Source organism: Mycobacterium aquaticum (assembly GCF_002086485.1).
Taxonomy (GTDB): Bacteria; Actinomycetota; Actinomycetes; order Mycobacteriales; family Mycobacteriaceae; genus Mycobacterium; species Mycobacterium aquaticum.
This window is the reverse complement of sequence record NZ_MVHF01000024.1, coordinates 57,672-107,124: the sequence shown is the minus strand read 5'-3', so window position 1 is coordinate 107,124 and position 49,453 is coordinate 57,672. Positions and strand designations below refer to the sequence as shown.

40 protein-coding genes and 2 pseudogenes (1 of these 42 running past the window's edge) are annotated in these 49,453 nt (G+C 66.6%); 25 read left to right on the top strand and 17 right to left on the bottom strand.

Translation table 11 applies throughout. From position 1 onward, the window contains the following. Positions 1-114: 114 nt before the first annotated feature. On the top strand, positions 115-978 hold the full coding sequence (locus BST13_RS22100; RefSeq protein ID WP_083166150.1) for a LysR family transcriptional regulator ArgP: 864 nt from the start codon (positions 115-117) through the stop codon (positions 976-978). Here BST13_RS22100 and BST13_RS22095 read toward each other — a convergent pair. Next, positions 961-1,959: a bile acid:sodium symporter family protein gene (locus BST13_RS22095; RefSeq protein WP_281254763.1), complete on the bottom strand. Its 999-nt coding sequence runs from the start codon at positions 1,957-1,959 to the stop codon at positions 961-963. The genes BST13_RS22100 and BST13_RS22095 overlap by 18 nt on opposite strands. A 71-nt stretch (positions 1,960-2,030) precedes the next feature. Between BST13_RS22095 and BST13_RS22090 the strand changes: the two genes are divergently transcribed. Continuing rightward, positions 2,031-2,885: a LysR family transcriptional regulator gene (locus BST13_RS22090; RefSeq protein WP_083166148.1), complete on the top strand. Its 855-nt coding sequence runs from the start codon at positions 2,031-2,033 to the stop codon at positions 2,883-2,885. Positions 2,886-2,889: 4 nt separating this feature from the next. Here the strand turns inward: BST13_RS22090 and BST13_RS22085 are convergent, their stop codons facing one another. Both BST13_RS22085 and BST13_RS22080 read right to left on the bottom strand, forming a co-directional pair. Next, entirely contained in the window at positions 2,890-3,330 is a 441-nt protein-coding gene (locus tag BST13_RS22085; protein ID WP_083166147.1) for a TIGR03618 family F420-dependent PPOX class oxidoreductase, read from the bottom strand. A 17-nt stretch (positions 3,331-3,347) separates the two neighbouring features. Continuing rightward, on the bottom strand, positions 3,348-4,406 hold the full coding sequence (locus tag BST13_RS22080; RefSeq protein WP_095533661.1) for an NAD(P)H-dependent amine dehydrogenase family protein: 1,059 nt from the start codon (positions 4,404-4,406) through the stop codon (positions 3,348-3,350). A 101-nt stretch (positions 4,407-4,507) separates the two neighbouring features. Between BST13_RS22080 and BST13_RS22075 the strand changes: the two genes are divergently transcribed. Further along, positions 4,508-5,200, top strand: a complete 693-nt coding sequence (locus BST13_RS22075) for a TetR/AcrR family transcriptional regulator (protein WP_083166145.1) — start codon at positions 4,508-4,510, stop codon at positions 5,198-5,200. A 7-nt stretch (positions 5,201-5,207) separates the two neighbouring features. Here BST13_RS22075 and crp read toward each other — a convergent pair whose 3' ends face one another. From crp to BST13_RS22045, 6 genes are all read right to left on the bottom strand, one after another. After that, positions 5,208-5,882, bottom strand: a complete 675-nt coding sequence (gene crp / locus BST13_RS22070; RefSeq protein ID WP_083166144.1) for a cAMP-activated global transcriptional regulator CRP — start codon at positions 5,880-5,882, stop codon at positions 5,208-5,210. 118 nt (positions 5,883-6,000) lie between these two features. Next, positions 6,001-6,663 (bottom strand): response regulator transcription factor, encoded by a 663-nt coding sequence (locus BST13_RS22065; protein ID WP_083166143.1) that lies wholly within the window; start codon positions 6,661-6,663, stop codon positions 6,001-6,003. Next, positions 6,660-7,859: a sensor histidine kinase gene (locus BST13_RS22060; protein WP_083166167.1), complete on the bottom strand. Its 1,200-nt coding sequence runs from the start codon at positions 7,857-7,859 to the stop codon at positions 6,660-6,662. Before BST13_RS22060 ends, BST13_RS22065 begins: the two co-directional genes overlap by 4 nt. A gap of 78 nt (positions 7,860-7,937) precedes the next feature. After that, complete coding sequence (locus BST13_RS22055; RefSeq protein WP_142282822.1) at positions 7,938-8,192, bottom strand: hypothetical protein; 255 nt, start codon at positions 8,190-8,192, stop codon at positions 7,938-7,940. A 100-nt stretch (positions 8,193-8,292) separates the two neighbouring features. Beyond that, positions 8,293-9,252 (bottom strand): DUF808 domain-containing protein, encoded by a 960-nt coding sequence (locus tag BST13_RS22050; RefSeq protein ID WP_083166141.1) that lies wholly within the window; start codon positions 9,250-9,252, stop codon positions 8,293-8,295. 61 nt (positions 9,253-9,313) lie between these two features. Continuing rightward, positions 9,314-10,729, bottom strand: coding sequence for an NCS2 family permease (locus BST13_RS22045; protein WP_083166140.1), 1,416 nt, complete (start codon positions 10,727-10,729; stop codon positions 9,314-9,316). Positions 10,730-10,820: 91 nt separating this feature from the next. On the opposite strand from BST13_RS22045, the gene BST13_RS22040 reads away from it, so the two are divergent. From BST13_RS22040 to BST13_RS21995, 10 genes and pseudogenes are all read left to right on the top strand, one after another. Beyond that, positions 10,821-12,320, top strand: coding sequence for an RNA-guided endonuclease InsQ/TnpB family protein (locus BST13_RS22040; protein ID WP_083166139.1), 1,500 nt, complete (start codon positions 10,821-10,823; stop codon positions 12,318-12,320). A 253-nt stretch (positions 12,321-12,573) separates the two neighbouring features. Continuing rightward, positions 12,574-13,173 (top strand): sigma-70 family RNA polymerase sigma factor, encoded by a 600-nt coding sequence (locus tag BST13_RS22035; RefSeq protein ID WP_083166138.1) that lies wholly within the window; start codon positions 12,574-12,576, stop codon positions 13,171-13,173. Between the two features lie 203 nt (positions 13,174-13,376). Then, positions 13,377-13,814: an MmpS family transport accessory protein gene (locus tag BST13_RS22030; RefSeq protein WP_083166166.1), complete on the top strand. Its 438-nt coding sequence runs from the start codon at positions 13,377-13,379 to the stop codon at positions 13,812-13,814. After that, on the top strand, positions 13,811-16,741 hold the full coding sequence (locus tag BST13_RS22025; RefSeq protein WP_095533660.1) for an MMPL/RND family transporter: 2,931 nt from the start codon (positions 13,811-13,813) through the stop codon (positions 16,739-16,741). Before BST13_RS22030 ends, BST13_RS22025 begins: the two co-directional genes overlap by 4 nt. A gap of 66 nt (positions 16,742-16,807) precedes the next feature. Continuing rightward, complete coding sequence (locus tag BST13_RS22020; protein WP_245839767.1) at positions 16,808-18,565, top strand: L-aspartate oxidase; 1,758 nt, start codon at positions 16,808-16,810, stop codon at positions 18,563-18,565. A gap of 143 nt (positions 18,566-18,708) precedes the next feature. Continuing rightward, a complete protein-coding gene (locus tag BST13_RS22015) occupies positions 18,709-21,498 on the top strand; it encodes a helix-turn-helix transcriptional regulator (RefSeq protein WP_083166164.1) in 2,790 nt (929 codons plus the stop codon). A gap of 43 nt (positions 21,499-21,541) precedes the next feature. Next, a pseudogene (locus BST13_RS22010) lies at positions 21,542-22,607 on the top strand (acyl-CoA dehydrogenase family protein). A gap of 70 nt (positions 22,608-22,677) precedes the next feature. Then, positions 22,678-25,401: pseudogene (locus BST13_RS22005) on the top strand (aminotransferase class I/II-fold pyridoxal phosphate-dependent enzyme); the annotation flags it as partial. Positions 25,402-25,562: 161 nt separating this feature from the next. Beyond that, positions 25,563-25,835 carry a hypothetical protein gene (locus BST13_RS22000; RefSeq protein WP_083166135.1) on the top strand — a complete coding sequence of 91 codons (273 nt, stop codon included), beginning with the start codon at positions 25,563-25,565 and terminating at the stop codon, positions 25,833-25,835. Between the two features lie 30 nt (positions 25,836-25,865). Beyond that, complete coding sequence (locus tag BST13_RS21995; protein WP_095533659.1) at positions 25,866-26,666, top strand: acyl-CoA thioesterase; 801 nt, start codon at positions 25,866-25,868, stop codon at positions 26,664-26,666. Here the strand turns inward: BST13_RS21995 and BST13_RS21990 are convergent. Next, entirely contained in the window at positions 26,651-28,120 is a 1,470-nt protein-coding gene (locus tag BST13_RS21990) for a PucR family transcriptional regulator (protein WP_083166134.1), read from the bottom strand. The genes BST13_RS21995 and BST13_RS21990 overlap by 16 nt on opposite strands. A gap of 116 nt (positions 28,121-28,236) precedes the next feature. Here BST13_RS21990 and gabT point away from each other — a divergent pair, with 116 nt between their 5' ends. From gabT to BST13_RS21970, 4 genes are all read left to right on the top strand, one after another. Beyond that, positions 28,237-29,577 carry a 4-aminobutyrate--2-oxoglutarate transaminase gene (gene gabT, locus BST13_RS21985; protein ID WP_083166133.1) on the top strand — a complete coding sequence of 447 codons (1,341 nt, stop codon included), beginning with the start codon at positions 28,237-28,239 and terminating at the stop codon, positions 29,575-29,577. Further along, positions 29,574-30,866: a Glu/Leu/Phe/Val family dehydrogenase gene (locus tag BST13_RS21980; protein WP_083166132.1), complete on the top strand. Its 1,293-nt coding sequence runs from the start codon at positions 29,574-29,576 to the stop codon at positions 30,864-30,866. The genes gabT and BST13_RS21980 overlap by 4 nt, the downstream gene beginning before the upstream one ends. Positions 30,867-30,876: 10 nt before the next feature. Then, positions 30,877-32,331 (top strand): NAD-dependent succinate-semialdehyde dehydrogenase, encoded by a 1,455-nt coding sequence (locus BST13_RS21975; RefSeq protein ID WP_083166131.1) that lies wholly within the window; start codon positions 30,877-30,879, stop codon positions 32,329-32,331. A gap of 78 nt (positions 32,332-32,409) precedes the next feature. Next, entirely contained in the window at positions 32,410-32,979 is a 570-nt protein-coding gene (locus BST13_RS21970) for a TetR/AcrR family transcriptional regulator (RefSeq protein WP_083166130.1), read from the top strand. On the opposite strand, the gene BST13_RS21965 is transcribed toward BST13_RS21970, so the two are convergent. After that, positions 32,976-33,590: a TetR/AcrR family transcriptional regulator gene (locus tag BST13_RS21965; RefSeq protein ID WP_083166129.1), complete on the bottom strand. Its 615-nt coding sequence runs from the start codon at positions 33,588-33,590 to the stop codon at positions 32,976-32,978. The two genes, BST13_RS21970 and BST13_RS21965, sit on opposite strands and share 4 nt — an antisense overlap. Positions 33,591-33,637: 47 nt before the next feature. Here BST13_RS21965 and BST13_RS21960 point away from each other — a divergent pair, with 47 nt between their 5' ends. Together BST13_RS21960 and BST13_RS21955 are read left to right on the top strand one after the other, a co-directional pair. Then, positions 33,638-34,666 carry a Rieske 2Fe-2S domain-containing protein gene (locus tag BST13_RS21960; protein ID WP_083166128.1) on the top strand — a complete coding sequence of 343 codons (1,029 nt, stop codon included), beginning with the start codon at positions 33,638-33,640 and terminating at the stop codon, positions 34,664-34,666. Next, positions 34,663-35,739: an NAD(P)H-dependent amine dehydrogenase family protein gene (locus BST13_RS21955; RefSeq protein WP_083166127.1), complete on the top strand. Its 1,077-nt coding sequence runs from the start codon at positions 34,663-34,665 to the stop codon at positions 35,737-35,739. Before BST13_RS21960 ends, BST13_RS21955 begins: the two co-directional genes overlap by 4 nt. Here BST13_RS21955 and BST13_RS21950 read toward each other — a convergent pair. Together BST13_RS21950 and BST13_RS21945 are read right to left on the bottom strand one after the other, a co-directional pair. Then, positions 35,704-36,150 carry a hypothetical protein gene (locus tag BST13_RS21950; RefSeq protein ID WP_245839766.1) on the bottom strand — a complete coding sequence of 149 codons (447 nt, stop codon included), beginning with the start codon at positions 36,148-36,150 and terminating at the stop codon, positions 35,704-35,706. The genes BST13_RS21955 and BST13_RS21950 overlap by 36 nt on opposite strands. 44 nt (positions 36,151-36,194) lie before the next feature. After that, positions 36,195-38,087, bottom strand: a complete 1,893-nt coding sequence (locus BST13_RS21945) for an acyl-CoA dehydrogenase family protein (RefSeq protein ID WP_083166126.1) — start codon at positions 38,085-38,087, stop codon at positions 36,195-36,197. Positions 38,088-38,233: 146 nt separating this feature from the next. Between BST13_RS21945 and BST13_RS21940 the strand changes: the two genes are divergently transcribed. Continuing rightward, a complete protein-coding gene (locus BST13_RS21940) occupies positions 38,234-39,445 on the top strand; it encodes a CaiB/BaiF CoA transferase family protein (RefSeq protein ID WP_083166161.1) in 1,212 nt (403 codons plus the stop codon). Between the two features lie 202 nt (positions 39,446-39,647). On the opposite strand, the gene BST13_RS21935 is transcribed toward BST13_RS21940, so the two are convergent. Continuing rightward, on the bottom strand, positions 39,648-40,091 hold the full coding sequence (locus BST13_RS21935) for an STAS domain-containing protein (protein ID WP_083166125.1): 444 nt from the start codon (positions 40,089-40,091) through the stop codon (positions 39,648-39,650). A gap of 262 nt (positions 40,092-40,353) precedes the next feature. Here BST13_RS21935 and BST13_RS21930 point away from each other — a divergent pair, with 262 nt between their 5' ends. From BST13_RS21930 to BST13_RS21910, 5 genes are read left to right on the top strand one after another with little or no spacing between them, the layout of a single operon-like run. After that, the gene (locus BST13_RS21930; protein WP_083166124.1) at positions 40,354-41,664 is read left to right on the top strand and encodes an MFS transporter; all 1,311 of its coding nucleotides are present in this window, start codon (positions 40,354-40,356) and stop codon (positions 41,662-41,664) included. Beyond that, a complete protein-coding gene (rhaI, locus tag BST13_RS21925; RefSeq protein WP_083166123.1) occupies positions 41,661-42,854 on the top strand; it encodes an L-rhamnose isomerase in 1,194 nt (397 codons plus the stop codon). Before BST13_RS21930 ends, rhaI begins: the two co-directional genes overlap by 4 nt. A 3-nt stretch (positions 42,855-42,857) precedes the next feature. Continuing rightward, on the top strand, positions 42,858-44,894 hold the full coding sequence (locus BST13_RS21920) for a bifunctional aldolase/short-chain dehydrogenase (protein ID WP_083166122.1): 2,037 nt from the start codon (positions 42,858-42,860) through the stop codon (positions 44,892-44,894). Positions 44,895-44,922: 28 nt separating this feature from the next. Continuing rightward, a complete protein-coding gene (locus BST13_RS21915; protein WP_083166121.1) occupies positions 44,923-46,365 on the top strand; it encodes a rhamnulokinase in 1,443 nt (480 codons plus the stop codon). Between the two features lie 16 nt (positions 46,366-46,381). Next, positions 46,382-47,374: a LacI family DNA-binding transcriptional regulator gene (locus tag BST13_RS21910; protein WP_083166120.1), complete on the top strand. Its 993-nt coding sequence runs from the start codon at positions 46,382-46,384 to the stop codon at positions 47,372-47,374. Here BST13_RS21910 and BST13_RS21905 read toward each other — a convergent pair. The 3 genes in view from BST13_RS21905 to BST13_RS21895 are tightly spaced (each overlapping or abutting the next) and all read right to left on the bottom strand, a layout consistent with a single transcriptional unit that may run on beyond the window. Then, the gene (locus BST13_RS21905; protein ID WP_083166160.1) at positions 47,371-47,979 is read right to left on the bottom strand and encodes a LutC/YkgG family protein; all 609 of its coding nucleotides are present in this window, start codon (positions 47,977-47,979) and stop codon (positions 47,371-47,373) included. The two genes, BST13_RS21910 and BST13_RS21905, sit on opposite strands and share 4 nt — an antisense overlap. Next, on the bottom strand, positions 47,976-49,439 hold the full coding sequence (locus BST13_RS21900) for a LutB/LldF family L-lactate oxidation iron-sulfur protein (RefSeq protein ID WP_083166119.1): 1,464 nt from the start codon (positions 49,437-49,439) through the stop codon (positions 47,976-47,978). Before BST13_RS21900 ends, BST13_RS21905 begins: the two co-directional genes overlap by 4 nt. Further along, positions 49,436-49,453, bottom strand: the end of a protein-coding gene (locus tag BST13_RS21895) for a (Fe-S)-binding protein (protein ID WP_083166118.1). 747 nt of this gene lie beyond the right edge of the window; the window shows 18 of its 765 coding nt (coding positions 748-765); its start codon lies off the right edge, out of view — the gene reads right to left on this strand; the stop codon is at positions 49,436-49,438. The genes BST13_RS21900 and BST13_RS21895 overlap by 4 nt, the downstream gene beginning before the upstream one ends.

The window sequence follows — 49,453 nt, the reverse complement described above, 5'->3', positions numbered from 1 at the left end:
ACGTCGCCAAATACCGCTGAGTTTCCCCGGCGAGCAGTCACAGCGGTACCGCAAACGCGGCGTGTCGCGTACCGCAGCGTCTGCTCGCGGGAGGACTGGTGGTTAGCTTCGAACATGCGCATCGACGGCCAGCAGCTCGCTGCACTGGCCGCCGTGGTCGAGTCGGGTAGTTTCGACGCGGCCGCGTCGCGCCTGCACGTCACGCCGTCGGCGGTGAGCCAACGGATCAAAGCCCTCGAGCAACGTGTGGGCCAGGTCCTGGTGGTCCGCGAAAAGCCCTGTGTCGCAACCCCGGCCGGGGTTCCACTGCTGAGACTGGCGGCGCAGACCGCGCTGCTGGAGGCTGAGGCGCTGGCCGAGATGGGTGGCGACGCAGGCCCGTGGACTCGGATTGCGCTGGCCGTCAACGCCGATTCGATGTCGACCTGGTTCACCGCGGTGCTGGCACGGCTACCCGGCGTGTTGTTCGACATCCGCATCGAGGACCAGGACCACTCGGCGCAGCTGTTGCGCGAAGGCGTGGTGATGGGCGCGGTGACCACCGAGCGCAGGCCCGTGCCGGGCTGCCGTGTCTACTCCCTCGGTGCCATGCGGTATGTACCCGTGGCCACCGTCGACTATGTCGAGCGGTACCTGCCGGACGGGTTCACCGCGGCGGCTGCCGCGCACGCGCCATCCCTGGCGTGGAACCGCGCCGACGCCTTGCAAGACAGCCTGGTGCGCAAGGTGTTCCGCAAGGACATCGGCCGCCCCACGCATTTCATCCCGACCGCCGAGGGTTTCGGAGCGGCGGTGCGCGCCGGGTTGGGATGGGGCATGTACCCCGAAGAACTCGTCGAGCCGTCCTGGGTCCCGATCGCCCCGCAGCATCTCGACGTCCCGTTGTACTGGCAGTGCTGGAAATTGGACAGCGAGATGGTCTCGACCGTCACCGAGACGATCCGTTCGGCCGCGGCGGGCCTACGTGCGCGCCGGTAGCGGCGGCGCCGCTGCTGGGTGATCGGCTGCCGCCCGGCCCCACCGTCCCGCCAAGGCCGCGCACGTGATGAGCTGAATCTGGTGAAAGATCATCAGCGGCAAGACGATCAGCCCGACCGGATGGCCGGCGAACAGTACGGTGGCCATCGGCAAGCCCGTCGCCAGGCTCTTCTTCGAACCGCAGAAGATCACCACGATGCGGTCGGCGCGATCGAAGCGCAGCAGACGGGCCACTCCCGCGGTGGCAGCCAGCACGACTGCCAGCAACACCACGCTGACCGCGATGACGGCCATAATGCTGGAGACCTTCATGCCGGTCCAAATATGTTCGGCCATACCGGCACTGAACGCCGCGTACACCACCAGATACACCGAGCCCCGGTCGACCACCTTGGTCAGCGTGGTGTGGGACAACAACCGATGTAGTTTCGACCGGAGCAGTTGCCCGGCGATGAACGGCGCCAGCAGCTGCAGGACGATCTCCAGGATGGAGGTCGCCGATACGGTCGCCCCGCCGGTGGTCTGCATGAGCAGCGTCACCAACAGCGGGGTGATGAAGATGCCCAGCATGTTCGACGTCGATGCGCTCACTACGGCCGCGGCGACATTGCCACGCGCGATGGAGGTGAAGGCAATCGAGGACTGCACGGTGGACGGCAGCAGGCACAGGTAGAGCATGCCGATGTAGAGCTCGTCGGTCAGCACTGACGGGATCAGCACCCGCATCGCCAGGCCGAGCAGCGGGAACAGCACATAGGTCGCGGCCAGCACGGTGGTGTGCAGCCGCCAGTGCTTCAGGCCTTCGAGTGCCTCCCGCGGCTCCAGACGGGTGCCGTACAGAAAGAACAGCACTGCGATGGCCACCTTGGTCGCCCACTCCAGGACGTTCGCCGCATCGCCGCGCGCGGGTAGCAGCAGGCCGACGGCCATCGAAACGACCAAGCCGAGCAGGAACCCATCGATGCGGAGTTTGGCGAGCACCGGTTCACGGTACGGCGCTCGACACTCATGGCAGAAGTCGATGGGCTCGATATCTCTAAACGGGTATCGTGATGAATGTGTTCGACCCGGAGTTGCTGCGCACCTTCCTCGCAGTCGAGCGGGCAGGCGGTTTCACGGCAGCCGGACGCGTCCTCGGGCTGCGGCAATCCACGGTCAGCGGGCACATCGCACGGTTGGAACAGGCTGCCGGACGCGAGCTGATCCGGCGGGACACGCGCAATCTGGCCCTGACCGCCGACGGCGCGGCGATGGTCGGATTCGCGCGGCGCATCCTCGACGCTCAGGCGCAGGCCGACCGGTATTTCTCTCAGTCGCGGCTCACCGGCTTCATCCGGCTCGGTGCCTCTGATGACCTGGTGACGCGCGAATTGCCCGATGTGCTGGTCGAATTCCAGCGGTCCTATCCGGGCGTGGACCTCGAGCTGGTTGTAGGCCTGAGTGAGAATCTCAAAACACGCATGGCCGCAGGTGAATTGGACATGATGGTGGCCAAGCGGCTGCCCGGTGAGCAGCACGGGCAGCTGTTGTGGCGGGACCGGTTGGTGTGGGCCGGACGGGCAGGGCTGACCGACGTAGTCGATCCGGTTCCCGTCGTCACCTATCCGACGCCGAGCCTGACCCGCCGCGTCGCATTGCGCGCGCTGGAACGCGAGCGCCGCACCTGGCGCATCGCGTGCGTCAGCGACAGCCAACTGGGCCTGCAGGCTGCGGCGCTGGCCGGGCTCGGCATCGTTCCGCATGCCGAAACATTGTTACCGACAGGGCTTTTCCCGGTCGACGACGCTCGACTTCCGGATCTCGGTGAACTCGAATTCGTATTGCTGCGCAGGCGTACCGCGCCATCGGAGCCCGAGCAGGCGCTTTATGACGCGATCGTCGACGGCGCGAACCGCATACACCGCTGAGGCACTATCCGTTGCTGTATACCCGTGTCGGCGGGATGAGGACGGCTGTGCGGCCCTGTTCGACCATCACCCGGTCGTAGGTGTCCCAATCGTCGTGCGTGCCGCCTGCTGCGGTGAAGATCTCGCGCAGCAAGAGGCGTAGCCGTTCGGGATCCAGCCAGGGTTGTGGATCGTGCGGACCTGCCAGCTCGGCTCGGCCCTCGACCGTGGCCCACTGCCAACCGTTGCGGAATGTGGCCGAAATCTGCGGCCTGGCACGCAGATTCGCGAGCTTGACCCGACCATAGGTGACGAACCCCAGGACCGGTGCCGACGTTGCCGGGTGCGCCAGCACGCCGGCGTTGACGAGCGTGGACTGGATGGTCGCGTCGGCGCGCAGGGTCGACACCACCGCCAGACCGTGGTCGTCGCGGGCCAGCTCGGCGGCCTCGTGCAGTGTCGGCATGCGGGTGCCTCCTCGTGTCAGCCCACCGGCACCACACCACGCGGCAGGATCAGCGGCAGGTCGTTGTACGTGACGATACCCGGAGTGGCCGACACCACGGCTGGGATCGCGTTGAGCGGTGGGGTGGCCGTCATGATGTGGCCGAGCACCATGAACTCCTCGAGCGTGGTGGCTTCGAAGTCGGGCGGCGGCAGGAAGCCGACCGTCATGGTGACCGTCGGGCGCCCGGCCACCTCGATCACCCAGCCGTCCTGATCGATCCGCCAATCCGGTTGCAGTGCCTGGCCTTTGCGCCACCGGACGTTGATCTCGACGCGCGTAACGCCCCCGACGATGCCCTTCCAGCTGGCATACACGCCGGCCACACACCCCGCCGGAATGGTCCACGAGCCGAGGTCGAGATCCTCGGTGGTCTGCGCGTACTCGGCATCGCACCGGACCTCGTCGAGTTCGATGCCGAGGGCGTCGGCGACCATGCGCACGGCCTCACCGAATACGCCGGTGCCGTGCGCGGTCATGGCCTGCAGATCGGGATGGTCGATCGGCTGGCCGAAGCCGACCGGTTTCTCGGTGGCAGGGGAGTCGTAGAACGTCGTATCGGCCGCCTCGTTGACGGTGATCTTGTCCACCCGGTCGCAGATGCCCGCGGCCACCACCGACAGCTGGTTGACATAGCCCGGGCTGATGCCTGATCCGAACATCGTCGCACCTCCGCGCCGGCACGCGTCGGCGATGCGGTCCCGCCCGTCGCCCTGGTTGTGTCCGGTGATGAACGACGCGGTGGCGACGACGTTGATGCCGGCCTCCAGGATGCGGACCAGCTCGTCGACGTCGATCCACATCGGGTTGTAGACCACGACATCGGGTTTCAGTGCGAGCAGGGCGTCGACGTCGTTGGTCGCGGTGACGCCGAGCGAATCGATTCCGCACAGCTCGCCGATGTCGCGGCCGACCTTGTCGGGCGACCAGGCGTAGCAGCCGACGAGCTCGAGGGTGGGGTTCCTGGCGATGGCCGCCACCGAGCTCTTGCCGACATTGCCCGTGGTCCACTGGACCACCCGATAACTACCTGACACCTCGTCGGCCCCTTCCGTCGGCTCCAGCGGAAGTTTTCCACGGCCGTGAGAAAAAGGGAAGAGTTGGGTGCGCCAGGCTTGGGGCCACTACTGTTGCCGCAATGACCGGCCGAGCAGCTGCCCGTACAGGCGGTGCCGATGACACTCGCCGACGTCGCGGCCGGCCGCGGCGCATCGATCACCAGCAGATCGTCGCTGCGGCACGCGGTATCGCCCCCGAAGACCTGACCATGCAAGCCGTCGCCGATGCGCTCGGGGTGGACCGCACCGCCCTGCACTACTACGTCGGCGATCGTGACGGGCTGCTCGAGCTCGTGGTCGCTGACCTGTTCGAGAACGAGATCCGGGCGATCGAGCTACCCGACGATATCGACTGGCGGGAGACGTTGCGCGCCTACGCCAACGCGATCCGGCAGGGTGTCCTCAAGCTCGGCGCCACCGGAATGAGCTTCCGGCTCAGTGGGATTGGCGGGGCGGCGAGTCTCGTGCTCGCTGAGCGCGTGTTGCGATCCCTGACCGGCGCAGGCTTCGGTGTCGACGATGCGGGCCGTATCCTCACGCTGGTATCAGGTATCGCCCTGTCGGCCGCCCACGACGTCCTCGGTTCCGCGGATTCGCGGCGGCACCATCAGAACCCGGAGGTGGCCAGAGTTCTGAAAGAGCTACCGGCCGAAGACTTTCCGCTCCTCGGCGCGGTGAACGCCCGGCGTGCCGCGGCAGCCGCCGACGACCACGACTTCGATTTCAACCTCGGCGTCATCATCGCCGGGCTCGAACACGCCCTCGACGACTGACGTCGACCTATTTGGCGCGCAGCGCCAATCGCTCGGCGTTGTCGATCAGAATGCTCTTGCCCTGCACGCGAATCCAGCCGCGCTGAGCGAAATCCGCGAGCGCCTTGTTGACGGTCTCGCGGGACGACCCGACCAGCTGGGCGATCTCCTCCTGGGTCAGTTCGTGGTTGACCCGCAGTGCGTTGCCTTCGCGGCTGCCGAAGCGCTGCGCGAGGTAGAGCAGCTGCTTGGCGACCCGGCCCGGCACGTCGGTGAAGATCAGGTCGGACAGGTTGTCGTTGGTACGGCGCAACCGGCGCGCCAGCACCCGCAGCAGCTGCTCGGCGATCTCGGGCTCTTCGGCGATCCATGACTGGAGCGCCGCGCGGCTCATCGACACGGCCGACACGTCGGTGAGGGTGGTGACGGTCGAGGTACGCGGACCGGGGTCGAAGATGGCGAGCTCGCCGAACATGTCGGACGGGCCCATCAGCGTGATCAGGCTTTCGCGGCCGTCGGTGGTCCTGCGCCCGATCTTCACCTTGCCGGAGATGATGATGTAGAGCGTGTCACCTGGTTCGCCTTCGACGAACACCGTGCGTCCGCGGGGAAATGTCACCGGTTCGAGTTGACGCGCGAGGGTCTCGATGGCTTTGGGCTGCAGGCCCTGGAAGATACCGGCACGGGCCAGGACCTCGTCCATGCCGCCCCCCTTCAGATAATCGACTCAGGCGTCACCGTCAATTACGTACCCTACCGAGGGCGCGGATTTCCCAACGTGACGGATACCACTTTAGCTGACCGGTTCTCCGGCCCCTGTGTCACTGGGGGGCGACGATCCCGGTGTCGTAGGCGTGGATGATCGCGGCGGCCCGGTCACGCAGGTTCAGCTTGACGAAGATTCTGCCAATGTGGCTCTTGACAGTGAGCCCGGAAATGCTTAGTTCGTCGGCGATCTCGGAGTTCGAACGGCCCCTGGCGATGAGGGTCAGGACATCGAGTTCACGTGCCGTGAGGTCGTTGACCGCGGTGGTGCGCGGTGACGTGGCGGCTTTGCGGTAGGTGCTGAGAACCCTGGACGTCACGGCAGGATCGAGGTAGCTGTGCCCTGCGGCGACCGCTCGCACGGCCCGGATCAGCTCTTCGGCGGAGGAGTCCTTGAGGACGAAGCCGGCGGCCCCGGCCCGCAGCACCCCCGACAGCAGCTCGTCGTCGTTGAAGGTGGTCAGGGCCAGCACGGGAGGGCCCGATTGCTCGGTGAGCAGGCGGGTGGCTTCTATGCCGTCGACGCGTTTCATCCGGAGATCCATCACGACGACGTCGGGCCGGTGGCTGCCGACCGCGGCGGGCACCTCGTCGCCGTCAGCGCATTCGGCGACGATGGTGAACCCGTCCTTTCGGCGCAGGATCCGGCGGAGCCCGGAGCGCACCAGGTCCTGATCGTCGACGAGCAGGACCGCGATCTCGGGCGCCGGACCGGTCATGACGACGCCAATGGGCAGGAGGAGTCGGTGGTGCCGAGCGGGATGTTGGTGCGTACCGCCCAACCGTCGGACGTCGGGCCGACGCTGATGATGCCGCCGAGCTGCCCGACGCGCTGTCGCATCCCGCGCACGCCACGTCCCTCTGAACATCCGGCGGGCAGCGCGACCGGCAGTTGATTGAACACGTTGAGCGTCGCCGATGTGCGTGAGATTGCCAGTGTGACAGTTGTTTTCGTGTCGGGGGAGTGCTTGGCGACGTTGGCCAGCGACTCCTGCGTGATGCGGTACAGGGCCAGGCCGACAGCGGGGGAGACCTGCGTGGTGCGTCCGCCGGCAGTGAATTGCACGGTGAGCCCGGCGCGGACAAAGTCGTCGATCAATCCGGAGATGTCGTCGATACCGGGCTCAGGTGTGGTGCCCATCGGCCCGCTGTCGAGGAGCCCGACCGTCCGGCGGATGTCGGCCATCGCCTGGCGGCCCAGGTGTTCGGCCTGCTCGAGCGCGTCGACGGCGTCGTCGACGTCGCGGTCCTGCTGCAACCCGCGGCGCGCACCCGTGATGTGCAGCAGCGTCACGCTGAGCGAGTGGGCGATGACGTCGTGCACCTCGCGCGCGATGCGGCGCCGCTCGTCGGCTGCGGCATGGGCCGCCAACGCGGCCTGGGCGTGTTGCTGCTGCTCCATCAATACGGTCTGCACCCGCATGAGATAGCCCACCAGCCAACCCATTCCGAGGATGCCGAGATAGAGCGGAACATTGTCGAGCCGGTGCAGCTCCGACGCGGTCAACAGCAGTGCGGCGGCAGAGAGCGAGGACAGGCACCCACCCGGTATCCCGGTCAGCGACGTCACCTCGCCCACCATCAGCACCACCAGCAGCGGAGCGAAATCGTCGGCGACGGGAGTGGCCGTCGCGAAGAGCAGCAACGCCGTCGCGGCCGTCCAGGCCGCCCACACCGCCGGAGCTTTGAACTTGGCACCCGACGCATAGACCTGCACAAACGGTGCCACCGCCAGGGCAAGCGCGAGAAGGGACACGGCGAGGTCGCTGGTCGGCCGCTGCACGGCGGCAATCACCGCGGCGCCCACCACAGTGGCGTCGACCGCTATGACAGATGCCCAGTTGTGGCCGACCGGGATCGACTCGCCTTGCCGGCGCATCTGCTCGCGCACGGAGCGCGCCATCGCACTCAGCATGGTCCGATCGTAGAAGCCCCCATCACCGGCGCGCATCATGCCGCGGGGGTATGGACGTGTCCTACCACGGTCGTAGATCTACAGCCGCAACATCTCGCGGCCCATCGCGGCGTCCTCGATGAAGTCCAGTCGGTGTGGTCGGTGGTACTCCTGCGGCGGCCTTGGCGTGAGCGCGGGCGCCAGCAGCCAGGCACGCACGGCCGCCATGGTTCGGCGGACAGTGCCCGGGAACCGGCGGGGTTTGGTGGCCGGTATCGCGACGGGGACGGTGCGCGGCAATGCACGTGCGACGAGCGCCATCTGGTGGGCCGGTGAACGTTGTGCTTGCGTCATGGTTTGACGCTATGAAGTCAAGGGGCCTACCACATCGCGCTGTCGTCCGATCTTGATGTGCTACCGCGGTAGGAGACCGGTACCGACCGCAGCACCAGGCTCAGGAGTGCTTGTCCTTCTTGCCGAATGGCAGCACGTGCATGATCGCGACCACGATCGCACCGACTACCAACCCGATGACCGCCGATGCGGCGGTATTGACCAGCCACGCCGCGACGCCGCCGAGACCCGCCGCGTTCGCCAGTGCGTGGTGCACGTATTCCTCGGCATGGTGCACCAGGCCGTAAGGGCCATGCCAGCCAAGGGTATTGGAACCCGCCAGCAGGATGTGGCCGCCGACCCAGAGCATCGCGACCGTGCCGATGGCCGACAGTGCGGTGAGCAGCTTGGGCATGCCTGCGACCAGGCCACGGCCGATCCATTTGGCGAAACGCGAATTGCGTTGTGTCAGTGCCAGTCCGATGTCGTCCATCTTCACGATGCCGGCCACCACGCCGTACACCGCCGCGGTGATCACCAGTGCGACGATGACCAGGATGATCAGCCGGGGGAAGAACGGTTGGTGGGCCACCTCATTGAGGGCGATCACCATGATCTCGGCGGACAGGATGAAGTCGGTGCGGATCGCGCCTGTCACCATGTAGCGCTCGGCGTCCCCGCCGACGGCTCCGGCAGGCGCGTTGTGATGGCCTCCGGCCCCGTGCTTGGCGACGTAGCCCCAGACCTTTTCGGCCCCTTCGAAACAGAGGTAGGTCGCGCCCAGCATCAGGATCGGGGTCAGCAACCACGGCGCGAACTGGCTGAGCAGCAGGGCCACCGGCAGGATGAACACGATCTTGTTGCGCAGTGAGCCGATCGCGATGCGCTTGATGACCGGTAGCTCGCGCTCCGCGGTGATGCCGTGCACGTACTGAGGCGTCACAGCGGTGTCGTCGATGACCACACCGGCGGCCTTCGCGGTGGCTTTCCCCGTCGCGGCGCCGATGTCGTCGATTGAGGCTGCGGCGAGACGTGCCAGCGCCGCGATGTCGTCGAGCAAACCGAACAGGCCGGCGCTCACTGCTTGTTCTCTTCGCGCAAGCGGCTCATTGGCGCGTCTCCATGAGCCTGAACATTACCTGTCAGTGCATGCCGATGAGTGACTCGATCCAGCCGCGAGCGAAGTAGAGGATGAAGCCGGCGGCGACGATCCACAGCAGCGGACTGATCTCGCGGGCCTTGCCTGCGGCCGACCGCAGCACGGCCCACGCGACGAATCCGACGCCGATGCCGTTGGCGATCGAGTAACTGAACGCCATGGTCGCCACCGTGAGGACGACGGGCAGTGCGATGGAGAACTCGGAGATGTCGATGTGACGCAGGTGCGAGACCATCATCGCGCCGACGATCACCAGTGCCGCTGCGGCGACTTCCGTGGGCACGATCGAGGCCAATGGCGAGACGAACATCGCCGCCAGGAACAGGGCGCCGGTGACCAGGTTCGCCAACCCGGTGCGGGCCCCCTCCTCGATACCCGCGCCCGATTCGATGAACACGGTGTTCGACGACGCGGACGATGCGCCGCCGACGACGGCGCCCGCGCCTTCGACGATCAGCGCGGACCGCAACCGCGGAAACGTGCCCTGGGCATCGGCCAGCCCGGCTTCGCGGGACAGCCCGGTCATGGTTCCCATGGCATCGAAGAAGTTGGCGAACACCAGCGTGAACACCAGCATGATGGCCGCCAGCGCGCCGATCCGACTGAAGCTGCCGAGACTGAAGGCACCGACCAGCGACATGTCGGGCAGCGCGAACGGCGAGCCGGACAGCGACGGCACCGACAGTCCCCAGCCGCCGGGGTGCTCGGTTGCCGACCCCAGATGCCAGATCGCCTCGACGATGATCGCGACCACGGTGCCTGCCGCCAGCCCGATCAGGATGCCGCCGCGGACCCGTCGAGCCACCAGGATGCCGGTGATCAGCAGCGTGAACACGAACACCACGGTCGGCACGGTGTTGATCGAGCCGGTGCCCCCGGTGCCCAAACCGACCGGCGGGGACGGGCGGCCGGTGGAACCCACGAACCCGGCGTCGACGAGGCCGATGAACAGGATGAACAACCCGATGCCCGCGGTGATGGCGAGCTTGAGCTGGATCGGCACGGCGTCGAACACCAGCCGCCGCAGGCCGCTGGCCGCCAACAGCACGATCACCAGGCCGTTGATGACGACAAGGCCCATCGCCTCCGGCCACGTCACCGACCCGACGACGGTGGTCGCCAGAAACGAGTTGATGCCGAGGCCTGCCGCGAACGCGAACGGCATCCGCGCGATGACGCCGAACAGGATCGTCATCACCCCGGCAGCCAGCGACGTCGTCGCCGACACTTGCGCGAACGCCAGCTTGTTGCCTGCCACGTCTGGAGCGCTCGACAGGATGACGGGGTTCAGCACGATGATGTAGGCCATCGCGATGAACGTGACGACGCCACCGCGTATCTCGGCGGAGACACTGGAGCCGCGCGCCGAGATTTCGAAGAAGCGATCGAGGCGGTTCATAGCTGATGACCCTAAGGCGTATCGACAACTAGCGGCGGTCGAGTCTGTGGGATTTCCGGCGACTTCGCCCTGGACTACGTCATTGTGGAGGGTGATCAGTCGGTTCGGCACGTTGGTGCTGGCCACGGGGTTGTCGGTGGCGCGTGCGAGGCTGACGGCGATGACTCGGTACACCACATTCCGGTTCTGTCTGAACCCCACCGTCGAGCAGTACGAGGTGCTGGCTCGGCATGCTGGGGCGGCGCGGTTCGCGTTCAACCAGTGCTTGCGCATGGTGAAAACCGCGCTCACCGACCGCAAAACCGATCCGAGCATTGCGGTGCCGTGGACCGGGTTTGATCTGATCAACGCGTTTAACGCGTGGAAGAAAACCGAGGCCGCCGGCCGGGTCTTCACTGTCAATGCCCACGGCGACGTCGAGGTTGTGGTGAAGGGCCTGTCCTGGCGACGTGAGGTGTGCCAGCAGGTGTTCGAGGAGGCCGCTGTCGACCTGAGCAAGGGTCTCAGGGCGTGGTCGGACTCGCGTTGCGGAAAGCGCAAGGGCAAGCGGGTCGGGTTTCCCCGGATGAAGAAGAAGGCCCGCGACGTCGCGTCGTTTCGGCTGCGCAACAAGCATGCCAAAGGCAAACTAGCGGCGATCCGAGTCGGGGATAACCACCGGCCCCGCTCGGTGACCTTGCCCGGCGTGGGTTCGATCGCTGTGCGCGACGACACCCGTAGGTTGCGGCGCATGCTCGCCACTGGGCGGGCGAAAATCCTGTTCGCCACCATCAGCCGTCGCGGAGGCCGGTGGTGGCTCGCGCTCAACGTTGAAGCTGCTGACCTGCATCCCGCGCAACAGCACCCGGTTCGTGACCGCGTCACCGAGGACCATTGGGTGGGGGTGGACCTCGGCTTGACCACGTTTCTGGTGGCCGCCACCGCCGACGGTACCGAGGTCACCCGCGTCACTAACGCGCCAAAAGCGTTGTCCGCCGGGCTCAAACAGCAGCGACGATTGTCGAAGTCATTGTCACGCAAGAAGAAAGGATCACATCATCGTAAGGATGCCGTTGCCAGGTTGGCTCGGCATCATCACCGTGTCGCCAATGTGCGCCGCCACTTCCTGCACCAGGTGTCTAACGAATTGGTCAAGACCCACGACCGGCTCGTCATCGAGAACCTCAACGTGACCGGAATGCTGCGCAACCATCGGCTGGCCCGCGAGATTTCCGACGCCGGCTGGTCGGAGTTCGCCCGGTTGCTCACTTACAAACAGGCATGGCGGGGTGGCCAGCTGATCGAAGCTGACCGCTGGTACCCGTCGACCCGTCTGTGCCCCCACTGCGGGGCAGTTAACAGTGCGATGACGCTGGCAGATCGGATGTTCACATGTGGTTGCGGATATTGCGCCGACAGGGACACCAACGCCGCGGCGAATCTAGCCCGGTGGGGCCACACCCACCACGAGCTTCATCGTTCCCCGGACCTCCAAGCAGGAGGCCGGGTCAACAATGCCCGCCGACGGGACGGCTCTGGCCAACACTCTCGTGTTGGTGAAACCAGCCCGAACGACGCGGGAACCGACGTTCACCCCGCTCCCGCGGCGTGAACTGACGACGCCCGAGAAGGGCGGTGTGGAACACACTCACCAGAGTGGTTCGACACGCTGTTGACCTCAAGTCGACTTCAGGTGCCATGCTGCGGTTATGACAGTCGGACGGCCCCTCGTAACACTCGCGGCGGCGTCGGAAAACCAGCATGAACCCGGAGGTAAACCCCCTGGGAGCGGGCTCCGGCGCGGGATAGCTTCGGGTTACGAAGTGGCCAGGACCGGATCGACGACAAACGGCAGGAGCGGGGCCATGCCAGTCACCAAGCCAGTCCCTATGAACGTGCGATTCGAACGCGATGCGCTACCCCTGTTGGACCAGCTTTACGGGGTCGCGCGCAAGTATGCGCGCAGCGCAGCGGACGCCGAGGACCTGGTGCAGGAGACAATGCTCAAGGCCTACGCCAGTTTTCACACGTTCGAAGACGGGACCAACATCCGGGCGTGGCTGTTCCGGATCCTGACCAACACGTGGATCAACTCGTATCGCGCCGCCCAGCGCAGACCGGACGAGGTGCTGGCCGACACTGTCACCGACGCGCAGTTGGCTGCTGTGGCAGCACGTTCGACCGTCGATCTGGCCTCGGCGGAGCTCGCCGCGCTTGAGGCGCTGGGCGACGACGAAGTCTGCCAGGCCGTGCAGTCCCTGCCGGAGTTTCAGCGGATCGTCGTCTATTACGCCGATGTCGTGGGCTTGCGGTACAAGGAGATCGCCGAGATCCTGCAGATTCCGGTGGGCACGGTGATGTCCAGACTGCACCGCGGCCGCCGTGAGTTGCGCGACCTGCTGGCCGAGATCGCCGTTGCCCGTGGCTATGTCGGCCGCGACGGGTCCTCAGGGGCGGCCGCCTAGCTCCCTGCCGTCCGGGCACGGCGGAAATTGTCGCGTGAATCGGGAAGCCGGACACGCCTGCCCGTGTTGTCAGCTGATTGAGGCACGGCGTGGTGGAGCGGAGAGGCCCGCTTGGGTGTAAGGTTCTTTCCCGCTGTACATAGTTATTCGAACTAATTCGCTGAGCGTTCGCACAGTTCGGATGATGTCGGGAGGTATGGGTGGTGGCGAGTCGCATCGCGCGAGCGTTCAAAGTGCTGTGGATCCCGCTGATCCTGATCGTCGTGTTGGCGGTCTCGGGTCTGGTGGTGTCGAGGCTGCACCGGATGTTCGGCTCCGAAGATCTCAACGCGAACGCCGGTGCCGGCATCGAGATCGTGCAGTTCAACCCGAAAGTGCTGGTGTACGACGTGTACGGCCCACCCGGGTCCACCGCGCAGATCAGCTACTTCGACCCGGACGCCAAGATCCATGAGGTGAACACGACGCTGCCGTGGTCGGTGACGCTGTCGACGACGCTTCCGACGGTCAGCGCCAACCTCATGGCCCGCAGTGACAGCGACCAAATCGGCTGTCGCGTCACGGTGAACGGAACCGTTCGTGAAGAGCAAGCCGCCGACGGCGTCAATGCCCAGACCTACTGCTTGGTGAAGTCCGCATGACACATAACGTGCCCGATCAGCCCGCCGAACCCGCCCAGCCGGCGCACGCCGCGAACAGCCGTGGCCACCGACCTTATTTCGCGCACGCCATGCGCATCCTGGCCCTGCCCATCATCCTGTTCTGGATCGTGTTCGCGGTCGTGGTCAATGTGATCGCACCGCAGCTGGAGGTCGTCGGCGAGGAGCACTCGGCGCCGATGGCGCCGGCCGATGCACCGTCGATGATCGCGATGAAACGCATGGGCGCGAACTTCCAGGAGTTCAACTCCAACAGCACCGTGATGGTCGTCGTTGAGGGCGACAAACCGCTGGGCCCCGACGCCCACCGGTACTACGACGAGATCATCCGCAAGCTGCGCGAGGATCCCGAACACATCCAGCACATCCAGGACTTCTGGGGTGACACGCTGACGGCTGCGGGCGCGCAGAGCGCCGACGGCAAGGCCTCCTACGTCATGCTGAACCTGGCCGGTGAGCAGGGGCAGACCCTGGCCAACGAGGGCGTCAACAAGGTCCGCGACGTCATCAAGAACACCCAGGCCCCACCGGGCGTGCAGGCCTACGTCGCAGGCCCGGCGGCCCTGACCGATGATCTGCACGTCATCGGCAATGCCAGCCTCGCCCAGATCACCCTGTTCACGCTGGTGGCCATCGCGGTGATGTTGCTCATCGTCTACCGGTCGATCCGCACCACGTTGGTGCAGCTGCTGTTGACCGCGATCGGCTTGCTGAGCTCGCGCGGAGTGGTGTCAGTCCTTGCCACGCACGACGTGTTCGGCCTGACAACGTTCGCCGGAAACATCCTCACGATGCTCGCGATCGCGGCGGCGACCGACTACGGCATCTTCCTGTTCGGCCGCTACCGCGAGGCGCGCGGCTCGGGCGAGGAGCGCGAAGACGCGTACTACACCACGTTCAAGTCCGTCGCACCGGTCATCATCGGCTCCGGCCTGACGATCGCAGGTGCGACGTACTGCCTGAGCTTCGCCCGGCTGCCCTACTTCTCCACCATGGGCGAGCCCGTCGCGATCGGCATGGTCGTGGTGGTCGCGTCGGCGGTGACCATGGGACCGGCGGTGCTGTTCCTCGGCACCCTGGTCGGGCTGTACGAAGCCAAGAAGCCGGACAAGGGCCGGTTCTGGCACAAGGTCGGCACTGCGGTAGTCCGTTGGCCCGCACCGATTCTCGTGGCCAGCGCGTTTGTTGTGATGATCGGTCTGGTGGCCGTACCCGGCTACAAGGCCGCCTACAACGACCGCTGGTACCTGCCCACCGATGCTCCCGTGAACGTCGGATTCGCCGCAGCGGACCGGCATTTCACCCAGGCCCGCATGAATCCCGACATCCTGATGGTCGAGGCCAACCACGACATGCGCAACCCGGCCGACATGCTGGTGCTCGATCGCGTGGCCAAGAATGTGCTGCGCACGCAGGGCATCGCGATGGTCCAGAGCATCACCCGGCCGCTGGGAATTCCCATCCAGCACAGCTCGATTCCGTTCCAGACCAGCATTCAGGGGCAGACCAGCAACCTGAACCTGCCGTTCCAGCGGGCGCAGCTGGACGATCAGCTCAAGATGATCGACGCGACCAATGTCTCCATCTCCATCCTGGAAAAGCAGTACCAACTGTCCCTAGAGCAGACCAAGCTCACCCAGGACTCCGCTGCCAAGTCGCAAGAACTGCTCGCCGTCACCGAGAAGATGCGCGACAACATCGCCAATTTCGACGATCAGTTCCGGCCGCTGCGCAACTACTTCTACTGGGAGCCGCACTGCTTCGACATCCCGATGTGCGCCGCGACGAGGTCGATATTCGATTCCCTCGACTCGATCGACGAACTGACGGACAAGACGGCATCCGTTCAGGTCAACACCGACCAGTTGGCGGACCTGGCACCGAAATTGACCGCACTGCTGCCTCAGACGATCGCCTCGATGAAGACCAGCAGAGATCTGTCGTTGGCGTCGTACAACTCGCAGAAGGCCCTGCTCGATCAGATGGAGGCGATGAACAATACGGCCCTGGCGATGGGGCAGAGCTTCGACGACGCCAAGAACGACGATCTGTTCTATCTGCCGCCCGAGGCGTTCACCAACCCCGACTTCGAGCGCGGCCTGAAGATGTTCCTGTCGCCGGACGGCAAGTCCGCCCGCATGTTCATCACCCACCAGACCGACCCGGCGACCACGGAAGGCATCGCGCGTGTCGACGCCGAGCGGACCGCCGCGCAGGAGGGCCTCAAGATGTCCTCGCTGTCCGACGCCAAGATCTACCTGGGCGGGGTGGCAGCGACGTACAAGGACATGAGCGACGGTGCGCGTTATGACCTGATGATCGCGGTGGTGTCGGCGCTGACCCTGATCTTCATGATCATGCTGATCCTGACGCGAAGCGTGGTGGCCGCGTTGACCATCGTCGGCACTGCGGCCAGCTCGATCGCGGCGTCCTTCGGTATCTCAGTGTTGTTGTGGCAGGACCTCTTCGGCATCCAGGTGCAGTGGTTGGTCATGCTGATGTCGGTGATCATCCTGCTGGCCGTGGGATCGGACTACAACCTGCTGCTGGTGTCGCGGTTCAAGGACGAGATCCACGCCGGCCTCAAGACCGGCATCATCCGGTCGATGGGAGGCACCGGTGGCGTGGTGACGTCGGCCGGACTGGTGTTCGCCGCGACCATGGCGGCGATGATGGGCAGCCAGCTGATCGTGCTGGCCCAGATGGGTTCGACCATCGCGATCGGCCTGCTGATGGACACCCTTGTGGTGCGGTCGCTGCTGATGCCGTCGATCGCGACGCTGCTGGGTCGGTGGTTCTGGTGGCCGCAGGTGGTCTACCCCCGCGGGGACTACCACTTCCGCAAGTACCAGCCGCGTCAGCACCCGGGCAAGGACGACGACACGGTGTCCCTGCCCGCCCAGGTGTAGCGCCCGGCCCGAGGATGACCGGCGCCCCCTACCGGCGTTCTGGCTGTCGAGACGTCGCGCGACCTCGTGACGACAGCCACCGGGGAGCGGGAGATGGACTGCGTCGAGCAGCAGGTTGCCACGTCGGTACTGGTGATCGGTGCCGGCGGCGCGGCGCTGCGGGCTGCCATCGAACTGGCCGAGCGGGGCATCGACGTGCTCGTCGTCGCGAAGAGGCCGATGTCAGACGCACACACCACGCTGGCCCGGGGCGGGGTCAACGCAGCGCTGGCCACCATGGATCCCGAGGACTGCTGGCAGCAACACGCGGCCGACACCCTTGACGAGAGCTGCCTGCTCGCCGACCCGATCACCGTAAGCGTCGTCACCGAAGGGGCGGCCGACGCGATCCGGGACCTGGAGCGCTACGGCATGGCGTTCGCGCGGGAGCGCGACGGCCGGATCTCGCAGCGCTTCTTCGGTGCGCACACTCACCGCCGGACTGCGTACGCGGGCGACCACACCGGCCTCGAACTGCACCGGACACTGGTGCACCGGACACAGGAACTCGGTGTCCCGGTGATGGATTCGGTCTACATCACCAGTTTGCTCGTGCGGGATGCAGTCGTCTTCGGGGCCTACGGATTCGACGTGCACGACGGCACCCGTTACACCATCCACTCCGATTCGGTCATCCTCGCGACCGGTGGGCATGCCCGGATCTGGCGCCGGACGTCATCGCGCCGCGGGGAGAACACCGGCGACTCTTTCCGTTTGGCGCATGAAGCCGGTGCCCGCATTCGCGATGCCGAGCTGGTCCAGTTCCATCCGACGGGGTTGATAGAACCCGAGGAGGGCGCGGGGACTGTGGTCCCGGACATCGCCAGAGCCGAGGGCGGGATGCTGCGCAATGCGCTCGGCGAACGGTTCATGCGACGTTACGACAAAGAGCGGATGGAACTTTCACGTTCCAACCACGTGGCGGTGGCAGCGGACACCGAGATCAGGGAAGGTCGCGGCACGCCGCACGGTGGGGTGTGGCTGGACTTGACCCATCTGCCGCGAACCCACATCCTCGACCGCCTGCCCCGGCTGTACCAGACCCTGCTGGACGCGCAGTTGCTCGACATCGCCACCGATCCGATCGAAGTCGGTCCGGCTGCCCACTATTCGATGGGCGGGGTCTGGGTCTACGCCGACGATCACAGCACCGATGTCGCGGGTCTCTACGTGATCGGCGAGGCATCCACCGGTATGCACGGCGCCGGCATGCTGGGTGGGAACCCGCTCATCGAACTGCTGGTGTACGGCAAGATCGCCGCCCGCGCCGCCGCGCGCTACTCCATGGGGCTTGGCGCACAGCAACGTTGCCGGTCTGCGGTTTCCCATGCGCGCGAGGCCATAGCCGGGATGCTGTCATCGCCGGGCTCGGAGAATGCGCGCTACCTCCAACGTGCAGTACGCACCACCATGACGCAGCGCGCCGGCGTGGTCCGCGACGAAGTGGGCCTACGCGCCGGGCTCGATGAGATCGACGACATCGAATGTCTCACATCGCGGCTTGCGGTCCACCCCGACATCGCCGGATTCTTCGAATTGGCACAGGCTTTCGATCTGCGGTCGGCGCTCCTGGCCGCGCGGGCGACGTTGGAGACAGCGCTGCAACGGCGGGAGACCCGCGGCTGTCACAACCGCTCGGACTACCCGCAAGCCGACGAATCCCTGCGAGTCAACCTCGTGTGGTCCGGGCCGGGCAGTGTTGCCGCCGAACCTGTACCCGCCATTCCCGGGGGTGTTTCCGAGTTGATGCGCCCCGTGAGCGTGATCGGCAAACTGCTCGAGTAGTCGGTTCAGGTTGAATGCGGTGTCCAGCAAGGCCTCCGGTCCGGCTATCCACGGCAGGGAGATCTCACTATTATTTCGTGATCGGACCCTCAACCGTCGCTGGGCAGGCGGCTGGGCGCCACGAGAAACGGACGATGGTGCGGATGACGAGTGTGGGTGGGGGCCAACGGCTGCGGGGACGGGCCGCGGAATGCGAGACGCTGCGCGGCGTGGTCGCCGACGCCCGCTCCGGCATCAGTCGCACGCTGGTGCTGCGCGGTGAGGCCGGGGTCGGCAAGACGGCGTTGCTGGAGTACGCCATACGCGAGGCGTCGGGTTTCCGGGTAGCCCAGGTCTCGGGCGTGGAATCCGAGATAGAGCTGGCCTTCGCCGGTCTGCAGCAGTTGTGTACACCGTTGCTCGGTCACATCGATGAGTTGCCCGAACCGCAGCGCAACGCCGTGTCGGTGGCTTTCGGGCTCGGCGTCGGGCCGACGCCCGACCGGTTCCTGGTCGGGTTGGCCGTGCTGAGCCTCATGGCCGCAGCAGCCGACGACCGGCCGCTGTTGTGTGTCATCGACGACGCACAATGGCTGGACCAGGTATCGGTGCAGACGTTGGGGTTCGTGGCGCGCCGAATGTTGGCAGAACCGGCAGCGATGATCTTCGGCGTGCGCGACGGCGTCGAGGACTCTCTGGCCGGCCTGCCGGAGTTACGAGTCACCGGCCTTCCCGACAGTGACGCACGGATCCTGTTGGAGTCGGTGATGTTCGGCGGTATCGATCCGCGGGTGCGCGACCGTATCGTGGCGGAGACGCGGGGAAATCCGTTGGCGCTCCTGGAGGTACCGCGCACGATATCGGCGGCGGAGATGGCAGGCGGCTTTCGGCCTGCGGCCGTGCGGCTGCCTGCCGACCGGGTCGAGAGCGGGTTCATCGAGCGGATCAAGGTCTTGCCGCAAGACACCAGACGATTGGTACTGGCGGCGGCCGCCGAACCGGTCGGTGACGCCGCGTTGTTTCTGCGCGCTGCCGAACACCTGGGTATCTCGGCCGGTGCGTTGATCCCCGCGGAGGAGGCCGGGATCGTCGAATTCGGTCCGCGTATGCGCTTCCATCATCCGCTCGTGCGTTCGGCCGCGTACCGCGCCGCGGACATGGGCGAGCGTCGTGACATCCACCGCGCTTTGGCGCTGGCCACCGACTCGGCCATCGATCCTGACCGCCGGGCCTGGCACGCCGCCAATGCCGCCGTGGGGCCCGACGATGACGTCGCGAAGGAGCTGGAAGCCTCGGCCTGGCGGGCCCAGACCCGCGGCGGTATCGCCGCGGCAGCGACCTTTCTGGAACGCGCGGCCACTCTCACCGCCGAGCCCGAGCTGCGGGGTTCGCGCGCCATCGCGGCAGCCCAGGCCAAGCGTGATGCCGCGGAACCCGAAACCGCCTATGAACTACTGGCTTTGGCTGAGCTGAGTCCACTGACGGCGCTGCAACAAGCCGAGGTCGGGCGATTGCGTGCCCAGATGGAGTTCACGCGCAGCCGCAGCGGCGCCGGTGACGCACCGCAACTCGACCAGGCTGCAGCAGCGCTGCTCGACGCCGCGACGCACCTGGAGAGCCTGCACGGTGAATTCGCCAGGGAGGCGTACCTGGAGGCTTTCGCGGCAGCAATGTACGCCTCACGCAATCAGTCGGAGGCGCTGACCCGGGTGGCGACAGCGGCGCGCAACGCCGTCGACCGGATTCCCGAGCTGCGGCATCCCATCGACCTGTTGCTCAGTGGCATGGCTCATCGTGTCACGAGCGGGCTTGCCACCGGGACCCGTCAGCTGCGTGCCGCACTCGAAACATGGTGCAGGCCAACCGGGCCCGACGACGTAAAGGCGCTGCGCTGGATGGCGCTGGCGTACCCCGTGGTCCACGAATCCGCTGCGGGCGAGCTGTGGGACGACGATCTGCTCGACCGGATGTCCGGCGCGATGGTTCAGCGTGCGCGTGCTGCCGGCGCGTTGGCACTGTTGCCGCCGGCCATCGCATTCCGGGCCGGGGTGCATGTTATGGAAGGCGAGTTCGCTACTGCCGCAGCGCTTATGGAGGAGGCCGATGCGATCTCGCTGGCGATCGGCCACCAACCGATGAGATACCACAAGCTGGAGCTGGCCGCCTGGCAGGGTGACGCGGCGGTGGCGAGTGGCCTGATCGAGGCGGGCACCGCCGAGGCGGACGCCAAGGGGGAGGGACGCCTGGCCGGCGTAATCGGCTATACGGCGGCGGTCCTCTACAACGGGCTGGGCCGGTACGAAGAGTCGGTTGCCGTCGCCACCAAGGCGTGTGAGTTCGATGACCTGGGCTTCTACGGCTGGTGCCTGCTCGAGCTCGCCGAAGCGGCTGCGCACACGGGCGATCGCGAAGCCCTCGCGATGGCGGTGCGACGTCTGGAGGACGGCGCAGGCGTCAGCGGAACAGATTGGGGGCTGGGTGCTTTGGCGAGTGCGCGCGCCTTGCTCGCCGATGGTGACGAGGCCGATGTGCTGTTCATCGAGTCAGTCGAGCGGCTCGGGCGTACGAGGGTCCGGTCGCAGCTGGCCCGTGCACACCTGCGCTACGGGGAATGGCTGCGGCGCAACAAGCGTCGCGGAAGCGCGCGCGAACACCTCGGTACTGCCCATGAGATGTTCACCGGGTTCGGGGCACGTGCGTTCGCCGAACGCGCGCGCCGGGAACTCATCGGCACCGGGGAGAAAGTGCGCAAGCAGGCCATCAGTTCCGGGGACGAGTTGACGTCGCAGGAAGCACAGATCGCGCGGCTGGCCCGTGACGGCCTGACCAATCAGGAGATCGGTGCGCAGCTCTTCATCAGCACTCATACCGTCGAGTGGCACCTGCGGAAGGTTTTCGTCAAACTCGGTATCGGCTCCCGCAGGCAGCTGCGCACGGTGACCTGGCCCCACTGACTCATAACTTTACAAATGACCTCGATACTGTCACGGTAATCGGATGGATTTGTCCAGGGTGGCACTGTCGGCGGAGGACGAGGCCTTCGGTGACGGGCTGCGTACCTTCCTGGCGACCGTCGTCACCGACGAGGTCCTCGCCCGCGACCGGGAAACCGGGGAAAACTTCGACGAGACAGTGCATCTCGCGCTCGGTCGCGCCGGATATCTCGCCGGTGACTACCGCGGCGAGGCCGACGGAGGTTTCAGCGCGGTGCGGCGGCGCATCTGGGAATTGGAGATCGGGCGGGCTCACACGCCCTGGTTTCATTGGGGCACAACGGCGATGGTGGCGCACACCGTCGAGCGGTTCGGTTCGGCGGAGCTGGTCGACGAGGTGTTGCCCGGCGTGCTCGCAGGGTGGATACGGCTGTGCCTCGGCTACACCGCACCCGACGGCGGCTCCGACGTAGCCACCTGCAAGACCCGCGCAGTGCGCGACGGCGACGACTGGATCATCAACGGATCCAAGATGTTCACCTCGAATGCCCACAACGCGCAGTACGTCTTCCTGGTCACCAACACAGACCCGGACGCGGCCAAGCACCACAGCCTGACCATGTTCCTGGTGCCACTCGACGCCGCGGGCGTCGAGATCCAAGGCATCCGCACCGTGGACGGCGACCGCACCAACATCACGTACTACAGCGATGTCCGGGTGGCCGACCGCTATCGCGTCGGCGCCGTCAACGGAGGGTGGGCGGTGCTGCGCGGCGCGCTCGACGCTGATGGCCGAGGCCGTCGACCGCGTCGCCCGCGCCGTGGCGAATCGGGCCGCGCACGACGACTCGGTGTACTACCGGCTCGGCCGCGCCATTGCCCGACTGGAGACTGCGATGAGCACGCCGGATATGTACGGGCGCGTCGCGATCGCTCAGACCCTGCGTGACGGGTCCCCGGACCTGATGGACATCCTCGGCCCGGCCGGAGTCCTCACCGGCGGTGTCGAGTACCGTTTCCGGCTGGCCGGCCCCACCGGAATCTACGGCGGCACGCTCGAGGTGTTCCGCAACATGATCGCCCAGCACGCTCTCGGACTGGGTCGGCCGGTCTACGCTGCGCCCGGGTAAGCGCTGCAATACCGCATCGTTTTCCCGGGAAACGGGCGTAACACGCGGCCGCTGGCGGAGGATCGGGGGCATGGACCGAGATAGCGGACGTACCAGAAGGCTGCGGGTCTCTTCGCTGGCGGCGGTGGCCAACCCGTCGTACTCGCGGATCGACACGTGGAACCTGCTCGACGATGCCTGCAGGCAGTTGCTTGCGGTGCACCGCGCAGGGCTGGACACCAAGCATGAGACGGTTCGGGTGAAACGGTTGTTGGACCGGCTCAGCGCCTACGAACGGTACTGGCTGTATCCCGGGGCGACGAAGGTCGAGGAGTTTCGCGGCTATCTGGGTGATCTGGCGACTGAGCTGCTCAGTGACGAGGTGTCGCTCGCGGTGCGGTTGCTCTCGGATTACGGCGACCGCGCGGCGCTGTTCGACACGTCCTCGTCATTGGCCGAGCAGGAGCTCGAAGCCAGGGTCAAGCGTGCGCAGTACTACACGGTGTTGCTCGCCGACGACTCCACATCGACAGGCCCGGAGGGACTGGCCGAAAGCCTGCGCGCGCTGCGCAACCCCGACGACGATGTGCAGTTCGAACTGCTGGTGGTGCCCAGCGTCGAGGATGCGATCACCGCCGTCGCGCTCAACGGCGAGATCCAGGCGGCGATCATCCGCCATGATCTGCCGCTGCGCTCGCGGGACCGGTTGCCGGTGATGGCGCGGTTGCTCGGCGCCAACGACGTGGCCGTGGCGACCGACCGCACCCACGACTGGGTGGAGTGCGGGGAGTGGATCCGGGAGCTGCGCCCGCACATCGACCGGTATCTGGTCACCGACGAGTCGATCGCGTCGCCCGGCGAGTACGAGCCCGACATCTATCACCGCACGTTCTACCGGCTCAACGACGCCACCGACCTGTACAGCACGGTGATGGCCGGCATGCGCACCCGGTTCGCGACCCCGTTCTTCGACGCACTGCGCGAATTCGCGCAGTCTCCGGTCGGGCAGTTCCACGCGCTTCCGGTGGCCCGGGGCGCGAGCATCTTCAACTCGAAATCACTGCAGGACATGGGCGAGTTCTACGGCCGCAACATCTTCATGGCAGAGACCTCGTCGACCTCGGGTGGCCTGGACTCGCTGCTGGATCCGCACGGCAACCTCAAGAAAGCGATGGACAAGGCCGCCAAGACCTGGAATTCCAACCACAGCTATTTCGTCACCAACGGCACGTCGACGGCGAACAAGATCGTCGTGCAATCGCTGGTCAGACCCGGCGACATCGTGCTGATCGACCGCAACTGCCACAAGTCGCATCACTACGGCCTGGTGCTGGCGGGGGCATCCCCGCTGTATCTCGATGCCTATCCGCTGGAGTCCTTCGCGATCTACGGTGCGGTGCCGTTGCGCACCATCAAGCAGACGCTGCTGGATCTGGAGGCGGCCGGTCAGCTGCATCGGGTGCGCATGCTGCTGCTGACCAACTGCACATTCGACGGTGTCGTCTACAACCCGCAGCGGGTGATGGAAGAGGTGCTGGCGATCAAGCCCGACATCTGCTTCTTGTGGGACGAGGCGTGGTACGCGTTCGCCACCGCGGTGCCGTGGTCACGCGGGCGCACCGCGATGATCAGTGCCGAACGGCTGGAGACCATGCTCGAATCGAGCGAGTACGCCGAGCGGTACCGGGCCTGGTGTGCGGAGATGAAGGGTGTCGAGCGCAGCGAGTGGGTCAACCACCGCTTGCTGCCCGACCCGAAGAAGGCCAGGGTGCGGGTGTACTCGACGCATTCCACCCACAAGTCGCTCTCGGCGCTGCGGCAGGCGTCGATGATCCACATCCGGGATCAGGACTTCAACACCCAGAGCCGGGATGCGTTCGCCGAGGCGTTCTTGACGCACACCTCGACCTCGCCGAATCAACAGCTGCTGGCGTCGCTGGACCTGGCTCGGCGCCAGGTCGATCTGGAGGGCTTCCAGCTGGTCCGGTACGCCTACAACATGTCGCTGGTGTTCCGGCACCGCGTCCGGATCGACCCGTTGGTGAAGAAGTGGTTCCGGATCCTAGACGAGTCCGATCTGGTGCCCGAGCAGTACCGGCCCTCGGAGGTGCGGTCGTACCGGCAGGTCAGTCAGGGCGCGTTGGAAGGCTGGAACGAGGCCTGGCGGTCCGACGAGTTCGTGCTCGACCCCACCCGGCTCACGTTGTTCATCGGCAAGACCGGGATGACGGGTTATGACTTCCGGGAAAAGGTGCTGATGGAGCGGTTCGGCATCCAGATCAACAAGACCTCGATCAACAGTGTGTTGCTGATCTTCACCATCGGTGTCACGTGGTCGAGCGTGCACTATCTGCTCGATGCGCTGCGGCGGGTCGCGACGGATCTGGACCGGCAGTTCAGCACGGCGAGCAAGGCCGATCGAGCACTGCTGGCGCGCCGGGTGGAGGAGATCACCGAGGACCTGCCGCCGCTGCCGAACTTCAGCGAGTTCGATATCGCGTTCCGCCCCGACGGGGCCAGCTCGTTCGGTGACATGCGTTCGGCGTTCTACGCCGGGTACGAAGAGTCGGACCGGGAGTACGTGCCGCTGGGGGCTGCGGGTCGGCGCATCGCAGAGGGAAAGACGTTGGTATCCACCACCTTTGTGGTGCCCTATCCGCCGGGCTTCCCGGTGCTGGTGCCCGGACAGGTGGTCTCCAAAGAGATCCTGTATTTCCTCGCGCAACTCGACGTCAAGGAGATCCACGGTTACAACCCCGATCTCGGACTGTCGGTGTTCACAGAGGAAGCGGTCGCGCGGCTGACCGCGGCCCGGCTCGGGAGTGGCACGCATGCGGTGGATCACCTGCCAGAGACGGCGTTCGACGTCACGTGAGTGCTCCGCCGAGAGGATCTGCGAAGACCCGACGGGGTCGTCAAATACCTGTCACCATGACTGCCATCGGGGGCGATCAGTCGGACAAGTAGGAGCATCACATGGCCAACCGCACCAAGGCGTTGTTGTCCGCCGGCTTATTTGCGGCCGCAACGGCATTCGTACCTCTGATCAGCGCACCATCGGCCGGAGCCGACGTGTGTGCGGGCGCCGACGGCAGGCACTTCGCCGCGGGCGGCTGCACCAATGTCGCCGGTGACGTCGCCACCGGTGCCGCCATCGCCGCGGCTCACGTGCCGTACGTGCCCGGCGAGATCCCGTGCTACACGGTCGAAGGCGTGCCGTACTACACTCCGCCGGGTGACCCCTGCTGAACACGAAGGGCGCCTGCCTACGCTGTCGGAGTGAACTGCTTCGACACGGCGCTCGACCTGCAACCGGCCGGTGACGGGCGGCTGCGCGGCCGCACGATGCCGGAATGGGCCAACATGGTGGGGCCCTTCGGTGGGATCACCGCGGCCACCCTGCTCCGCGCCGTCGAACTGCAACCGGACCGCCACGGCCGGCCGATCGCCCTGACCGTCAACTACCTGGCGCCGATCGTCGACGGAGACTTCATGATCTCGGCACGGGCGGTCAAGACCAATCGCTCCAATCAGCACTGGATTCTCCAACTCAGCCAGGACGACGACGTCAAGACCTCGGCCACAGCGGTATTCGGGCTGCGGCGGGACACCTGGTCGGCCACCGAGATCGTTCCGCCGCCTGCACCACGGCCCGAGGAGATCACCCGGTCGAGGCCCCCGTTCGGGCTGGTGTGGTTCGACAACTACGACATGCGCTTCGTCGACGGCGCCTTTCCCGCCCCCGAGGAAGGCGGTTCGGAGGTATCGACCACAACCCTGTGGGTGCGAGACAATCCGCCTCGCCCAATGGATTTCGCGGCGCTGACCGCCGTGTGCGACATCTTCTACCCGCGTGTCTACCTGCGGCTCGGCCGGGCACTGCCTGCGGGCACGGTCACCATGACTATCTATTTCCACGCCGACGAACCCGAGATCAGGTCCCAGGGCGACGATTTCGTCCTCGCGACGGCCCGGGCGCACCGGTTCTCCGGCGGCTACCTCGACCAGACCGCTCAACCGTGGGGGCGCTCCGGTGCGCTGCTGGCGACCACGCACCAGTTCGTCTACTTCAAGGGTTGAACCTGCAGTGCGATCCACGCGCTGACCCGGGTCTGCGGATCGTCGAGCTTTCCCGGCAGCACCGCCTCGATGGCCTCGAGCCGGTTGCGCACGGTGTTGCGGTGCAGACCGAGTTCCTCGGCGACCTTGAGCCGGGATCCGTGATGGCGCAGGAAGCAGCGCAGCGTCTCCAATTGCTCGGAATCCAGGTCGCTCAACCATGATTCGGCGAACGCCGCGGCCCGCTGCGGGTCGATCAAACCCAACGGGCCATCGCCGATGACGCGGTCCCAGTTCACCACGCGCGCGGTCGGAGTGGCCTGGGCCAGCGCCAGGCCGGCGGTGCGATAGCCGGCGGCCGCCTCGGCCAGCGGCACCGCATGGCCGATGCCGATCAGCAGACCGGTTTGGTCCAGCCGGTCTGCGGCCTGCTGCGTCTGTTCCGGCGTCAGGACCGCACACAGCTCACCGGACACCATGCCGGCCAGCATGCCGCGTCGTTCGAGCGCGGACATCGCGTCGTCGGTGTCGTGCTCGGGACCCGTCGCGCGCAGAATTCGAACCCGATCCGGCAGCACGGGCACCGGCCAGTCCACTTCGAGCACCAATTGCGCTGTCCTGGCATCGTTTCCGACCAAAAGCTCGACGGCCCGCCCACGCAGGTGCCGCCGGGTCCTGGCACGGCTGCGGTCTTGCTCGTCGACGAGGCCGAGCACGGCCACCGCGGTGGTGACCGCGTGTCGCTGCCCGTCGGACAGTCGCATCGGGCCCATCGCGGCCAGGTATGTCGATGGTCTGCCACGCAAGCCGATGGGGTAGACCGACACCGACTGGCCTGGGCGGGACTGTACGGCCGCCGAATGTCTGCCGTGTGCGTGGAGCCGACGCACGTCTTCCTCGACCTCATCGAGTGGGAAGTCCGCGCGCCGCGGGCCGACCGGGCCGGTCAGTACCCGGCCGTCAGGGGCCATCAGGCACACCGCGCCGCTGACGGCCTGGGCCAGGGCCGTGACGACCGCTGTCGTCGGGTCGGGTTTGGCGGCCGCGGAGATCAGCTGGCGCTGGGTCGTCAGCGCTTCGCGGGCGGCGGTGGACTCCTGTTCCTCGAGCAGCTGCGCGATGTGCCGGCTGATCGCGACGAACGGGGTCTGCCGGGGCACTTCGAACAGATTCACCTCGTGTGTCCGGCACGCCTTGATCAGGCCCGGCGGTGTCTTGGCGTGGGTCAACCCGGCCGCCATGCCGATGGCGGCCACTCGGGCCTGCGCCAGCCGTTGCACGTAGCCGTCCCATTCGGTGCGCCAGCGCCCGGTCTCCAGGCCGGTGGTCAGCAGGATCTCGCCACCCTCCAGAAAAGGCGCCGGATCGGCCAATTCGCTGGTGGCCACCCAGCGGACGTCGGCATCGGGCCGCGGGACATGGATTTCGTGCAGCCCCAGCGCTTCGGAGCGCAGGATGTCGCCGACGGTGAGCATGCTGACATTTTTGCACAGTCTGGAGAACTGCAATTGTGCGTCACTGACATGCCGGTGTAACGCCGGTCTCCCTAACGTGGTCAGCAATACCGCTCAGTAGTTTTTAGGAGGAGCACGTGACCACCACGGAGCTTTCGGCCATCGCACAGGAACGCCGGATCGTCACAGCCATTCCGGGACCCGTCTCGCAGCAGATGCACGCCCGCAAGGAGTCCGCGGTGGCCCGCGGCGTCGGAGCCACGCTGCCGGTGTACGTCGTCGCCGCCGGCGGCGGCATCCTGGTCGACGCGGACGGTAACCAGCTCATCGACTTCGGTTCCGGCATCGCCGTGACCACCGTCGGCAACAGCGCCCCGGCCGTCGTCGACGCCGTCAGCCAGCAGGTCGCGGCCTTCACGCACACCTGCTTCATGGTCACGCCCTACGAGGGCTACGTACGGGTCGCCGAGGAGCTCAACCGGCTCACCCCGGGTGATCACGACAAGCGCACCGTGCTGTTCAACTCCGGCGCCGAGGCTGTCGAGAACGCGGTCAAGATCGCCCGCGCCCACACCCGCCGCCAGGCCGTCGTCGTGTTCGATCACGCCTACCACGGCCGCACCAACCTGACCATGGCGATGACCGCCAAGAACCAGCCGTACAAGAACGGCTTCGGCCCGTTCGCCGGCGAGGTGTACCGCGTGCCGACGTCGTTCCCGCTGCGCGACGGCGAGATCGACGGTGCTGCCGCTGCTGCCCGGGCCATCGACCTCATCGAGAAGCAGGTCGGCGCCGAGAACGTCGCCGCTGTGGTCATCGAGCCGATCCACGGTGAAGGTGGCTTCATCGTCCCCGCGCCCGGATTCCTTGGCGCGCTGCAGAATTGGTGCACGACTTCAGGTGCGGTGTTCGTCGCGGACGAGGTACAGACCGGGTTCGCCCGAACCGGCGCGATGTTCGCCTGCGAGCACGAGGGCCTGGTGCCCGATCTGATCGTGACCGCCAAGGGCATCGCGGGCGGCCTGCCGCTGTCCGCGGTCACCGGCCGCGCCGAGATCATGGACGCCCCGCACGCGGGCGGGCTCGGCGGCACCTACGGTGGCAACCCGCTCGCCTGCGCGGCGGCACTCGCCGTCGTCGAGACCATCGAGCGTGAGCAGCTCGTCGCGCGCGCCGCGGCCATGGGCGAGACCATGATCAGCCGGCTCACCGCGATGGCCGCCGCCGATCCGCGGATCGGAGATGTGCGTGGTCGCGGCGCCATGGTCGCCGTCGAGCTGGTCAAGCCCGGAACCATCGAGCCCGACGCCGATCTGACCAAGCGCATTGCGGCAGCCTCGCATGCCCAGGGCCTGGTCGTCCTGACCTGCGGCACCTACGGCAACGTGCTGCGGTTCCTGCCGCCGCTGTCGATGCCCGATCACCTGCTGAACGAAGGCCTGGACATCCTGGCCGCTGCCTTCGCGGAGATCGCATGACCGTCACGACCGGAGCGCCGCAGGCGCCCGCGACCGAAGCACCCGGCGCGCTGAATCCGCTCGACGACGCCCGCTCCCAGCTGCGTGAGGCGACGACGATCCTCGGTTACGACGACGGCGTGTACAACGTGCTGGCGACGCCGCGCCGTGAGGTCACCGTCGGCATCCCGCTGCGCCGCGACAACGGCGACATCGAGCTGCTCATCGGACATCGCGTGCAGCACAACGTTTCCCGCGGTCCGGCCAAGGGTGGTCTGCGCTACTCACCGGACGTCACCCTCGACGAGGTGCGGGCGCTGGCCATGTGGATGACGTGGAAGTGCGCCCTGCTCGACGTGCCGTACGGCGGCGCCAAGGGCGGGGTCCGCATCGACCCGCGGCAGTACAGCACCGCCGAACTCGAGCGCGTCACACGGCGCTACACCAGCGAGATCAGCCCGCTGATCGGCCCGGCCCACGACATCCCGGCGCCCGACGTGGGCACCGACGAGAACACCATGGCCTGGTTGATGGACACCTACTCGGTGCAGAAGGGCCACACGGTCCTCGGCGTCACCACCGGCAAGCCCGTGAGCCTCGGCGGGTCACTCGGGCGGGCCACCGCGACGTCCCGCGGCGTGGTGCACGTGGCGCTGGCCGCGATGCGCTCACGCGACATCACCATCGACGGATCGACCGCTGCCGTACAGGGTTTCGGCAAGGTCGGCAGCCACGCCGCGCGGTTCCTCTTCGATGAGGGTGTCCGGGTGGTCGCGGTGTCCGATCAGTACGGTGCCGTCGCGAACGCCACCGGACTCGACGTGCCAGCCCTGGAAGACCACGTCGCCGCGACCGGCTCGGTGGTCGGCTTCCCCGGCGGGGTCGAGATCTCAGGTGCCGACCTGTTGGAGAGCGACGTCGACCTGCTGGTGCCCGCCGCCGTCGAAGGCGTGATCACCGGCGCCAACGCGCACAAGATCCGGGCGAAGGTCGTGGTCGAGGGCGCCAACGGGCCCACCACGCCCGAGGCCGATCTGGTGCTGGGCGACGCCGGTCGCCTTGTGGTGCCGGACATCCTGGCCAACGCCGGCGGTGTCATCGTGTCGTACTTCGAATGGGTGCAGGCCAATCAGGCGTACTGGTGGCGGGCCGACGAGGTCGAGTCACGTCTGGCCGAGCGCATGCTCACCGCGTGGGACGAGGTTGCCGCGCACGCCGCCAAATTGAACCTTCCCCTGCGTACCGCGGCCACCTGCCTGGCCGTGGAACGCGTCGCCCAGGCCGCGCAGCTGCGTGGGCTCTACCCCTAGGGAGCCGACCGTGAACTACCAGAAAGCCATCGCCGAGCTCGACGCCAAACACGGCATCCTGATCGGCGGCCGGGCACACGGCACTGCGACGACCTTCGAGGTGCACGACCCGGCGAACGGGTCCGTCATCGCCGATGTGTCCGACGGTACGGTGGCCGACGCCACGGCCGCCGTCGACGCCGCACATCGGGCCTTCCGTTCCTGGGCGGGCATGGCCCCGCGCAATCGCAGCGAAATCCTGCGCTGCGCATACGATCTCATGATCGCCGATGCCGACCGTCTGGTCGCGCTGATCTGCGCCGAGAACGGCAAGCCGCAGTCCGACGCGCGTGCCGAGGTCATGTATGCCGCCGAGTTCTTCCGCTGGTTCAGCGAGGAAGCCGTGCGTACCGACGGCGGCTACGGTATGAGCCCAGCGGGCGCTGCTCGCACCTTGGTGACGCACAAGCCGGTCGGGGTCGCCGCGTTGGTGACACCGTGGAACTTCCCGGCCGCCATGGCAACCCGCAAGATCGCCCCGGCTCTGGCTGCGGGCTGCACCGTGGTGCTCAAGCCGGCGGCCGAAACGCCGTTGACCGCCTTGGCGATTGCGCGGATCCTGTCCGACGCCGGCGTGCCCGAGGGTGTCGTCAACGTGGTGCCCACCACCGACGCAGCCTCTGTGGTGTCGGCCTGGCTCGCCGACGAGCGGGTCCGCAAGATCTCGTTCACCGGCTCCACCGGCATCGGCCGAGTGCTGCTCAAGCAGGCCGCCGATCGAATTGTCAACGCCAGCATGGAACTCGGCGGCAACGCCCCGTTCGTGGTGACTGCCGACGCCGACATCGAGGCCGCCGTGCAGGGCGCGATGATCGCGAAGTTCCGCGGTGGCGGACAGGCCTGCACCGCGGCCAACCGGTTCTATGTGCACGCCGCGGTGGTCGACGAGTTCGTCGCACGCTTCGGCGCCGAGGTCGCCGCACTGCGGGTCGGCCCTGCGGCGGACCCGGCCTCGCAGGTCGGCCCGTTGGTCAGCCCCAAGGCTGCCGAGCGCGTGCGCGGCGCGATCGAGGCCGCGGTCGCCGACGGTGCCACGATCGCCGCGCAGGCCCAGGCGCCGTCCGATGGTTGGTACGTCGGGCCGACCTTGCTCACCGGGGTCGCTCCCGACGCGGCGATCCTCGCCGACGAGATCTTCGGACCTGTCGCGCCGGTAGTGGTGTGGGACGATCAGGACGAGCTGCTGCGCTGGGTGAACGACACCGAATACGGTTTGGCCGCGTACGTTTACGCGGGTCGCCTGCAGGACGCCCTGCGGCTGGCCGAGTCCATCGACGCAGGCATGGTCGGTATCAACCGGGGCATAGTGTCGGACCCGTCGGCACCGTTCGGTGGGATGAAGCAGAGCGGTCTCGGGCGCGAGGGAGCCCGCGAAGGTCTGCACGAGTTCCAGGAGACGCAGTACTTCAGCGTGGCGTTCGACTGACCCGCGTGTTGCCTATGACGACCGTTATAGCTGCAGGTAGTCTGCGCTAAACGATCGTCATAGGCAGGGGTGTCACGCATGGTCGACGAGCTCGATGCACGAGGGCGCCTGATCGCGGGGACGGCCGACATGCTCAGGCGCCGCGGCCTGAACGCCGCAAGCGTGCGCGAGCTGGCCAAGCATGCAGGCGCCCCGTTGGGATCGACCTATCACTACTTTCCCGGCGGGAAGTATCAGTTGGCCGCCGAAGCCGTGCGCTGGGCCGACGACACGACCGCGCGGGCGCTCACCGACGCAGTGGCTGCGGGTCCTGCGGAAGGTCTGCGGGAATTTGTCGCCATGTGGCGCGAGATTCTGGTCGACAACGAGTTCCGGGCCGGATGCCCCGTGCTCGCCGTGTGCGTCGATGACGTGCCCGATGAAGACGGAGCACCGCGGGAAGCGGCGGTCTTCGCGTTCAGCAACTGGGTGTCCATCCTTGCCTCAGCCCTGCGGGAACGCGGCTGCGAGCGCGAAGATGCCACGAGCACAGCCACATTGATCGTCGCCGCGGTCGAGGGCGCAGTGGCGATGTGCCGGGCCGAGCGCAGCCCCGACCCGCTGGACCGGGTGGGGGAGCAGCTGGTGCGCGTGCTGATCCGCGACTAGTGGTTTTCCAGATACGCGATGATCGCGTTGGACAGACCGCGGCGGGCCTCCTCGAGGTCGATGTAGCTGCCGAGCTGCCGTTCTGAGGTGATGCCGCGCATGGCGCCCGGGATGAACAGCGCCACCTCCCGCACCCGGGCCGGGTCGACGTCCAGATCGGCAAATGCCTTCTGGCAGTCCTCGATCCAAGTCCGCTGCCACGACGCGAGCTCCGCGGCGGTCTGCGGGTAGAGGCGTTCCAGCTCGTCGCGGTCCCGGGGTAGAGCTGCGCGCAGGTTCTCGATGGCGCGCGAGTCGGTGGCGGTCAACCCGTGGTACATGACATCGAGAATGCCGGTGACGCGCTGCCGCAAGGTGCCGTGTGGGACCGCGTGCGCAGGCATCTGCCCCCGGCGTTCGGCCGTGTAGCGCAACACCGCCGCCCACAGGCCGTCGATATCGCCGAACTGGTATTTGACCGTGCCCCACGTGGCGCCCGCGTCCTTGGCGATGCGGTTGCCCGACACCGAACCGGGGGCACCCGAGGCGAGTGCATGGACGGCGGCGTCCAGCATGCTCTCACGGCCGGCCTGGCCACGCCGGTTTGTGCGCCGCTCGGTCATTTCGGGCATGCTACGCGAGTGTTGACTTTCGTAGAACCTTCTGTGATTCTGGGGCCATGGCAAAACCGCCGTTGTCGATGAAACCGACGGGCTGGTTCCAGGTGGCGTGGTCGGACGAGATCCGTGCGGGCGAGGTGCACCGGATGAAGTACTTCGATCGCGAAATGGTTGCCTGGCGTTCGCAATCCGGGCGGTTGGCAGTGATGGACGCCTACTGTGAACACCTCGGTGCGCACCTCGGCTACGGCGGACACGTCGAGGGCGAGGTCATCCAGTGCCCATTTCACGGCTGGCAGTGGAGCCACGAAGGCCGCAACGTGTGTATCCCGTACCAGGACCGCCCCAACCGCGGGCGCCGCATGCGCACCTACCCGGTCACGGAACGCAATGCGTCGGTCTACATCTGGCATGACATCCAAGGACGCGAGCCCTACTTCGACGTGCCCGACATCTTCGCCGACCTCGGTGAGAAAACCGAGACCGACTACTACCCACAGCAGCGGTTGTTCCGTCAGGACCTGGAACTTCATCCGCAGTACGTGCTCGAAAACGGCGTCGACTTCGCGCATTTCAAGTTCGTCCACCAGACCCCGATAGTCCCCGTGTTCACGCGGCACGACTTCGCCGAACCGTGGTCTTACGTGGATTTCACCATCACCTTCGAAGGTGGCGACGCCCAGAAGATCGAGGACGTCAACAGCGGCGTCGAGGCCATCAACGGCGGACTGGGCATCGCGGTGACCAAGAGCTGGGGCATGATCGACAACCGCACCATCTCGGCGGTCACGCCGGTCGACGATCGCACCTCCGATGTGCGGTTCATGGTCTACATCGGCCGCACTCCCGGCCGCGACGACGAGACGACGGCGGCGCGCGCGCAGCTGTTCGGCGACGAAGTCATCCGGCAGTTCACCCAGGACATCCACATCTGGTCGCACCAACGGTATTCGGACCCACCGGCCCTGGCCACCGCCGAGTACGAGGGCTTCACCGCGATCCGCAAGTGGGCCACGCAGTTCTATCCGGACGGTCTGGGCGGTAGCGCTGCGGACCTGGCAAGAATCAGAAAGGCCGACACGCTATGACCGAGCAGATCCGCGTCTTCCAGGTGGCCACCGGCAATGTGGGCACCGAGATGATCAAGCGCATCGCAGCTCACCCCGACCTGACGCTGATCGGATTGCATTGCTACACACCGGAAAAGATCGGCCGGGATGCCGGTGAGATCGCCGGGCTGGCCCCCAACGGGGTGATCGCCACCGGATCAGTCGACGAGATCATCGCCGCCCGACCTGATGTGGTCACGTTCCACGGCGTCTTCCCCGACGAGGACCTCTACGTGAAAGTTCTCGAGGCGGGCATCGACATCGTGACCACGGCCGACTGGATCACCGGTTGGCACCGCGACACCAACCATCCGCATTCCTCCGGCAGGAAGGTTTCAGAGGTACTCGCGGAGGCCTGCGCAAAAGGAGGTGCGACCTTCTATGGCACCGGCATGAACCCGGGCCTCAACCAGATCCTCGGTGTGGTGTGCTCTGCCGACGTCGCCGAGATCACCAACGTCACCACCATCGAATCCGTCGACGTGTCATGCCACCATTCGGCTGACACCTGGAAAGAGGTGGGATACGGTCTGCCCGTTGATGATCCACGCCTGCCCGGCATGCTGGAGAAATACACCCGGGTGTTCGCCGACAGTGTGCTGTTGATGGCCGACTGCTTCGACGTACAGCTGGACGAGGTCACCTTCAGCTATGAACTCGGCGCGTGCACCAAGGATGTCGACCTCGGCTGGTATCAGCTGCCCAAGGGCTCACTCGGCGGCAACTACATCAAATACCAGGGGCTGGTCGACGGTGAGCCGAAGATCGAAACGCATCTCGAATGGCAGATGACCCCGAACACCGACCCCAGCTGGGATATCAAGGGCTGCTACATAACCCAGATCATGGGTGACCCGTGCGTCTACAACAAGCACATGATCTTCCCGAAACCGGGGGTGGATCTTTCCGACCCCAGCAGCTTCGCGTCGATCGGGATGACGGTCACCGGTCTGCCCGCGCTCAATGCCATCAAATCGGTCGTCGCCGCTCCGCCCGGCCTGCTCACGAGCGCGGATCTACCACTGCGAGGTTTCGCCGGCCGGTTCAAATAGAGACGGGATCACCGGTTGCCACATCTGACCGTTGTTGAACGGTGTGGTGTGCAACGTCGCGCTCAACACGCACACGGCCGCGGACAGCAGGAAAGCCAGCATGACGAGAGCCATGACGATGACGACGAGCCCTTTGAGGCACTCCCGCTTGGCCCGTTCGAACTTGGCCAGGAATTCGTCATGCTTGAACTCGCTTGCCCAGACGGCGAACTCGACGTCGGTCAACTCTGCTTCGGAGGCGGGGGCGCCGGTGGCGATCTCGCGAAGACGGGCTGCGGCGATCCCGACACCGACGTCGGCGAACCGGCGGCTCATCTGCCGTGCCTGTCGGCGACTCAGGCAGTGATCACGCATGTGCACCGGATGAGGCCAGTAGCCCCATTCGCCGCCGTGCGCGTTCGCCGACGCCATAGTTTGCTCAGTTTACGTCTGAGGTGGTGCCTTCGACAGGTCGTTCATCGGATGTGTCGGTGCATGTCTTCGCGGACAGCGCCGCCTTCCTGGGCGATCCATGGCCCCTCGATCGACGGGTCGACGATCCCGCGCTCGAGCCAGGTGTAGCGGCCGGCGAGCACGTCTCTCACCAGCGACCGGTCGGAGTCGTCGCTGTTGTCCCACAATTGCTCGAACAGCTGGTCGGCTCGGACCCGCGCCTGGCGGCTGAACGCGTCGGCGAGGTCGGCGGCGCCGTCGTTCATCTCGTCGCTCTGAGCCCGCACACAGGCGGCGGTGATCGCGAACAGTTCCGCGCCGATGTCGACGATGCGGCCCAGGAACCGTTGCTTGTGCTCGAGGCCGCCCTGCCACCGCGACATCGCGTAGAAGGTGCTGCGCGCGAGTTTGCGACTGGCGCGTTCGACGTAACGCAGATGTTCGGCCAGCGGCCCGAACTCGGAGTACGAGGTGGGCAGTTGGCCTTTACCGGTCAGCAGCGTCGGCAGCCAGCGGGCGTAGAACTTGCCTGCCTGTGCGGCCGCCTTCGCCTTCTGCCGCAGGTCGGCGTCGGGGTCGATGATGTCGCCGGCCACCGACAGGTGGGCATCCACCGCCTCGCGGGCGAGCATCAAATGCATGATTTCCGTGGACCCTTCGAAGATCCGGTTGATCCGCATGTCGCGCAGGATCTGCTCGGCGGGCACGCCCCGCTCGCCGCGGGCAGCCAGCGACTCGGCGGTTTCGAAACCGCGTCCACCCCGGATCTGTACCAGCTCGTCGGCGATCAACCACGCCATCTCCGAGCCGTAGAGCTTGGCCAGCGCGGCCTCGATCCGGATGTCGGTGCGGCCCGCGTCGGCCAACTCGCCTGCGAGCTCGACCATGGATTCAACCCCGTATGCGGTGGCCGCGATGAAGGCCACCTTGCCTGCCACCGCGTCGTGCTCACCGACCGGCCGACCCCACTGCACCCGTTCCTTCGACCATTCGCGAGCGATCTTCAAACACCACTTCGCGGTTCCCGTGCACACCGCAGGCAATGACAGGCGTCCCACATTGAGCGTGGACAACGCGATTCGCAGCCCTTCCCCTTCGCGGCCGATGCGGTTGGCGGCGGGCACCCGGACATCGGTCAGCCGAGTCAGACCGTTCTCGATGCCGCGCAATCCCATGAACCGGTTGCGGTTCGCGACGACGATGCCGGGAGTGTCGGCTTCGACGACGAAGGCGGTGATGCCGCCGCGATGCCCTTCGCTCGCGGGTACCTGGGCCATCACCACCAGCAGATCGGCGATGACACCGTTGGTGGTCCACAGTTTGACGCCGTTGAGGACGTAGTCGTCACCGTCTGGCGTGGCCGTCGCGTGCAGCCGGGCCGGGTCACTTCCCACGTCGGGTTCGGTCAGCAGGAACGCGCTGATCTCGCGGGTGCACCGGGGCAGCCAGGTGCGCTTCTGCTCCTCGGTGCCGAACATCGCCACCGGCTGCGGTACGCCGATCGATTGGTGCGCCGAAAGCAGCGCGCCGAGCGCGGGATGCACCGAGCCGACCAGGGCGAGCGCCTTGTTGTAGGACACCTGAGACAGGCCAAGCCCGTCGTACTCGGTGCCGATCTTCATGCCGAACGCGCCGAGCTCTTTCAGGCCCCGAATCACCGAGTCCGGGATCTGGGCCTCCCGTTCGATCACCGCGGCATCGATCTGCGACTCGCAGAACTCCCGGAGCCGGGCCAGGAACGCCTCGCCGCGCTGCGTCTTCTCGGCGGGGCCTCGCGGATGCGGATGGACCAGATCCAACCGCAATCTGCCGAGGAACAATTCTTTGCCGAAACTGGGCTGATGCCACTGCGCTTCGCGAGCCTGCTCGGCGACCTGCCTGGCTTGTCGTTCGTTGACTTCTTCGCTGACGGTCATCGCGGACCTCCATCAGTTCACGCTCGACTGGACGGCAACGCCATCCGAGGTCCGGGATACCCGCAATCCGAGCGCTTCATGCGCCGTCTTATCGCTACACTTACCGTAAATGCAACGGTTGAAGGGGTGTGATGACCACCAAGGTGATGCAGGGTGTCCGGGTCTTGGAGGTCGCGCAGTTCACGTTCGTCCCCGCGGCGGGCGCCATCCTCGCCGACTGGGGCGCCGACGTCATCAAGGTCGAGCACCCGCTGCGGGGGGACACCCAACGCGGTTTCATCAACATGGGCGGTTTCGAACTCGACCCCGACCGGCATCCGCTCATCGAGCATCCGAACCGGGGCAAGCGCAGCGTCGGCATCGACGTATCGACCCCTGATGGTCAGGAGGTCCTATATGAGATCGCCAAGACCGCCGATGTGTTCCTGACGAACTACCTGCCGCAGGCCCGCCAGAAGAACAGGTTCGACGTCGAGCACATCCGTGCGGTCAATCCGGACATCATCTATGCCAGGGGCAGCGCGTACGGCGACAAGGGGCCGGAGCGGACCGTCGGTGGTTTCGACGGCACCGCGTTCTGGACCCGCAGCGGGGTCGGGCACGCGCTGACACCCGAGGAGTTCGGCGGTGCCTTGTCGCAGGGCATCCCGGCGTTCGGGGATTCCATCGGCGGCATGAACATCGCCGGCGGCATCGCCGCGGCACTGTTTCACCGGGAACGGACCGGCGAGCCAACCGAGGTCGACGTGTCATTGCTCAGCACCGCATGGTGGGCGGCCGGGGCGAGCGTCACCCAGGGTATGGAGAGCGGCGAGACCATGCGATCGGTGATGCCGGACTCCGCCGGCCCGACGGTGAACCCGTTCCTCGGCAACTATCTGACGTCCGACGGCGGCACCATCAACCTGTGCATCGTGAGCCCCTCCGGCTACATCCGAGACGCGTTCGAGCACCTCGGGTTGCCCGAACTGGCCGACGACCCGAGATTTTCCGACGTGCTACCGCTCATCGAGAACGCCGAGGCGGCCGCGGAGCTGATCGCCGCGGCCATCCGTGGTAAGCCCTTCGAGTACTGGCGCAAGCACCTCACGACGATGAAAGGTCAGTGGGCGCCATTCCAGAGCTTGGTCGACCTGGCCACCGATGAGCAGGCCATCGCCAACGACATGATCGTGGAGGTCGAGGGCACGGACGCTAAACCCTTCCGGGTGGTGCGTGGGCCGGTGCAGTTCAATCACGAGCCGCTGGAGACCACGCGGGCACCGCAGGCCTCCGAACACACCGAGCTGGTGCTGATGGAGCTGGGTATCGACTGGGACAGGATCGCCGAGCTCAAGGATTCCGGCGCCATCGCGTGAAAGCGAAAGCCTGAAAAGCGAAACCGACGTCGTGCATGCAGAGGATCTCTGCAGCACGCCGTGGGTTTCGCGGTGGTGAGTGGCCGGGCGTTGACCCGGCGGGCTCAGTGGGCGAGCAGGTGCCGATGGGCGACCCGGCGCCGGCGACCCAGAAGCATTGTCAGCCATCGAACGTCGATCAGCATGGTAGTGGCCCTTTCTCTCAGGCGCTCTTGGTGAGTAGGGGGAGCAGCCTGCGGCGAGCCAGGTTGCCTTCGGCGAAGTGGTGCAGTGCTTCGGCCACCGACGCGGTGACCGGCACGCCGATGTCGTCGAGCTCGGCGATGACGGCATCGCTCGCGACCACGGCCCAGTCGACACCAAGTGCGCCACAGCGTTCGTCAACGTCGTAGAACAACGAAATCGCCTGCGAGGCAAAGCCGGTCACGCCGCTCATGTCGACGACCAGTGGCTTCTCGGGAAGAGTGGACCGGCGCACGTACGCGGTGATGGTGTCGATGTTGAAAGTGTTGACGTCACCCTTGATCGTCACCACCGTGGCCAGCTGTCGGCACTGTGATCGGATCGAGGCACCGTCGCAGACGAGCGCCTGGTTCACGTACCGGAGATTGCCGTCCGAAGCCGGGGTGTTGGTCGTGATAGTCATGATCAGCCTCCCTTCGGTGGTTCCTGTGCTTGCTGGGTTGTGCGTCGTCGCTTCAACCTGTCCCCAACGCTAAGTGGGCAATCTAAGGCGGCTGGGTGCTGCCGTTAATACTTTGCTAAGAACCTGAATTCGTACTGGTCAGTAGCGGAATCGGGCCGGATGGGGCCCTCGCGGCCTTGACGGGGTCGCGCTCAATCCTTTAACGTGACCCCCATCACGAATTGAAACGTTTCAATTCTGCGGCCCATGGGAGAGGCGGTCCATGAAGATCGGAGCACGCTCCACAACCGGGTGGCGGGCCACCATCGCGGTCGCCATGTCGAACTACATCGAGGCCGGGTCGATCATTGCGATCGCCACCAGTCTGGGTTTCTGGCAGACGGCGTTCGGGATCGGCAACTTCGCGGTCGGACTGCTGGCGGCGTTGAGCGCCAACGCTTTTGGCGCAGCGATCGGTGCGATCCTGGGTGGTCCGCTGTGTGATCGCTTCGGGCGCAAGGCGATCTACACATACGATCTGCTGGTCTACATGGCCGGCGTGCTACTCGCCGCGTTCGCGGTGAATTACGTCATGCTGCTTGCCGCATTCGTCATCACCGGTATCGCGGTCGGTGCGGGCGTCCCCGCGTCGTGGACCTACATCGCCGAACAGGCACCGTCGACCGCCCGCGCCAAGCACGTCGGCACCGCGCAGCTGGCCTGGTCGATCGGGCCGCTCATCGGGTTCGCCTTGGCGGCCGCCCTCGCCCCGCTCGGGCTGATCGGCTCCCGTTTGGTGTTCGGCCACCTGTTCATCGTCGCCGCCGTGGTCTGGTGGGTTCGGCAAGGCCTGGCCGAATCACAGATCTGGGCCGACGAGGGACGTCACGAGTCGAATTCGCTGGCATCGGCCGTCGGCACCCGTGGACTGCGCGGGCTGTTCTCCCGCCGGGTCAACATCACCGCTCTGCTGTTCCTCGGCGGCATCTACCTGTTCTGGAACACCGTCGCCGGACAGGCAGGCATCTTCATGCCCCGGGTCTATGACACCGCCGGGCTGCACAGCCCGGTCGCCCAGAATCTGCTGCAGGTCCTGGTGTGGGGCTGCACAGTCCTCACCACCTACTTCGGCTTCATGCGATACGCCGACCGGATGAGCCAGCGCCTCCTCTACGTGATCGGGGCAGTGCTGGGGATCGTCGCCTGGATCGTGCTGGTGGCGTTCACCGACGACGGCGTGCCGACCATGCTGGCCTTCGCGGTGCTGTGGGGTCTCGCCAGCGGCATCGGCGCCCAGGCGTTCTACAGTCTGTGGGCCAGCGAGCTGTTCGCCACGCCCTACCGGGCCAGCGCCCAGGGCGTGATGTTCTTTGTCGTCCGCACCGCCACCGGGCTGCTGAGCTACTTCTTCCCGACCCTGCTGGCGGCCACCGGTCTCACCGCCGTCGGGACCTTGCTCGTCGCCCTTCTCACCGTGGCCCTGCTGATCGGCGCCGTCGGCGCCCCGCGTACGCGCGGCAAGACGCTGCAGCAGATCGAGGTCGAGCGTTACGGTGCGCCCGTCGTCACCACCATGGAAAGGACCGCAGCATGAGCACCCTCGTCCTGCCCGCCGAACTGGACAACCTGGCGATCGAACTTCCGTCGTGGGCGTTCGGTAACTCCGGTACGCGCTTCAAGGTGTTCGGCACCCCCGGCACCCCGCGCACGGTCCGGGAGAAGATCGCCGATGCGGCCACGGTGCACCGGCTGACCGGTCTGGCGCCGAGCGTGGCCCTGCACATCCCGTGGGACACCGTCGACGACTACGCGGCACTGGGCAGGTACGCCACCGAGCAGGGCGTGCGGTTGGGAACCATCAACTCCAACACCTTCCAGGACGACGACTACAAGTTCGGCAGCCTCACCCACACCGACAAGACCGTGCGGCAGAAGGCCATCGACCATCACCTGGCCTGCATCGAGATCATGAATCAGACCGGGTCGCGGGATCTGAAGATCTGGCTGGCCGACGGCACCAACTATCCCGGACAGGGCGACATCCGGGGCAGACAGGACCGACTCGCAGAATCGCTGGCGTCGATCTACCAGCACATCGGCCCGGACCAGCGAATGGTGCTGGAATACAAGTTCTTCGAACCGGCCATGTACATGACCGACGTGCCGGACTGGGGCACCGCCTACGCCCAGGTCAGTGCACTCGGGGAGCGGGCAGTGGTGTGCCTGGACACCGGGCACCACGCGCCCGGCACCAACATCGAGTTCATCGTCGCGCAACTGCTGCGGCTGGGAAAGCTGGGATCGTTCGACTTCAACTCCCGCTTCTACGCCGACGACGACCTCATCGTGGGGGCCGCCGACCCGTTCCAGTTGTTCCGCATCATGTTCGAGGTGGTGCGCGGCGGCGGGCTCGGCGGTCGGGGCGAGCGATGCGACGGGGAAAAGCACGGCTCGGACGTGGCGCTGATGCTCGACCAGTGCCACAACGTCGAAGCCAAGATCCCCGGTCAGATCCGGTCGGTGCTCAACGTCCAGGAGATGACGGCGCGCGTGTTGCTGGTCGACACCGACGCCCTGGCGCTCGCGCAGAGCAGCGGAGATGTACTGGGCGCCAACGGGATCGTCATGGACGCGTTCTACACCGACGTGCGGCCGGCGCTGGCCCAGTGGCGCGCCGAGCGTGGTCTACCGGCCGATCCGATGGCGGCCTTCGCGGCATCGGGATATCAGGACACCATCAACGCCGAGCGGATCGGCGGAACTCAATCATCATGGGGAGCATGACGCATGACGAATCCTAGTGTTGCCGAACTGATCGCCCGGTCCAATCGGTTGGGCGCAGACCCGAAGAACACCAACTACGCCGGGGGCAACACCTCGGCCAAAGGTACCGACATCGACCCCGTCACCGGAAACCCGGTAAACCTGTTGTGGGTCAAGGGTTCCGGTGGTGACCTCGGCACCCTCACCGAGAACGGACTGGCCGTGCTGCGGCTGGACCGCATGCGCGCGCTGGTCGATGTCTATCCCGGTGTCGAACGCGAGGATGAGATGGTGGCGGCGTTCGACTACTGCCTGCACGGACGCGGCGGTGCTGCCCCGTCGATCGACACCGCCATGCATGGGCTGGTCGACGCCGACCATGTCGATCACCTGCACCCCGACTCCGGCATCGCCCTGGCGACCGCCGTCGACGGCGAGGCGCTGACCGCCAAGATCTTCGGTGACCGGGTGGTGTGGGTGGCCTGGCGGCGCCCCGGGTTCCAGCTCGGCCTGGACATCGCGGCCATCAAGGAGCGCAACCCGCAGGCCATCGGCACGATCCTCGGTGGCCATGGCATCACCGCGTGGGGCTCGACATCGGCTGAGGCCGAAGCGAACTCGCTGGAGATCATCGAAACCGCCGAGCGTTACATCGCCGAGCACGGTAAGCCCGAGCCGTTCGGCACGCCGCTGCCCGGTTTCGAACCGCTGCCCGACGAGCAGCGCCGGACCAAGGCCGCTGAACTCGCCCCGTTCATCCGTGGTCTGGCCTCCACCGACAAGCCGCAGGTCGGCCATTTCACCGACGATCCTCGCGTGCTCGAATTCCTTTCCCGCAGTGAGCATCCCCGACTGGCCGAACTCGGCACCAGCTGCCCCGACCACTTCCTGCGCACCAAGGTCAAGCCGATGGTGCTCGACCTGCCGGCCGATGCGTCGATCGAGGACGCCAAGACCAGGCTGGCCGAACTGCACGCCGCCTACCGGGCCGACTACCAGGCGTACTACGACCGGCACGCCGATCCGGCGACGCCGCCCATCAGAGGCGCCGACCCGGCGATCGTGCTCATCCCGGGCGTCGGGATGTTCAGCTATGGCAAGGACAAGCAGACCGCCCGGGTGGCCGGCGAGTTCTACCTCAACGCGATCAACGTCATGCGGGGTGCCGAGGCGATCTCGGTCTACGCCCCCATCGACGAGTCGGAGAAGTTCCGTATCGAGTACTGGGCGTTGGAGGAGGCCAAGCTGGCCCGGATGCCGAAACCCAAACCGCTGGCCACCCGTATCGCGCTGGTCACCGGGGCGGCGTCGGGCATCGGCAAGGCCATCGCCACGCGGCTGGCCGCCGAGGGTGCGTGCGTGGTGATCGCCGACCTCGACGCGGAGAAGGCCGCTGCGGCGGCGTCAGAGATTGGCAATGGTGACGTCGCGATCGGGATCGCTGCGGACGTCACCGACGAATGTGCGGTGCAGGCCGCCATCGACGCCACCGTTCTGGCCTTCGGCGGGATCGACATCGTGGTCAACAACGCGGGGCTGTCGCTGTCGAAGTCGTTGCTGGACACCACGGTCGAGGATTGGGACCTGCAGCACAACGTCATGGCGCGGGGCTCGTTCCTGGTGTCGAAGGCGGCCGCGCGAGCGCTGATCGACCAGAAACTCGGTGGCGACATCATCTACATCTCGTCGAAGAACTCGGTGTTCGCCGGGCCCAACAACATTGCGTACTCCGCCACCAAAGCCGATCAGGCCCACCAGGTTCGGCTGCTCGCCGCCGAACTGGGCGAGCACGGTGTCAAGGTCAACGGCATCAACCCCGACGGCGTGGTCCGCGGTTCGGGCATCTTCGCCGGCGGTTGGGGAGCCAAGCGGGCCGCGGTCTACGGCGTGGCCGAGGAGGATCTCGGCAAGTACTACGCGCAACGGACCTTGCTCAAACGCGAAGTGCTGCCGGAGAACATCGCCAACGCCGCGTTCGCCCTGTGCACCTCGGATTTCTCCCACACCACCGGGTTGCATGTGCCGGTGGACGCGGGGGTCGCCGCGGCCTTTCTCCGATGAGCGCTTGCGCGAAGAGCCGAGTGTTCCGATGAGCGCCCAGGTCGCCGCCGTCGATCTGGGCGCGACCAGCGGCCGGGTCATGGTCGCCGACATCAGCGGTGACCGGTTCGACATGCGGACCGCTGCGCGGTTCGCCAACGACCCGCTGCGACTGTGGGACGGCACCCGTGACGTGTTGCACTGGAATGTGCCTGGGCTGTACGCGCATGTCATGGACGGGTTGGTCGGGGCCGGCCGGGACTGTGACAACCTGGTCGGCATCGGGGTCGACTCGTGGGCCGTCGATTACGGTCTGCTCCGCGATGGCCGGCTGCTGTCCTTGCCGCACCACTATCGCGACATCCGCACCGAGCGTGGCGTCGATCTCGTCCACGCGGTGATCTCTCCGGAGGAGCTGTACCGCCGCAACGGGTTACAGTTCTTGCCGTTCAACACCGTGTACCAACTCGCCGATGAGCGGGCGCACGGAATGCTCGAGCTGGCCGACACCGTGCTGCTCATACCGGATCTGGTGACGTACTGGCTGACCGGTGTCCTGGCCGCCGAACGGACCAACGCGTCGACCACCGGACTGCTCGGCCTGGACGGCACGTGGGACGGTGAACTGATGGCGCGGTTGGGGCTGTCGCGTCAGCTGTTCCCCGACATCGTGGAGGCCGGCAGCGGCCGAGGGCCGGTGCTGCCCAGCGTGGCCGAGCAACTGGGAGGTGCTGCCGAGGTGGTTTCGGTGGCCTCGCACGACACCGCTTCAGCCGTCGCCGCGATCCCGATGGATCCCGATCACGCCGCGTACATCTCCTGCGGGACATGGGGTTTGGTGGGTGTCGAGCTGCCCGGACCGGTCGCGACAGAAGCTGCGCGGCAGGCCAACTTCACCAATGAGGTAGGGGTCGGCGGCCGGATCCGCTTCCTGCACAACGTGATGGGGATGTGGTTGCTCAGTGAGACGCTGCGGCAATACCAGCGGGAAGGACACTCCGTCGAGCTCGCTGACCTGCTGGTACAAGCCGCGGATGCACCGACATCGGCCGACGTGTTCGACACCGATGACCCCCGTTTCCTGGCACCCGGCGACATTCCCGCCCGAATCTGCCAGTGGTACACCGAGCGCGGCAGGCCCGCCCCGGCCGGGCGGGTGCAGATGGTCCGGGCGATTCTGGAAAGCCTGGCCGCGGCCTTCGCCGCATCGGTGCGTACGGCCGCCGAGCTGTCGGGCGTCGACGTGCGGACGGTGCACATCGTGGGCGGGGGATCCCAGAACGAACTGCTGTGCCAGCTCACCGCCGACCGGCTCGGTGTGCCGCTGCTGGCCGGGCCGGTCGAGGCCACCGCCCTGGGCAACCTGCTGCTTACCGCACGTGCCCAAGGGCTCATCGACGGCGGCCCAGCGGAGTTGCGTGAGCGGGTGGCCCGCTGGTTTCCGCCGCGCCGGTACGTCCCGCGCACCAAGCGGGCCGCCGCAATGGTGTGATGGTGCCGTGGTGAGCATGCGTGAGGTCGCCGCCGCGGCGTCGGTATCGGTGGGCACGGTCTCCAATGTGCTCAACGCGCCGGACAAGGTCGCGCCTGCAACCGTGGCGCGGGTGCAGGCCGCCATCGACCAGCTGGGCTTCGTCCGCAACGACGCCGCCCGCCAGCTCAAGGCGGGCCGGTCCCGCAGTGTGGGTCTTGTGGTGCTCGACATCGGCAACCCGTTCTTCACCGACATCGCCCGGGCCGCCGAACGTCGCGCGGGTGAACACAACCTCACGGTTCTGCTTGGCACCTCCGACGACGACAGCGCCCGGGAACGTGCCTACATCGACGCCTTCGACGAGCAACGGGTGTTCGGCTTGTTGGTATCGCCGGTCGGTGAGGATCTCGCCCGGCTGAATGCGTTGCGGGACCGCGACACTCCCGTAGTGCTCGTGGACCGCGACGGCAGCGGTACGGCATTCGATTCGGTGGCGGTGGACGACGTTGCCGGTGCGCGGCTGGCTGTGCAGCACCTGTGTGCGATCGGACGGCGGCGCATCGCGTTCGTCGGAGGGCCTGCCACGCTCCGGCAGATCCGGGACCGCCGCCGGGGTGCTGCCGACGCTGTTGCGGAAACCCCTGGCGCACAACTGGAGATCGTCGACACCAGTGCGCCGAGCGTGCTCGACGGGCGCGCGGCCGGCGAGCGGCTGCGAGACCGCCGTCCCGAGGATCGCCCCGACGCAGTGTTCTGCGCCAACGACCTGTTGGCCATGGGGGTATTGCAGGCGCTGACCCTGATGGGTGAGGTACAGGTGCCTGGCGACATCGCGCTGGTCGGCTACGACGATATCGACTTCGCCCGTTCGGCCGTCGTGCCGTTGACCTCCGTGCGCCAGCCCACCGCCGAGATCGGGAGGACGGCGGTGGACCTGCTCATCGAAGCCGCCGAGGGCAGGGCGCGCGAGCCCAAACACGTGGTGTTCCAACCGGAATTGATCGTGCGGGACTCCACGGCGGGCTAGACGATCAGCACGTCGAGTGTGCGGGGGCCGTGCACCCCTTCCACGCGTTCCAGTTCGATGTCACTGGTGGCGCTGGGTCCTGAGATGAAGGTCAGCGGGCGGGTTGCGGTGAGTGCGGCGAATCCTTGTGGAACGGTGTCGACGATCTGGTCGGTGCGCACGACGCAGATGTGGTGGTCGGGTACCAGGGTGAGGGCACGACGGCCCTGGGCGGCGCCTGCGTCGAGCACGATGGTGCCGGTCGCGGCGATCCCGACGGCGCAGCCGGTCAGGACTGCGTCGGCCCCGTCGAGCGCGTCGATCCCGAGCGGCGGATCGTCGGCGATGGTGCGCACACCGGTGATCCAGTCGTCGGGCACGTCGGCGGGGATCACCACGGTGGCGTCGGCGCCGGTCAGTTCGCGTACCGTGGCGGCGATGTCGGCAGCGGCGATGCGGTGCACGCGGGCCCGGTACTCGGCCACCGTTTCGGCGAACCGATCCACATCACCCGGCCCGGTGAGCGGCTGGTGGTCGTAATCCCGCGGTACCGCAACGGGTTGCGGTGGCGCGCCGGCGAGGGCCGTGCGGATACGGCCGAGTATCTCGGTGCGTGGGTTGTTCATGACGTGCTCCCGTGCGTGCGGATCCACCACTGCCGGAACGTCTCTTTCGGTGGCTCGGGAATATCGCGGCTGGCAGTCCATTTCGACGCCGGCCACGGTAGCGCGGAGATGCGGTGATCGCGGCCTGCGACCAATCGTCCGGCAGCCATTGCCTTTTCGGCCAGCGAGAACCGCCCTGCCGAGGCCATCGTCCAGCCGGCGGCGCGCATGGCCAGATCCTGGCCGGACGGAAGACCGCCCCGCTCGGAGTCCACCTGCTCGGCGCGCAGGTGCACCAGGATCGACGGGATGTCGATGCGCACCGGGCAGGCCTCGAAACACGCTCCGCACAGCGATGATGCGTAGGGCAGGCTGGCGTTGGGGTCGTCGTGGCCGGTGGTTCCGGTGAGTTGTGGGCTCAGGATCGCCCCGATCGGGCCCGGGTACACGGACCCGTACGCGTGGCCGCCGGTGCGTTCGTAGACGGGACACACATTGAGGCATGCACTGCACCGAATGCAGTGCAGCGCAGCGCGTCCCACGTCGTCGGCGAGGACGCGGGTGCGGCCGTTGTCCAGCAGCACCAGGTGGAACTGCTGCGGCCCGTCGCCGGGATGCACCCCGGTCCACATCGAGGTGTAGGGATTCATGCGCTCGGCGGTCGACGAGCGGGGCAGCAGCTGCATGAACACCTCGAGGTCGGAGAACCTCGGCACGATCTTCTCGATGCCCATCACGGTGATGAGGGTCTGTGGCAGCGTGAGGCACATCCGGCCGTTGCCTTCGGATTCCACCACGGCCAGCGTTCCCGTCTCGGCGACACCGAAATTCGCGCCGCTGATCGCGACCTTGGCGGTGAGGAACTTGCGCCGCAGATGCGCCCGGGCGGCCATCGCCAGCACCCGAGGATCGTCGGTGAGCTCACCGGCATCGGGCATCTCCCGGGTGAAGATCTCGCGGATCTCCGCCCGGTTGCGGTGGATCGCTGGGACCAGGATGTGGCTGGGCTTGTCGTGGCCGAGTTGGACGATCAGTTCGGCCAGGTCGGTCTCGAACGCCGCGATGCCTTCGGCTTCCAGGTATTCGTTGAGCCCGATCTCCTGCGTGGCCATCGACTTGACCTTGACGACTTCGTCGGCCCCGGCGTCGCGCACCAGTCCGGCGACGATGCGGTTGGCCTCGTCGGCGTCGCGGGCCCAGTGCACCACCCCGCCGCGTGCGGTGACGTTGCGTTCGAGTTCGTCGAGCAGTTCGGGTAGCCGGGCCAGCACGTCTTGTTTGAGTGCGCTGCCCGCGGCGCGCAGTTCTTCCCAGTCGGCGCATTCGCGTATTGCACCCAGCCGCTTGGCCCGAATGGTGTGGGTGGCGTGGCCGATGTTGCGGCGCAGCTGGGAGTTGGCGAGTGCGGCGCGGGCGGCCTTCGGGAAGGATTCGTCGCCGCGCAGATTGCCCACGCCCGGGGTGCCCAGGAATGTGGTCATGCTCCCCTCCCTTT

Excerpts from the sequence above, each read along its gene's own strand:
- BST13_RS21910 (WP_083166120.1), top strand. The coding sequence starts at position 46,382 with ATGCGTGAGGTCGCCGCCGCGGCGTCGGTATCGGTGGGCACGGTCTCC.
- BST13_RS22045 (WP_083166140.1), bottom strand. The coding sequence starts at position 10,729 with ATGAACCGCCTCGATCGCTTCTTCGAAATCTCGGCGCGCGGCTCCAGT.
- BST13_RS21945 (WP_083166126.1), bottom strand. The coding sequence starts at position 38,087 with ATGACCGTCAGCGAAGAAGTCAACGAACGACAAGCCAGGCAGGTCGCC.
- BST13_RS22060 (WP_083166167.1), bottom strand. The coding sequence starts at position 7,859 with ATGCTGAGTGCGATGGCGCGCTCCGTGCGCGAGCAGATGCGCCGGCAA.
- BST13_RS21935 (WP_083166125.1), bottom strand. The coding sequence starts at position 40,091 with ATGACTATCACGACCAACACCCCGGCTTCGGACGGCAATCTCCGGTAC.
- BST13_RS22085 (WP_083166147.1), bottom strand. The coding sequence starts at position 3,330 with ATGCCGACACTGCACGAGGCCGCCGAGCTGGCCCGCGACGACCACGGT.
- rhaI (WP_083166123.1), top strand. The coding sequence starts at position 41,661 with ATGAGCACCCTCGTCCTGCCCGCCGAACTGGACAACCTGGCGATCGAA.
- BST13_RS21980 (WP_083166132.1), top strand. The coding sequence starts at position 29,574 with ATGACCGTCACGACCGGAGCGCCGCAGGCGCCCGCGACCGAAGCACCC.
- BST13_RS22090 (WP_083166148.1), top strand. The coding sequence starts at position 2,031 with ATGAATGTGTTCGACCCGGAGTTGCTGCGCACCTTCCTCGCAGTCGAG.
- BST13_RS22055 (WP_142282822.1), bottom strand. The coding sequence starts at position 8,192 with ATGACGCAAGCACAACGTTCACCGGCCCACCAGATGGCGCTCGTCGCA.
- BST13_RS21970 (WP_083166130.1), top strand. The coding sequence starts at position 32,410 with ATGGTCGACGAGCTCGATGCACGAGGGCGCCTGATCGCGGGGACGGCC.
- BST13_RS21900 (WP_083166119.1), bottom strand. The coding sequence starts at position 49,439 with ATGACCACATTCCTGGGCACCCCGGGCGTGGGCAATCTGCGCGGCGAC.
- BST13_RS21965 (WP_083166129.1), bottom strand. The coding sequence starts at position 33,590 with ATGCCCGAAATGACCGAGCGGCGCACAAACCGGCGTGGCCAGGCCGGC.
- BST13_RS21930 (WP_083166124.1), top strand. The coding sequence starts at position 40,354 with ATGAAGATCGGAGCACGCTCCACAACCGGGTGGCGGGCCACCATCGCG.
- BST13_RS22000 (WP_083166135.1), top strand. The coding sequence starts at position 25,563 with ATGGCCAACCGCACCAAGGCGTTGTTGTCCGCCGGCTTATTTGCGGCC.
- BST13_RS21915 (WP_083166121.1), top strand. The coding sequence starts at position 44,923 with ATGAGCGCCCAGGTCGCCGCCGTCGATCTGGGCGCGACCAGCGGCCGG.
- BST13_RS21955 (WP_083166127.1), top strand. The coding sequence starts at position 34,663 with ATGACCGAGCAGATCCGCGTCTTCCAGGTGGCCACCGGCAATGTGGGC.
- crp (WP_083166144.1), bottom strand. The coding sequence starts at position 5,882 with ATGGACGAGGTCCTGGCCCGTGCCGGTATCTTCCAGGGCCTGCAGCCC.
- BST13_RS21940 (WP_083166161.1), top strand. The coding sequence starts at position 38,234 with ATGCAGGGTGTCCGGGTCTTGGAGGTCGCGCAGTTCACGTTCGTCCCC.
- BST13_RS22035 (WP_083166138.1), top strand. The coding sequence starts at position 12,574 with ATGCCAGTCACCAAGCCAGTCCCTATGAACGTGCGATTCGAACGCGAT.
- BST13_RS22025 (WP_095533660.1), top strand. The coding sequence starts at position 13,811 with ATGACACATAACGTGCCCGATCAGCCCGCCGAACCCGCCCAGCCGGCG.
- BST13_RS22075 (WP_083166145.1), top strand. The coding sequence starts at position 4,508 with ATGACCGGCCGAGCAGCTGCCCGTACAGGCGGTGCCGATGACACTCGC.
- BST13_RS21920 (WP_083166122.1), top strand. The coding sequence starts at position 42,858 with ATGACGAATCCTAGTGTTGCCGAACTGATCGCCCGGTCCAATCGGTTG.
- BST13_RS21990 (WP_083166134.1), bottom strand. The coding sequence starts at position 28,120 with ATGCTCACCGTCGGCGACATCCTGCGCTCCGAAGCGCTGGGGCTGCAC.
- BST13_RS21960 (WP_083166128.1), top strand. The coding sequence starts at position 33,638 with ATGGCAAAACCGCCGTTGTCGATGAAACCGACGGGCTGGTTCCAGGTG.
- BST13_RS22015 (WP_083166164.1), top strand. The coding sequence starts at position 18,709 with ATGACGAGTGTGGGTGGGGGCCAACGGCTGCGGGGACGGGCCGCGGAA.
- BST13_RS22100 (WP_083166150.1), top strand. The coding sequence starts at position 115 with ATGCGCATCGACGGCCAGCAGCTCGCTGCACTGGCCGCCGTGGTCGAG.
- BST13_RS21905 (WP_083166160.1), bottom strand. The coding sequence starts at position 47,979 with ATGAACAACCCACGCACCGAGATACTCGGCCGTATCCGCACGGCCCTC.
- BST13_RS21950 (WP_245839766.1), bottom strand. The coding sequence starts at position 36,150 with ATGGCGTCGGCGAACGCGCACGGCGGCGAATGGGGCTACTGGCCTCAT.
- BST13_RS22065 (WP_083166143.1), bottom strand. The coding sequence starts at position 6,663 with ATGACCGGTCCGGCGCCCGAGATCGCGGTCCTGCTCGTCGACGATCAG.